Origin of the sequence: Fluctibacter halophilus (assembly GCF_020687825.1) — a bacterium.
Lineage (GTDB): Bacteria > Pseudomonadota > Gammaproteobacteria > Enterobacterales > Alteromonadaceae > Fluctibacter > Fluctibacter halophilus.
Genome location: NZ_JAJEWP010000005.1, coordinates 56,734 through 114,404 on the forward strand (window position 1 = coordinate 56,734; position 57,671 = coordinate 114,404).

The window sequence follows — 57,671 nt, forward strand, 5'->3', positions numbered from 1 at the left end:
GAAGGCCTGAAAAACAAGGTGAGTGAATATCTGCCTCCGGAAACGGTGGTGGACATTGAGCGTGCCTATGTGCTGGCCCGAGATGCGCACGAAGGGCAGATGCGTTCCAGCGGCGATCCCTATATCACTCACCCGGTGGCAGTGACCGGTATCCTGGCGGACATGCGCCTCGATCATGAAACATTGATGGCTGCGCTACTGCACGATGTGATTGAGGACACCGATTACGACAAAGACGATCTGGCCCGGGAGTTTGGTGACACGGTGGCCGAATTGGTTGAAGGGGTGTCGAAACTGGACAAGATCCAGTTCAGTAGTAAGCAGGAAGCGCAGGCGGAGAACTTCCGTAAAATGATGATGGCCATGGTGCAGGACATTCGCGTGATCCTGATCAAACTGGCCGATCGCACCCACAACATGCGCACGCTGGGATCATTGCGGCCTGACAAACGGCGCCGCATCGCCCGAGAAACCCTGGAAATTTATTCCCCCATTGCCCACCGCCTGGGTATTCATGACATCAAGAACGAGTTGGAAGACCTGGGGTTTCAGGCCATGTACCCGATGCGCTACCGGGCTCTCAAAGCGGCGGTAAAACAAGCGCGCGGAAACCGCAAGGAAATCATTGAAAACACCCGCCTGGAAGTTCAGGCGCGGTTGAGCGCCCATGCCATTGAAGCCTCTGTGGTGGGACGGGAAAAACACCTGTACTCCATCTATCGCAAAATGAAAAACAAAGAGCTGATGTTCAACGAAGTGATGGACATCTATGCCTTTCGGGTGCTGGTGGAAAACGTCGACAATTGCTATCGGGCACTGGGCGCCATGCACGGCTTGTACAAGCCGATTGAAGGGCGTTTTAAGGATTATGTCGCGATCCCGCGGACCAACGGCTACCAGTCACTACACACCTCGTTGATTGGTCCCCACGGGATCCCGGTGGAAATTCAGATCCGCACCCAGGAAATGGACCACATGGCAGACAAAGGGGTTGCGGCCCATTGGCTGTACAAGTCACCGGGCGATTCCCAGTCCGGTACAACCGCGCAGGTGCGAGCCCGCAAGTGGATGCAGTCGTTACTCGAGTTGCAGCAAAGCGCCAGTTCGTCGTTTGAATTCATTGAAAACGTGAAGACCGATCTGTTCCCGGAGGAGATCTATGTGTTTACTCCGGATGGGCGCATTATCGAACTGCCGATGGGTGCGACGCCGGTGGACTTTGCCTATGCCGTGCACTCGGATGTGGGGAATTCCTGTGTTGGTGTGCGTGTTGAACGGCGCAACTACTCCCTCAGTAAGCCGTTGGAAAACGGCCAGACTGTGGAGATCATTACCTCACCGCGGGCCAAACCGAATGCCAATTGGCTGAACTTTGTGGTCAGCGCCCGAGCGCGCTCCAATATTCGCCACTACCTGAAGAAGCAACGTTCTGAAGAGGCTATCAGCATGGGTAACCGCTTACTTCGCCATGCATTGGGCGCGGTTAAGCTGGACGAGATCCCGGAACAGGACATTGCCCGTGTGGTAGCGGAAACCAAGCACGATAACTTTGATGCCTTGTTGGCCGATATCGGTCTGGGTAATGAACTCAGTGCCATCGTGGCGCGACGTTTACTGGGCGAGTCTGCGGACGATTTGCAGGACAAGGGCCGCAATGTGGCAATCAAAGGTACCGAAGGCCTGTTGGTAACCTACTCTCGCTGCTGCCATCCCATTCCAGACGATGAAATCGTTGCTATTCTCAGCCCCGGCCGTGGCATGGTCATCCACCAGATCGGTTGTAGCAACATTCGCAAACTGAGCCGGGATGAGCCGCAACGGGTGTTACCGATGAAATGGGACGACGAGCCTCAGGGTGAGTTCAAGGCGTCGGTGCGTATCGAGCTGATCAACCATCAGGGTACACTGGCCACCCTGACCAATACGGTGGCGTCCTGTGATTCCAATATCATCGGTTTGCAGACAGAAGAAAAAGAAAGCAACATCTACTATATTGACATTGAACTGACCACGCACAACCGCGTCCATCTGGCCAATATCATGCGCAAGATCCGCAGGATGCCAGAAGTACAGAAAGTATCCCGACACAGTCAAACTCGACACAATTAAGGTAAAACAATTTATGTCAAAGTCCGTTATTCATACCGACCGGGCACCTCAAGCTATTGGCACTTACAGCCAGGCGGTCAAAACAGGCACTACCGTGTATTTGTCCGGGCAAATCCCACTGGTACCGGACACCATGGAGATGGTGTCGGATGATTTCGCCGAGCAGGCACGTCAGGTGTTTGAAAACCTCAAAGCCGTGTGTGAGGCCGCCGGTGGCTCGACCCATGATCTGGCCAAAGTGAACATCTACATGACCGATCTGGGCAACTTTGCCACCGTCAATGAAATCATGAGTCAGTACTTCAAACAGCCTTACCCCGCCCGCGCCGCGATTGGCGTTGCGGCCCTGCCCAAAGGCGCGCAGATTGAAATCGATGGCGTGATGGAACTGCCCGAGTAATCGCCAAGAGAATCTGATCATGTCGCCAGAACGTTACGCGCGCATTCGCACCATGCTGCGAATGCGTCAGACGGACCTGACCGTTTGCATGGAGCAGGTGCACAAGCCGCACAACCTGTCTGCGGTGATACGCAGTTGTGATGCGGTCGGCATTCACCGTATTCATGCGGTGTGGGAAGAGCAGGACCGCCGTGTCAGGGCCGGCACCTCAGGTGGCAGCCACCATTGGGTTGAGGTAAACAGCCACGACGATATTGGTCAGGCCATCGGTCACCTCAAAGCACAGAACATGCAGGTGCTGGTCACTAACTTGTCGGACAGTGCGGTTGATTTTCGCGACGTCGACTACACCCGCCCGACGGCGATTATCCTTGGCCAGGAAAAATACGGTGCTACGGATCAGGCCATCGCCCTGGCCGATCAGGATATCGTCATTCCCATGGTCGGCATGGTTCAGTCGCTGAATGTCTCTGTCGCAGCGGCGTTGGTGCTGTATGAAGCACAGCGCCAGCGGCAAATTGCAGGCTTGTATGATACCCAGCAATTATCCGAGGAAGAATGTCAGCGGATATTGTTCAAAGGCGGCCATCCCATCCTGCGCAAAGTCTGCGATCGCAAGGGGATCCCCTATCCGCACATTGATGAGCAGGGTCAAATCGAAGCGGATGAACAGTGGTGGCAACGGGTGCAAATGAGCCCGGAGGCACTGGCCAGTCTTGAGGACGAAGACTGAAAGTTTTTTTCTGCATCGCGGTCTAATGGTGTTTTCCAGCCTGTTTGAGGAAAACCCTATGCACCGCATTTTGTTGTTCATTGCCCTGTGCCTGTCATTATCACTCGCTGACGCAAGGGAGCGCCCGCCGTTTGCCCAGACAGCGGACGAGGTCTCTCCACTGCTGATAGGTCAGCAAGTGCCCACTATCACGCTATATAACCCCGACGGGGCTCCGGTGAGTTTGCGGGCATTGTTACTGGAACAGCCGGCAGTGGTGGTGTTTTATCGTGGTGGGTGGTGTCCCTATTGCAACCGTCAACTGGCTGACCTGAAATCCATTGAACCGCAACTGCAAGCCTTGGGCTATCAGATCCTGGCGATTTCACCGGAAACCCCGGCTCGTCTTCGTGAGCAAAAGATGGCTACAACGTTCGCCGCGCAACTGTACTCTGATCAGCGACTCAATGCCCTGCGTGGCTTCGGTATCGGTTTTTATCTCGACCCTCAAACCACACAGCGCTACGAACAGGAATACCAGATCCCCCTGACCTATGATCCTGACGGGAAGCGTCCGGTATTGCCTGCACCGGCGGTGTACATCGTCGATCAGCAAGGAAGGGTGTTGTTCAATTACGTGAACCCCAATTTCAAGGTTCGCCTGTCGGCTGAGCTACTGCTGGAAGCCGCTCGGTTATCGGACGGTAAACCGATACCAATGCCTCAGTGAGACAATGGGTAAAACGGGCTGGGGCATTGGTTGGCAAATGGTGTAACATGCTGATTATCATGAACTCCCGCTGGAATATTCGACGTTACCAATGGTATCGCTGGCCACCACTCCGTTAACCCAACTCAAAGGCGTCGGCAGCAAAGTCGCTGAAAAACTGCAGAAACTGGGGCTGTTGACCCTGCAGGACCTGCTGTTTCATTTGCCGTCACGTTATGAAGACCGTACTCGCCTGTACCCCATTGCCGATTTGCAGCCCTTGCTGCACGTGTCGGTGGAAGGGGAAGTGATGAGCAGCTCGGTGCAATTTGGTCGCAAGCGCATGCTGTTGGTGCGGCTCAGCGACGGCAATGGCACACTGACGCTGCGATTTTTCCACTTTTCAGCGGCGCAGAAAAACGCCCTTGAGCCCGGCGTGACAGTGCGCTGTTTTGGTGAAGTGCGAGCCGGGAAATACGGCCTGGAAATGATGCACCCTGAATACCGCATCAAACGGGAAGGCGACGACGATGCGCTGGATGATCGATTGACCCCGGTGTATCCGACCACCGACGGGGTTAAACAAATCACCTTGCGCAACCTTACCGAGCAGGCGCTGCAGCAACTGGACAAAGGTGCATTGGCGGAGTTGTTGCCCAATGGATTGTACGCCCACCAAATCAGTTTGCACGATGCCCTGTGGCTGGTGCATCGCCCCACACCCGATGTGTCGATGCCATTATTGGAAGCCGGTAAACACCCGGCCCAGCAACGCCTGATCATCGAGGAGTTGCTCGCTCACCATCTGAGTGTGCAAAAGGTTCGTCAGCAAAGTGATCAGCATGCCACCTTTGCCCTCAAACCGGATAGCACGTTGCAGCAACGTTTTCTGGCCCAACTGCCGTTTTCACCCACCGGCGCCCAACAGCGGGTTGCCCAGCAGATCGCGGATGATATGGCCGGGCACCGGCCGATGATGCGCCTGGTGCAGGGCGATGTCGGGTCGGGTAAAACCCTGGTGGCAGCGTTGGCGGCACTGACTGCCATCGGTGCCGGGTTTCAGGTCGCGTTGATGGCACCCACTGAGTTGCTGGCTGAGCAGCACGCGAATAATTTCCAGCAGTGGCTGGCGCCGTTGGGCATCCGCATCGGTTGGTTGGCCGGCAAGCTCAAAGGCAAGGCCCGGGAAACCGTGCTGGCACAGTTGCAACAGGGCGAGGTTGATCTGTTGATTGGCACCCATGCCATTTTTCAGGAACAGGTGCATTTCCATCAGTTGGCACTGGTGATTGTTGATGAGCAGCACCGCTTCGGTGTGCATCAACGCCTTGCGTTGCGTGAAAAAGGTCAGGCCCAGGGGCGTTATCCCCATCAGTTGATCATGACCGCGACGCCAATTCCCCGCACGCTGGCGATGACCGCCTATGCGGATTTGGATACGTCGATCATTGACGAGCTACCGCCAGGTCGCACCCCAATTCAAACGGTGGTGGTACCCGATACCCGCCGTGACGAAGTGATCGCTCGGGTACGTCGTGCGGCACTGGAGGATGGCCGTCAGACCTATTGGGTGTGTACATTGATTGAGGAGTCGGACGTGCTGCAGTGTCAGGCCGCCGAAGACACCGCCATTGCGTTGCGCACCGCGTTGCCGGAGCTCAAAGTCGGTCTGGTGCATGGCCGTATGAAAGGGCCTGAAAAACAGGCCGTTATGGACGACTTTAAAGCCGGGACCCTCGATTTACTGGTCGCCACTACCGTGATCGAAGTTGGGGTGGACGTGCCCAATGCCAGCCTGATGATCATTGAGAATCCGGAGCGTCTGGGGCTGGCTCAGTTGCATCAGTTGCGCGGACGGGTAGGGCGAGGCTCGGTAGAAAGCCATTGTGTGCTGATGTACCAAAGTCCGCTGTCCAAAACGGCCAGCCGCCGTTTAGCGGTGCTACGGGAGTCTCACGATGGTTTCTACATTGCCCAGCAGGATTTGGAAATTCGTGGCCCCGGTGAATTGCTGGGTACCAAGCAAACCGGCTTGGCGGACCTGAAGATTGCCGACCTGGTGCGTGACGCTGAGTTGATCCCACACGTGCAAACACTGGCCGAACAGTTATGGCAGGACTACCCTTCCAATGCACAGGCCATCATCAACCGGTGGCTACCTTACCGGGAGGACTATGGTCATGCCTGAGCCGATTGCGCTGCTGACATCCCCTGACGTGGATGCCGAACTTGCGGCTTACGCGACCCAATTACGTGACACCTATGGCCTGGCCGAACGCTCGGCCGCTGGGGCGACAGTGTTCTTATCTCTGACCCCGCAGGGCCTGGCGTTGCACCAGATCGATCAGCCCCGCCAGCATGGCGTGGTGGTGGACTTTGCCTCGGATGCCCTGACCTATCGCCGCCAGCACGGCGGCGGACGTAAAGAAGCCATTGTTAAAGCGGTTGGCGTGAAAGGTGACCATGTACCACGGGTATTGGATGCCACGGCTGGTCTGGGGCGAGATGCCTTTGTACTGGCCAGTGTGGGCTGTCAGGTCGACATGATTGAACGCTCACCGGTGGTTGCTGCGTTACTGGATGACGGTCTGCGAAGAGCGGCGCTGGATCCGACACTGGCGAATGATGTGGCGTCCCGCATGACCTTGTTTCATGGCAGCAGTCTGACTTTGCTCAGGGATTGGCAAGGGGTTCAACCTGCGGTAGTGTACCTTGACCCGATGTTTCCTCATCGTAAAAAAAGCGCGGCTGTGAAAAAGGAAATGCGGGTGTTTCAAGCCATGCTGGGACCGGATGAAGACGCTGATGCGTTACTGGCACCGGCGTTGGCGCTGGCACAACAACGGGTCGTGGTTAAGCGTCCCAACAGTGCCCCATGGTTGGCTTCACAACAGCCGAGCATGGCGATTGAAAGTAAAAAGCACCGCTTCGACGTGTATCTGAAGCCGGGGCATAACAATGCATCAATGTGATGGGAGAAATCTATGTTAGCTGTAGGCGCAAGCTTGCCGGAAACCACGTTCAGTCTGCTTAAAGACGGCGAAATGGTCACCCTGCATACCAATGAATTGTTCGGTGATAAGCGGGTGGTGTTATTTGCCGTGCCGGGCGCATTCACCCCCACCTGTTCCCATGCCCACTTACCCGGGTATGTGGCGTTGGCTGACAAGATCAAAGCCAAAGGCGTCGATGACATCATGTGTCTGTCGGTGAATGATGCCTTTGTGATGGACGCCTGGGGCAAGGCCAGTAATGCCGATGAAATCATGATGCTCAGCGACGGTAACGGTGCGTTTACCCAAAGCGTGGGCATGGACATGGATACCGATACATTCGGCGGTGTGCGTTCGGTGCGCTATTCCATGCTGGTGGAAGATGGCATTGTAAAAGCCATCCATGTAGAAGATCCGGGTCGCTTTGAGGTCAGTGACGCAGAGACCATGCTGAAGTCCCTGTAGACCTTCCGTGTTATTTGCAAAGGCCGCTGTAGCGGCCTTTTTTGTGTCCGCGACCGACCGGTGATGTCGGTATTCAGGCCGCACGACATCGCGTATACTGCGCGACGTTAAACGGGGAGAGAGATGTGTTCGAACAAGATGTGATTGTCATTGGCGCAGGGGCCGCCGGACTGTTCTGTGCCGCGCAGGCGGGCAAGCGGGGGCGTCGCGTGGTGGTACTCGATCACGCCAAGAAAGTCGGCCGCAAGATCCTGATGTCCGGCGGCGGGCGGTGCAATTTCACCAACATGTATGCATCGGCGGAAAACTTCCTGTCTGACAACCCCCATTTCTGCAAGTCAGCGCTGAGCCGCTATACCCAGTGGGACTTCATCGGCCTGGTTAGCGACTACGGGATCCCTTATCACGAGAAAACCCTGGGCCAGCTGTTTTGTGACGATTCGGCCAAGGATATCGTCAACCTGTTGATGGGCGAATGTGAGTCTGCCGGTGTCGCTATCCACACCCAGTGTGAAATCCTCGACGTTGATAAAACGACCAGTGGTTTTGTGTTGCAAACCTCTCGTGGTGAGTACCGCTGTGAATCACTGGTGGTGGCAACCGGCGGTCTGTCGATGCCCAAATTGGGCGCTTCACCGTTCGGCTACCGATTGGCTGAACAGTTTGGTTTGCGGGTATTGCCAACCCGGGCAGGGCTGGTGCCGTTTACCTTGCATGAGCAGGATAAGCAGGTGCTTGCCGAACTCAGTGGCATATCATTGGATGCCAGCGCCCAGTGCAACAATACCAGCTTCAACGAAAGCATCCTGTTTACCCATCGAGGCTTAAGTGGTCCGGCCGTACTGCAAATCTCGTCATACTGGCACAGCGGAGATACGGTCACCTTTGATTTATACCCCCACGGTACCATGCTGGAGGTGTTGCAGCAGGGCCAGCAGCAACACCCGGAGGCACAGCTTTCCACGCTGTTATCCCAGCACTACGCCAAACGTTGTGTGCAAACCTTATTGCCCTATCTGGGGATAGACAACAAGCCGTTGAAGCAGTATCAGGGCAAGCAACTGCAGCAGGTGGCCGATAAGCTACATGCATGGCAAATTCAGCCAAATGGTACCGAGGGCTATCGTACCGCCGAAGTGACCCTCGGTGGCGTCGACACCGAGGGCCTGTCGTCCAAAACCCTGATGGCAAAAGACGTAGAAGGTCTGTTCTTTATTGGCGAGGTGGTTGACGTCACCGGTTGGCTGGGCGGCTATAACTTCCAGTGGGCCTGGTCGAGCGGTTGGGTGGCCGGTCAGAACGCCTGAGCATTTGCCTGAGAATATGCCGGCAACAGCGGTTACCGGCATATAGGCACACTAATGCTCGATATCAATCTTACGTTGCTGGGCCTTGGCCTGAGGTGACTTGGGCATGTACACACTCAGCACGCCGTTTTTAAATGATGCCTTGATGGCATCCTGATCGACGCTGTTGGGCAGCCGGAAGCTGCGCTGAAAACTGCCGTAGCGCCGCTCCATCACATGCACACTGTCGTCTTTGCTTTCATCCTGCTCAAACTTCTTCTCACCACTGAGGCTCAATACGCCATCTGACAGATCCAGTTTAATGTCATTCTTGTCCAGACCCGGCAGTTCAGCGGTCAGGATAAAGGCCTCTTTGTTCTCGGTGATATCGACATTCGGGTCAACAAAGCCGAGCTTAGCATCCATGTCCTTGGCCCGCTGCCGTGTCAATGGAAAGTGGCTGGAAAAGCGTTGCAAAAAGTCATCAAAAAAATGGTCACCGAACAGGCGGGGAAAGGTGTCTGCTGGTTTGTCATCACGATGACGGTTGGAAATGGGGAGGTTGCTCATCACCGGTCTCCTATCAATCAATACAGTAAAAAACTCGTGGTTGCAGGTGCTGCTGGATCTGCTGACTGTCAGTATAGAAAGGGACCTGATATTCGGTATGTTGAACCTTGATCCAGCGCAACAAAGTGATTGATATTTGTTCGGTCCGGCGTGGCAAACCTTACCTGACACATCCGTAGTTGCGATTGGTTGCATTTGGACTAGCTTTTTAACCAGAGGCAGGTTGGAGTCAGCAATGAAAAAAGTGGTGCTATGGTGGTTAGCGATGTTGCCTGTCAGTGCACTGGCAAACGTCCAATGGTCAAACTACAGCCTGACTTACCTGCGCGGCGAGCATTACGCCGTTGGGGATCCGGCCCGCCAGGTTGTGACCTTCGAATACACGGCCGCAGCCGACTGGGGCGGCGTTTTCCTGTTTATTGACCGTATTCACCCGGACAGTGGGGACGCGTCAACCTACGGTGAGTTGACCCCGCGTTTTTTGATCGCAAAAGACGCCTTGCCTGTGCCTGTGTATATCGCCACGACGATAGAAAAGGGTCATGGCTTTACTCATCTGTTGTATGGTCTGGGTGTTGATGTGCCACTACCCGGTTTTCGCTATGCGCAACTGAACCTGTATCGCCGCATAAACGACGACAAAGACGACAACTGGCAACTGACGCCAGTCTGGGGTGTGCCTTTTTCCGTGGGTGAATCCCAATGGTTGTTCAGTGGGTTTGTGGATTGGGTCTCCGGCACTCGCACCAATGCCAGCGGGTATCATTTCAACGCCCAGATCGGTGTCGATGTTGGTTCGTATGTGGGATTGGATTCGACCCTGCGGGTAGGGATTGAATATGCCCACTGGAAAAACAAATTCGGCATTCAAGGGGTGACGGAAAACAATGCCAATTTAATGCTTAAGTGGTATTTCTGAGGTATAAAAAAAGCCAGCATCAGCTGGCTTTTTTAATGTCTTATTTCGGATCAGGTCTCGCTTGGCTGCGCTGCACCAGTATGACCATCCACCGTTTCGGGTTTGCGGCGAACTTTTCCGGCAACCCAACGAAAGGGTTTTTTCAAATCTTCGAGTATCAAGTACAGGCAAGGTACCAGGATCAAGGTTACCAGCGTGGCGTACATCACGGCAAAGCCCAGACCCACCGCCATCGGGATAACGAAACGGGCCTGCAGGCTGGTCTCGAACATGATCGGCAATACGCCAACAAAGGTCGTGATCGACGTCAGGGTAATCGCCCTGAAGCGTGCACAGCCCCCTTCGACCACCGCATCTTTGATACTGAAGCCTTCTTTACGTGCCCGGTTGACGTAATCGGTCATTACCAGGCTGTCGTTGATCACCACCCCGGCGGCAGCGATCAGGCCAAACAGTGACATCATGCTCATGTCGATACCGAAGAAGAAATGCCCCCAGATCGCGCCGGTAAAGCTGAACGGGATCACTGACATGATGATCAGTGGTTGCCCATAGCTCTTCAGCGGCACGGCCAGCAGGATGTAAACCATGATCATCCCGGCGATGAAGAACATCAACTGTTCATTCTGCTGAGCCTGCTGCTCTTCGATGTCACCGCCCAGTTCGGTTTTTACCGAGGGGAAGGACTCTTTCATTTGCGGCAGCAAGTTTTCATCAATGGCTTTGACCACTTCATTGGGTTCAACGGTTTCTTCGTCAATGGAGCCCCACACATACACACTGCGGTAGCCGCCTTCACGACGAATGTAGCTGATACCGGGTTTTTCAGACAGCTTGACCACGTCACCCAACATGACTTCGCGACCTTCCGGCGTCGTCACTACCGCATATTTCAACTCGGCAAACCGTTCCCGGGTCAGTTTCGGGTAGCGCACCATCACACGCACTTCCTCGCCGTCACGGATCACCCGCTGGGCTTCGCCACCGTAGAAACTGGCGCCGATCTGGCTCGCAATGGTGCTCAGGTCAAGACCCAGATCGTAGGCCACTGGCAGCAGTTCCATCTGGATTTCCTTGCTGGCCGGGTCAATGGTGGAGCTGATGTCAAACAGACCTTCCTGTTGTTGCAGCAGTTCGATGAAATACAAACCGGCTGCATTCAGGGTGTCGATGTCGGGGCCATACAGTAAATAACCAAACTCGCCGTCATCGCCACCGCCGTTAACATCATCCCGTACCACGAATGACTTCATGCCCGGGATTTCCGGGATCGCTTCTCGCCAGCGTCGCGCCAGCTCAAAGGTATCCATCGGGCGTAGTTCTTCATCGACCAGCGGCACCAGAATACGCGCTTCGGTGCGACCCTGATTGAACGCCAACAAATCCTTGATCATGGTCTGACCGGTTTCGCGCTGGATCTTTTCGTCTACCTGGTAAACGACCTGCTCGATGGTTTTCAGCGCCTCAATGGTGGTTTCGTCCGACACCGTTTCATTCATCTCGATACGGATGTCGGGGAAGTCGTGAGGCACCTTCGGGTTCGGCACGGTGCGCACGTAGTTGGCCTGGATAAGGCCGATACTGGTGAACAACATGGCAATGAAGGTCGCCAGTACCGTCCAGCGCCACTGGGTACAACGCTGGATAAAGCGTTTGTATTTGCCGTTTACGAAGCCAAAGAAGCGACGATTGAAGCGGGCGCGCCAGCTGGTTTCTTTGATCGGCGAAAATTTGGTATGGGCAAGGTGAGCCGGCAGGATCAGCTTGGACTCAATCAGGCTAAAGGCCAGACACAGGATCACGACGACTGCGATGTTGTAGAAAAACGCCCCTTCCGGGCCGCTGGAAAATAGCGAGGGCGCGAATACCGCCATGGTGGTCAGTACACCGAAGGTGGCCGGTACTGCTACCCGCAGAGCACCGCGCACGACACTGTCGACTCCGCCCCCGGAGCGTTCAATTTCGGTATAGGCACTTTCCCCGATGACAATGGCATCATCGACCACGATCCCCAATACCATGATGAAGGCAAACAATGACAGAATGTTAATGCTGACACCAAACAGCGGCATCATCATTACGGCACCCAGGAAACACAACGGCAGTCCCATCATAACCCAGAAGGCCAGACGGAAGCGCAGGAACAAGGTCAGCATCAGTGCCACCAGAATGGCACCCTGGATCAGGTTCTTGAGCATCATATCGAGCCGTGCATTGAGGTAGTAGGTCATGTCGACCAATACCTTCAGCTGCAACCCATCCGGCAGGGTTTCATTGCGCTTGGCGATGTAATCTTTGACCGATTGCGCCACCGGGATCATGTTTTGTTCTTTGGTCGCTTTTACCGCCATGAAAATTGCATTCTGGCCGGAGTATTTGAAGTAGCGTTCACCTTCGACAAATTCGTCTTTGATGTCAGCCACATCCCGCAACAGCACCTTCGCGCCATTGTTGCCGACCTTGACCGGGATATTGCGGAACTCTTCGCCTTTGTAGTACTGGTTTTCAACCCGCACCGAAATGATCCCGGCGTCGGTGCGCAACTGACCGGCCGAGAAGTTGGCCGAGTAGCGACGGATAGCCGCGGCAACATCGTTCAGTGTCAGGTTATACTTGCGCAACACGTCCGGGCGGATTTCAATCGCGATTTCATCCTCGGGGGTGTCCAGTTCAACCAGAGATACGTTGCCCAGGTGAAGCATTTCATCCTCGACCTGTTTGGCATAGGGTTTCAGCTCGGTGAGCGGCAGGTCGCCGACCAGTGCCATTTCGATGACATCCTGTCTGAATTCAATCTGGGCAATGGTCACCGGCTCCATGTCGGCCGGGAAGGTGGCTATACTGTCCACCCTCAATTTGACCGTATCCAGCACCTCGGACAAATCCTCGTCAGGCTCGATTTCCAGGGTAATGCGACCGCTGTTGCGGTACGCCCGTGACCAGCTTTTCTTGATTTCGGAAACGTCTTTCAGGGCTTCTTCAATCTTGATCAGGATACTTTCTTCAATTTCCTGCGGGGATGCGCCGCGGTAATTGGAATAGATGTTGATGTAATTGATCTCGATGTTCGGAAACATCTGGCGCTGAATGGTGAAATAGCCGACGATACCCATGATGATGATGAACAGCATCATCAGGTTGGCGGCCACCGAATTATTGGCAAAGTAGGCGATCAGGCCGGAGGGCTTTTCGTCATGGTTTGTCATGCTCTACTCCTGATCCTGTTGTGCAACCAGTTCTTCGCCTTTGATTTTGACTTCCATGCCTTTTTGCGGGTACTCCGGCAAGGTCAGGACTACCTGATCGTCGTTTTGCAGACCTTTGTTGATCAGGAAATATTGATCCTGTTCACGCACCACCTGCACCGACTTGGGCTGAAGGGTGTTGTCGTCGCCCACAATCCAGACACGGCGGTTGGTAACCAGTTCCTGTGGCAAACGATAGGCGTTCTGAACTTCCCGTCCGGCAAAATCGACTTCCACGTAGGAACCAAATTTCAGCGCCGGTTGTTGATTATCAAGACCATATGGGTCATTGATCCGTACGACTAACTGGGTCATCCGTGTTGCCTGATCCACAACCCCTAAATCGCGAACAATACGGCCTTCACGGCTGAACGAATTCAACCCTTTGTTTTGCACGATGGCGGGGGTGTTATACAGGTTGTCGGGCAAAAATTCGGTGTCAAAGCCGGCAATGGAGATGGTTATCTCAGCCGCTTCGACGTTGTGCAACTCGGCGACCATCGCGCCCTGGTTAACGTACTGGCCTACACCGAAATCACGGCTGACCACCAAGGCATCGTAGGGTGCAACGATTTCGGTATTATTCAGGTCCCGTTGGGCAATTTTCAAGCGCGCCTGAGCTGACTTGACCGCTGCCTGCGCACTCAACAACTGGGGTTTGCGCAAATACAGGTCCGTCACCTTACTGCTGGGTAAGGTTTTGGCTTCACGTTTAGCCACATCAGCACGGGCCTGTTCTTCAATCAGGTTGGCCTGAGCCTGTGACAGGTCTGCCTGTGCTTGCAGTAATGCGGCTTCATAGGCGTCTTTTTCAATACTGAATAGCACTTCGCCGCGCTCGACCAGTCCGCCGGGGACAAAATCCGGATTCCATTCAACCACTTCACCAGAAACCTGTGCCGCCAACTGGGTGCTTTCCAGTGGCATAACTTCGCCGTAACTGTGGATGGTTACCGGGTGATTACCCGCGATGATGCTTTCGACTTTCACTGTCGGTCGGGTGTCGACAGGTTCCTTCTCCGCAGGCTTATCGGCCGACGCTTTGATCCCGGACATGCCGGCAACGCCCAATACCAATACACCAACGGTTGCCCCGACTTTGATCAATGTGCTTTTCATTTCAGGTTCTACTTGGATGATGAGATACGCTACATAATAGCCGAATTAGGTTGTGAAAGAATGTCAACAATTGTAAATGTATGTGATTGTTTGCGCGTAATTTGCGGTGCTTTTACAGTCTTGGGAGTGGTTGCTGTGTCATTTTTCGTCTTGCCACAGCTTGGCCATTTGACACCATAAGGCCTCGTTCCTGTGGAACTTTTTTGACCCGCGATGTTCAGACCCCCAGAAAATGTCTATTGGGAGAAAACCTTATGAAAACAAGGACGATCATCATCGCAGCACTGTTGTTGTCGATGCTTGGCTGTGCCAGTGTACCGCTACGCACCATGTATCACCTGAGCCAGTTTGATCCCATGCAAGCTGACCCGGGGCAAATTGCGGTAGCCATCCGCACCACTGACGCCATCGCCATGCAAAAAGGCGATGTGACCATTGATCTTGCGTTCGCCGCAGATGACAACAGTGTTGTGATCGACAACCATTACCTGGTCGAAGTGGCAGAATTGCAGCGTTGGCCTGCGTCGCTACAGGACGGTTTGCAGGCTGGTGAAGGGCTAACCGTCTTGCACCTGTCCGAGCAAGATGCCCAGAGCATGCGTGAGGTGCAGAAAATGGTACTTGAGCGTCGTGAACAGCTTGGCAGTGCGAAAGGTAAAGGCAGCTTTTCAGTGTCGGTCAAAGGCACCTGTTTACGCAAAGCATTGCCACAAGGGGACGTGTACGTGGATTTACTCCTGCAAGTCGATACCGAGCAAGGCTTTCTGACCCTGGCAGAAGATGCCACTCTGGCTGAGTTGTTAGAACAAGGGGGCGAAGCAACACAGCGTACCTGGCCACAATGTGAAAGCAGTTGATGACAGACTCTGCTGTGCAGCATCGTGGCGACGACCTACTGTTGCGTTGCTATGTTCAGCCCAAGGCATCACGGGATGCCTGGGTTGGCCTGCACGGCAATGAACTCAAGGTTGCCATTACCGCGCCGCCGGTTGACGGCAAAGCCAACCAGCATTTGTGTAAATTTATTGCCAAACAGTTTGGTGTCAGTAAAAGCGCAGTCAGCGTTGTGAAAGGACACACCAGTCGTCATAAGACACTGTCTGTCACGGGTATCTCCAGGTTGCCCGACCCCTTGTCAAAAATACTCTCAAGTGGCTGAAAAATAACCGCATTTGTAGTTGTGTATTGCGTGCAAATAGTGTTTATTAGCGGTTTACCTGTTCACGGAGCAGAACCACTGGCGGCCGATGCCAGACGTTAAGGATAACGACGATCGCAGATAGCAACAGGGGATTGTGCGGGCGTTAATACTGCACGTGATCAAACAATATGGCTGCAGCAGACATCGACGACTTCACCGATACCATCGCGCGCCTGCGTTACGCGCATGATGATCCTGTGCTCAATAAAAAAATTGCTGCGCTGGAGCCGAGTGCACGAAAAAGCGATCTGTTTTTGATCAAAATGGAGATCAAACGGCTGGCACAACCGGTGCAGCGACTTATCGATCTGCGCCCGGTGTCAAATTCGCCGTGTCAAGCCATCACCAAGGGTCAGTTAACCCATTACCTGGACAGCCTGGCAGAGCAGGACTTCGATGCGGAAGTATCCCGCTACGGCGGAGAGTACACGGTGGGTGTGCATGAATACGTGATGGAACGCGCCAGGATGCGCGCCAAAGAAGAAAAAGCGTCGGGTTTGACAACCCTGGTGACACCACCGCAATTTATGTCGTTGACCGACATCCAGCAACGTCGTGATGAACGCCTGTATTTTGCCAGCAAAGTGGACATTTTCTGGCAGGATCCCAAAGGCATGTCCAGCCAGAAGGTCAATGCAATGGCCATTTCGGCTATCACGACCGATATTTCTCCCCATGGCCTGGCGTTAAAAATTCCCGCTTCCCTTTACCAGGAACACAAGCAACTGTACGTCCGCTTCGCTGGGCTTGAACAGGAATACCAGCTCGATGAGCCGTTGTTTGTGGCCTACACCCCGGTAAAGGTCGACAGCAAAGCCGATCATATCAATGTCAATGTGTTGCTGGTGGAAGAGCAGGATCCCCAGCGTCTAAAAGCCTGTAACGCCTTGATCAAAAAATGCATCTACAACCAGAAACGCCGCAACCGAGTCGCGGTTGATAATACCGTCGCCGCCGTGCGCAGCAAACTGGCCGAACAGCTTGTTATCAATACCCTGGATACGGTCCCTGTGCTGCTAGCCAGACGGGAACAACGATGGTTGCCGGTGGCGGGGCTCGACACCGCGGAAAAGTCACCGTTGTGGGAGTTCTTACTCGACAGTCGTGGCCAACCCATATTCATTCCGCTGTTTTCCCACCTCGTAATGCAACGGCTGCTCGACATGCCAACACCGGTGGATACGTTGTTTTTTCTGTTGCGCTTCAGGGATAAGCAGCAACGCATTAACGTTGCTTTGATCCCCTATGCTGTTGCTGTCAAGGACGCCGGGCTTAAGGGCCTGTTACAACGGGGAATTGAGCAGCGCGGCGTGCGCTTAATCAGGGTGCAGGCACAGCCTGTCGATGCTGCATCCCATGGTCATGTGCCCAGCTCACTGCCTGATTCTGCAGGAGAGGTGTTTGCCAATACCAATCGCCCGATGGGCAAAACGCTGAGTGCGTGGGCCAAGCGCATGCAGAGGCTGGTGGAATTACAAGACGTGTCTGACGGCATTCCGTATACCGCGTTGGCGACAGACAAAGACACCCCGGTCTCTGCCGGTATCGATATTCGAGCCTATTTACTGGATACCGCGGTGACCAGTCCGATACCCTTCACCCTGTGCCCTGTCGAACGCATCGAAGCGCGCAGTGAAGATCGCTTTGAGTGCGATATGCCGGTGAAAATATACCGCCGCCGTCATGCCGATGAAGAGCCGGTGAAAGGGCGAGCGGTGAATGTATCTACCCGAGGCCTCAAGATCCACCTTAAAGAGGACATGCCGCTCAAAGAGGGCATGGAAGTGTTTCTGGACATTTCCCTTCGCCTGACCGACAAGCCTAAATTTATCGACAGCCAGCGCTACCGGGTTGTTCACGTTGATGGTAATGATGTGCAAATGGCCATTGTCGGCAATGTGGCGCTGCATGAAGCACGTCAGGCGATACGAGCGGCATTACAACAGGCTGAAGACTCGGTACGCGCCGTGGGCAGCCGTGACCCCGTGTATGGATTTACCCGTCTGGTGCGCAATTGCGTGGCCGCCTATGGCGCGCAGCAGGCATTCATGACTGCTAAGGTCGGCAATGAAAATTTTGTCCGCGTGGTCATGGACTCCGAGCGGACCCAGCCTTTGCCCTTATTCGGCGAATGGGAGCAGGTGCAGACCATGACCGAGCTGATGACCCACATCCATTTTCGCAAACACCTGTTCTCCAACGTGTTCAAACTGAACAAAGAGACCAGTCGCCTCAGTTTCTATTTGCTGGTTGTGGCCCGCAAAGGTCGTACCCCAGGGGATGTGTCGTTATTGATCAAGCCACTGGATGAGGAAATGGACGCACCGAGTGCTCGCTATGTGTATGCCAACATGCGCAGCTTTGGCGTGCCGCGACTGTTACGTATCACGGTAGCGAACAAAGAACGGGTGTTTGACAAATATGCCCGTGATGAGCTGCGTTACCTGCTGCGCTATGCCAAGGTGAAATACCAGGAATGCGTCGACTTCACCAATAGCATTACCGCAGTCTGTCGCTGTGAAGACATGACCGGCTTGCTGGATATTGGTCGCAACCCATCGGTGACCACAGAGGATGAGCGATGAAACGTTGTGCCTATTTAAGCATGGACGATCTGTCCGATTTTTTTGTCTATGATGAGCTGACGTATCCGGCCCTGGCCGAGCTCGGCTGGCAGGTTGAAACGGTGTCCTGGCGCCAGTCGGATGTTGATTGGCAGCGCTACGACTTGGTGGTTATCCGCACGCCTTGGGATTATCAGCAAGATCTTGAGGGCTTTCTGAACTGCCTTAAACGGATTGAACGCTCGGGCGTGAAACTGGAAAACAGCTTGTCGCTGGTAACCTGGAATGCCAGCAAAGGTTACCTGCGAGATTTGGCCGACAACGACATTCCCATTCTGCCGACCCGCTGGTTCAACCACTATGTGGCGGATGACATCGAGCAGGCAGTGTCGGATTGGCAGGTGGCGGAAGTGATCCTCAAGCCGTTGGTCAGTGCCAACGCGGATGACACCTTTCGCCTAACACCCGCACAACTGGCGCAACAACATGACACCCTGGCAGGGGTCTTTGCTGAGCGTCCCTTTATGTTACAGCCTTTTGCTGATGAGATTCTCAGTGAGGGTGAGTACTCACTGTTTTATTTTGGCGGGGATTACAGCCATGCTATTTGTAAGCGCCCGGCCAAAGGGGATTTTCGGGTGCAGGAGGAACACGGTGGTTCGCTGGCTGTTCATCAGCCGGACAACCAACTGTTCGCGTTGGCACAAAAGACCCTCGCTGCACTCCCGGAGGAACCGCTGTACGCGCGACTGGATTATGTGCGCTGGAAGGGGGGTTATGCGGTGATGGAGATCGAGCTGATAGAGCCCTCATTGTATTTCAATATGGACCCCCAATCGCCACAGCGCTTTGCCAATGCATTGGTCAGCCGCTACGGCCAGGGAGCATCAACGAAAACGGACCCTGTTGCTTAACGGTGCGGGTCGCGATGGCGGTCTGAAACCGCTGCACTCCAGGAATTTTGCTCAGGTTGGCGCGCAGCAGCTGATCAAAATCATCAATGTCCCGGGCAAACACCTCTACGACGTAATCATACTCACCGGTGACTGCGTAACAGGCCCGAACTGCAGTGTGGGCTTCTATTGCCGCTTCAAATGCCTGATAGCGCTCAAAGTCGACCACAACATGCACCAATGCATGGATGTGCAGACCCAGCGCAAACGGATCCAGCTTGGCCTGGTACCCGGTAATCACGCCGGCATTTTCCATTTCGTTAACCCGTTTCCAACAAGGGGACTTGCTAAGTCCGACCTGCTCACCCAATGAGGCAAAGGAGATACGGCCCTGTTGTTCCAGGGATGCAACTAATTTGAGATCGGTTTTATCCAAACGTTGTTCCATGCATTTATTAAATATCGTTTAAACGTACTTCATTATTCTAGATTGAAAGGAAAAATGAAACAATGTTCCCCGTGAGACTGGCTACCATGGCGCAAACTTGTTTTGCACCAGGAACGAACATGTACCGCGAAAAATATCACCGCTTATTGGAACAACCCGAAATGCTGGATTATGGCGTTTACCTCAACTGTGATCGGTTGTTGCAATGTCAGAAGCCGATTGGCGAATTGTGTAATGCCGATGAGCTGCAGTTTCAGATTGTGCATCAGGTTGAAGAACTGTGGATGAAGCTGGCGATTTATACCCTGGTGGATGTGCTGGACTATTTAGAGCAGGAAAATACCCACCGGGTGGTGACACTGATGGGGCGGGTTCACCGTATCCAGCGTATGATGATTGACCAGCTGGATCTGCTCGAAACCATGTCGCCCAAAGAATATCAGGAAATTCGCTTGCAACTGGGAAATGGCAGTGGCCAGGAATCACCGGGCTTCCGCACCCTGTTGAAAATGCCCAATGATCTGTGGCGCGAGTTCAATGCCCACTATCTGGAAGGGCGCAACAAAACGGTCGAGCAGATCTATGACAGCCAGTACAGTCACGATGACAGTTATGTGGTGGCCGAGGCATTGATTGAATTCGATGAGTTGATGCAGAAATTCAGGGCTAATCACCTGTATCTGATCCACCGCAGTATCGGTCTGGGCTCTCGCTCCCTGAAGGGACGTCCGGTTGAGTTGCTGGAGTCCGGCGCTCGCCATCGCTTTTTCCCCGAGTTGTGGGATGTGCGGTGTGAGATGACCGACGCCTGGGGTGGCGAATACGGCACGGTGAGGGACTCTATCAGCGCGCCAGGATGTCCACACATGGCATCTGCCCAGGGCGGGGAAAAATGAGCTGGCAGGCAGATTTCCACGTCCCTGAGGGGATTTATCTGCTCAGTCACTCGGTTGGTTGTCAACTGCGCAGCGCTGAGTCGGCCTTGCATGCGCAGGTGATGAAACCCTGGCAACAGGCCGGCGGTGATGCCTGGCCTGCATGGTTGGATGGCGTGGCGGGGTTTCGTCAGGCCATTGCTACATTGCTCAATGGTCAGATTGAAGATGTCTGCCCGCAGACCAATTTATCCAGTGGTTTTGGTAAATACCTGCAGGCGTTGAACCTGCCGGTTTCCCGACGTGTGATCCTGATGCATGAGGATGCCTTCCCTTCTATGGGCTTTGTGGTCAAAGGCCTTGAGCCTTTGGGCTATGAACTGCGGTTGATCCCATCCCAACACAGCGCTGTGCAACCGACAGCATGGGACAAATATCTGACCCCGGATGTAGGTGTCGCACTCATCACACACGTGCACTCCAATACCGGCTGGGCATCACCGATTGAGCAACTGGTTGAACGGTGTCGACAACAAGGTATCCGCACAGTGGTTGATGTCGCACAAAGCGCCGGGGTGCTGAACATCGATGTTCAGCGTTGGCAGGCTGATGTGGTGCTGGGTTCCTGTGTTAAGTGGCTTTGTGGAGGGCCTGGCGCTGCATTTATGTGGGTCAATCCGAACCATAGTGATGACCTGACGCCCGTCGACGTAGGCTGGTTCTCACACGCATCACCGTTTGAATTTGATATTCACCGATTTGAAGCCGCGCCGGGCGCATTGCGTTTTTGGGGCGGTACACCCAGTGTGTTGCCCTATGTCATGGCTACGCCGAGTGTGGCATGGTTGATGGACCTGGGGATTGAAACGGTACAGCAACACAACCGTATACTGACACGGCCCATTCGTGAGGTGGCCCACCGTCGCGACTTGTGGCTGGTACCCGAGGAGCACAGCGGTGGCACCCTGTGTGTGCCGTTCACAGAGCCACAGCTGGCCTGGTTATTGCCCCGCTTAGAACAAAAGCAGGTACGCTATGATCGGCGGGGGACCGTGTTGCGCTGGTCGTTGCATGTATACAATAGCCTGGCGCAGGCCGAGCAATTAGCCCAATGGTTGGAGGATATGCCGGCGTAGCCAGAAGGCTACGCGGCTTTTACCTTATCAATCCGCTCAATGTATTCGTTGTAGCGGGTTTGCTGGGACGGGTTTAGCGGTTGGCTTCTGAGCAACTCCCGGCATTCCGCCATACTGGTGGATTGCTCCTCATCCAGGCCCACTTCTTCGGCCAGAATGGCCAGCACTTTCAGCTGACTGATGGCGAGGTTGACGTTGGCCGGTGACAGTTGCATCGCTTGTTTCAACAGTTGGAAAGCCGGTTTGTAGCGTTTGTTCTTGTAGTGTACCGAGGCCATATCGCCGAGCTCTTTGGGCGAGTAATGGATGTCCCGGCGCTCTTTTGATTCCTGTTCAAGGTACTCACAGATCACCTGGCCGATAAACGAATCGCTTTCAATCTGATCTTTCAACAGATCGAGGATTTCCAGCGACTTTTCCCACATCCCCAGTTCGTGAAAGGCTTTCATTTTATCCAGGTTGGCTTCCATCGAACCGGTGACACGCACGTCTTCATGGGCCTTCATGATCACTTCGGCCTGCTTTTTGTCACTTCTGACATTGCAAAGGCGCGCACGAATGATGCTTAGCTCGTCTTTCATTTCCCGCGCATTGCCGAATTCTGCCTCCAGCCTTTCGATATCTTTGTCCGTTCTGGCCAGCAGGCGATTGGCATCTGCTTCGCCCAGGGTGGCAGCCAGGTCGATGGCGGAACGAACCACATTGAGTCGAAACTCCGGACTGTCATGGATCGAATTTTTGGCAAATTTGGCCATGTTTTGGGTCGCCTGATACTGACCCATGCGGTCATGGTTCAAACGGGCCAGGGTCAACGACTTGCGGTTACGCTCAATATTACGCGGTGCCAGTTGGGTGGCTTTCTTAATCACCTCGTAACCTTTGGCATATTCTTCTTTATCGATGTAATACTCGGCCAGTGCATCGTAGGTGGTAAACCGGGTGTCATGGCGTTCCAGCAACGTATCTGCCAGGGCCATGCCTTCTTCAGTTTTATCCTGTTTTAACAGTGACCGTACGATGTTGGTCTGCACCCAGGCATAATCATAGGACTCGGCCAGTTTTTTGTAGAACGCTTCGGCTTCGCTGAATTCAAACAGGTGCATCAGGCATTCGCCGATCAAGCGATTGATTTGAGGGTAGTACTGAGCCAGTGCTGGGTCCTGTAGCTGTCGCTCGGCGTAGTAAATGGCCGTCGAATACTCGCCTTTATCGATGCAATAGTGCAGTTTGTGTAACTTATTTTTGATTTGCAGAATATGCAGGATGCGTCGTTCGACTTTTAACCTGTCCAGCGGTTTTACCCAAAAGTCGGTGGGCTGCAGTTCGACCACACAATTCACCAGCGCCGTTGACGTATCAGCACTGAGGAAGATCACTGACGTACGTTTCGTGACGTAGCCCTTGATTTTCATCTCTTCCAGCAGGTTAAACCCGTCTTTATCGCTTTTGACGTCAAACGCCACGATCACCATATCAAAATGGTTTGTTTCACACAGCCGTAGTGCAAAGAACGCGTTTTCAGCGCTTTTGACCTGGTCCACACCCAGTTCAATCAATGCAGACTTGATCACATCGTGTGATAGCGCCTGTCCATCAATGATAAGTACAGATAATTGTTTCAGCGGTTTTTGCGCGGGAATATCAATCAAAGTCAAAATCCAATTCAAGAAATGATCGAAGGTCTAACGGGTATTCTTGGCGTCAAGGCCGCAAACTTTCTTCTACAACTATATCGGAATTGTACAAAAGGCGCGAAAAAAACGCGCTGTATTTGACGTAATCGATGCTTTTTTGTCATCGGGAGCGACCTTTTTTTACCGGGTCGCTCCCGTGTACTCACATTACTCGCTCTTTGCTGCGAACCTTGTTGGATGACGACGGGGATTTTACCGTACGACTGTGCTGCTTTTGCACCCGCTGCTGGCGATGAGGCTTAGCGCTCGACTGGCGGTGAACGGACGGCGCTGTCGTACGACGTGTCTCGGTGCGTTTCTCCACTTTGTCAGGTGTTGAAACCGCTTGGCGGCGCTGGGGGTTGGGTAGTTTGCCCTGCACCACCTGAACTGGCCGCTTGTCACTGTGCTGTGCGCGAACAGGTTGACGGGATTGTACTGGGTGTGACGTCGCTACAACGGCTTTGTCACGGCGCACAGCGTGCGATGAGGTCGGACGTACCGAGGTGCTGCGCACCGTTTTGCGGTGTGCTCTGGGGGTCGGTTGCCAGCGCACAATCTCCCGGTTGTTAACGCGACGATGTCCATCGTCCCAGCGTCTGTGAACATGACGGTTAATGGTGACATGGTGATGGCGCCAGTTGAATTGCAGTCCCAGCCACCAGGATGCAAACGTGATGCGGGGTGACCAGTATATTCCGCCACTGACATGGTGGTAGCGGTGGGGGCGTGTCCAGTAGTAGGGTGCTCTGGCATGCCACCAGGTACCATAGATGACCCGTGGGTCATAATAGGGCACATAAATGACATTCGGCTGGGCGTGACGTATCACAATCACATCTGGCTCGCGCTGTACTTGCACGTAGTCATTGCTTTGCAGGTGTCCGGCAACATCCGCCTGGCGTCGCAAGTACTGGACCTGTGCCAGTAGTCTTTCTTCGTCCTGCAAAAAAGCATCGCCTAAATCCTGCAGCCAGCTCAGGTCATCGGTCAACTGATCGAGGAGGTCCGGAAACGCCAGCAGGGCTTCGATACTGGGATCCCAGCCACGTCGCGCAGCTTGAGATGCCATGGCTTGTTCATCGGCATGGGGGTGCGCACGGCGCCAGCGTCTGGCTTCAATAAGATCCAGCGGATAGGTACTGGCCACCAGCACATGGGTTAGCAATGTATCCGGGTACAGCGCGATGGGCGCCAACAGTTGATCGAGCCGTTGTTGAGAATAGACACCGATTGACGTGCTGTCTGTCCGAGCGTGGGCTGAGCTGGCCAACAATGTGGCCATGTGTATCAGCGCGAGCAACGCGAGCAGATACATCACCAGCAGTTTAGCGAATTTAACCATGAGGTTACTCCTGTGTTTAGCCGCCCATAAAAGCGGCACCGATGACACAGGTATAGGTGGTAACGACTTAATCGTACCTGAATCAATGCTGAGTGGTGGTGATGTGACGGGTAATGGCGTTGATCAACATCTGTGCTTCAAAGGGTTTCATGACATGGCCATTCATGCCGGCTTTGTCGAAGGCTTTGATGTCTTCCTCAAAGCAGGCGGCGGTCAGGGCGATAATGGGCTGATCGAAACCCTGGTCACGCATCAACTTGGTACAGGCGATGCCATCCATGTCAGGCATGTGGTAGTCCATTAATACTACATCGATGTCCTGACGATGAATGGCTTCGAGTGCCTGAGCTGCGCTAGGTACGGCGATCACTATGGCGCCGGCATGTTCAAGGATTTCCTGGGCGACCATACGGTTTACCGCTTGGTCCTCCACCAACAGGATGCGTTTGTCCTGCAATAGCGTCGATGAGACAGGCGTGTTTTGTGCTTTGCCAGAGGTAGGAGGAAGGTCGGATTCAAGCTGTTTCAGCGCATTGTACAATTCAGACGCACTGATGGGTTTGCTGATCACATCGACTTGCTCCAGGGGAAGAGCCGATTTATCCATCAGCGCCGCATGATAGGCCGTCATCATCAGTATTTGGGGCAGGTTTTCCTGGCTGAATTGTTGCCGTACGGCATTGATCAACCAACTGCCATCGTGTTCCGGCATTTTGTAATCGGTGACTAAGAGATCGAAGGGGCGGCCTTGGGCGATGGCTTTTTCAAGCAGGCTTAACGCCACTTTGGCATTGTCCGCTTTCTCGATGTCCAGTCCCCAGTTGTGCAGATAGCGTTCCATGATGAACAGAGATTCGGGGTTATCATCTACGACCAGCACACGATCGAAATTCAACTGCCAATCGGCCAGTGCAAAGGCGTTTTGTGCGCGGGGTAAATCAACGGTGACCTGAAATTCACTGCCAATACCCGGTACTGAACTGACCTCGATGCTGCCACCCATCATACGAATGATCTGGCGACTGACTGCCAGTCCCAGTCCGGTGCCACCGTACTCACGGGCGGTTTTATGTTCCGCTTGTTCAAATTCAGTAAAAATGCGTGACACTTGCTCACTGCTCATGCCCACCCCGGTATCCTGTACGGTAAAGCACAGCGTACGGTATTCCCGATCACGCCTGAGATCGGCGACCGATAATTTCACAAAGCCCTGCTCGGTGAATTTCAGTGCATTGGAGATCAGGTTATTCAGCACCTGTTCGAGGCGAAAGCTGTCACCCCTGAACCACACCGGTAGTCGCGGATCGATGTGCATGAGCAGCTCCACACCTTTGCTTTCTGCACTGGCGGCATAATTGGACACTACGTTTTTACACAACTGTTCGATATTAAAATCACTCACTTCCAGCTTCAGCGAACCGGCATCCAGCTTGGACAGATCGAGGATATCATTCAGCAAGCGGATCATGCGATTTGAAGAGTCCCAGAGGATATCCACATATTTGCGTTGTTCATCATTCAGCTCTTCCATTCGTAGTAATTGAATGACGCCCATCAGCCCGTTCATGGGGGTGCGTATTTCATGGCTGATGTTGGCGACAAATTGTGCCTTGGCTTTACTGGTGTTTTTGGCTTCCTGGGTTTTGAGACGCAGTTGTTCGTTTTGTAATTCCAGATCATCCTGAGCAATGCGGATGTCAGTAATGTCTTCCATACTGACCAGCACATTGAACGCGTTGGAGGTTTTGATCGGTACCAGTCTTACCGTGTAGTAGCGCGTTAACTGGTTTAGGGTCGTGTATTGGCGCACGAAACTGTTTTTCTGACCGTTGTAGGCGGCATCGATCAACGATTGCACCTGTTCGTAGTTGGCCGTGTTCAATACGTCTTCAATCCGTTGACCGGTAATGTCCCGCGCCATCTGTGGTTCGATGCTCTTTAAGGTCTGATTGCAGAACACACACAAGCGTTTGTGATTAAAAAAGGCGATACCCAGATTCAGGTTGTCGATGATGTGTTGAAGGACTTGTTGTTGGGCTTCGACCCGCGCTTGCAGTTTCTCTTTCTGAACCTGTTTATCGTGTTCGCTTTGTTGTGCTCGAAAACGTAAGCGCATGACTTCAAAAAGAGCAAAGCTGCCCAGCATACACACCAGTAACACCACTGCCCAGGTCCATTGCTGCTGATTGAGCAGAGCCTCCGTGCGCCATTTTTTGATGGCGTAAAAAGAGACCGTCTGATTGTCATCGGGATTGGCATATATGGGGGCAATCCACCAATCTTTGTATTGCTCAAGGGATTGGGCGGATGCCAGACCCTGCCACAGTTCGGGCAGTGAATACTCAAGGGTGGGCCTGCCTTCAAGCTCATCGCCATACAGAGCACCAGGATCGTCATGTCTGAGCCAGGCGCCGTCGGGGCTAATCAGTTCTATATCACGGGCGTCCGGCAACGGAGACAGCAAGTTGCCAAACAACTGGGTCAGGTTCAGGTTAAACACCAGCAACACATAGTGATTGTCTGTGGCAGTTGCGACCGGCACCGGCAGCGCAGGGCCAGTGGTTGGAAGCTTAACTACATATCGGGCGGTGGGGGTGTAGGGCTGGGTGATTTCGCCGTACTCCCGATTCAGGTTTACCTGGGTGTAGCTCCCTTCGCCACCGGCAAGGGCGGCGCCCATTTGCACATAATCCCGTTGTTGTTTGTTTTGCAGCGAAGCCGCGGGCAGCACAATCAGGTCGCGCGGGGGTTGGTGCTCCACGCGGATCAGCTCCTGACCACCCAGAGACAGGATCCTGCCCTGGAAAAAAACACTGTCACTGCGCATCAGGTGTTTGATGGCCAGCGTTGCTGCAGAATAACTGCGCTGATCGGTAGGTGAAAAATACTTCAAACCGTCCGATTGCGCTATTCCTCTGATTTGACTGCCTTTTTGTTGGAGATAGCTGCTGATGGTGTGCTGGACCAGGCGTAGCTCCTGGCGCATCTGTGCATTATGTTGGCTCACATGGCTTTGGTTGTAACGGAGCCCTGCCAATATCATCACCATGATAAAGACCAGACACATTGCTCCTGCACGCAACCACCATGTTGTCATCGTTGACTCCTTGAAGGATTGTCCGTTAAATCTCCGTTTGTACTGTCTGAAAGTGCCTCGAAAATGATCTGGGAAGGGTGATAGTGCTGTTGTTTCCACCCTTGATCGGGAAAGAAAAGACGCACCCTGTTAGCATCGAGTGTAGAAGGGGATCAGGAAATACGCCAGCTCACGGCGCCATCAACAGCGTCAAAAAAACAGGTTACTCTGGGCGTTGTGCGTTTACTTCAATAAGTGCGGATCGAACTCATGACCGAGCTTTTCGGTTTTGGTGCGGATATAACCTTTGTTATCTTTGGTGATACCGTGGTCAATGGGCGTGCGGCTGACCACTTCAATACCCAGGCTTTCCAATGCAGCGCGTTTTTTCGGATTGTTGGTCATCAGACTGACGCGCTTGACGTTGAGCTTTTCCAGCATCAGTTTACAGATGGCATAATCCCGTAGATCAGCGTCAAAACCGAGGTGTTCATTCGCTTCTACCGTGTCCATGCCATTGTCTTGTAGGTGATAGGCGCGAATTTTGTTGAGCAGACCGATCCCCCGCCCTTCCTGACGCAAGTACAGCAGCACACCCTTGCCTTCGGCGACAATGTTTTGCAGTGCTTTTTCAAGTTGAAAACCACAGTCACAGCGGGTGCTGAATAAGGCATCGCCGGTCAGACATTCGGAATGGATACGGATCGGCACGATGTCATCCGGTTGCCACTCTCCGTAGGACAAGGCGACATGTTCCTGTCCGCTGTCCGTTTCAACAAATCCGTGTATGCGAAACTGTCCCCAGCGGGTTGGCAGGGTGGCAGAACTAACGTATTCGTATTTGTCTTTCGGATTGTTCATCGGTATCACTGTGCCCCGTTGGGGGATAACTGCTGTCGCCTTAATATGGGTATGTGTGTAGTAAATACAAGGGGAGCGCTGCCTTTTAGCCCTGATAGGGGCTAAATTCTTCCAGCGGTGCCGGTTTCGCCACGCCATATCCTTGAGCATAGTCTACGCCAATTTTGCCCAGCTCGACCATGATTTCTTTGGTTTCAACAAATTCCGCCACGGTACCCATACCCATGGCTTTGGCAATGTCTTTGATCGAATTAACCATGGCCATGTCGATCGGGTCGACCAGCAGGTCTTTGACAAAGCTTCCGTCAATTTTGACATAGTTGACCGGCAAGTGTTTGAGGTAACTGTAGGATGAAAAACCACTGCCGAAGTCGTCCAGTGCGAAAGCGCAGCCCAGCTGGTGGAAGGTTTCGATAAACTCCAGGGTTTCGTCCATTTTCACAATCGCCATGGATTCGGTGATTTCGAAGCAAATCTTCTGATAGGGCACGTTGTATTTTTCGAACGCGTTGAGCACAAACAGCTTCAGCTCTTTGTCAGCCAACGAATGACCGGACAGATTAATGTTGCAGTAGTTTAGACCTTCACAGTGGGCGGGGTTGTCCGCCAGCCATTTGAAGTAGCACTCAATCACCCATTTGTCGATTGCCGACGTCAGGTTGTAACGTTCAGCGGCCGGTAAAAACGCCGAGGGGGGAATGATTTTCCCGTCTCCATCGCGCATGCGAAGTAACAGTTCGTAATGGTGGCCAGCGATTTTTTTGTTTAATGGGTGGTAGTGTTGGTAATACAACACAAACTGATCGTGTTCCAGGGCCTGGTTCAGTTGCGTGACCCAGTTCAGTTCTGACTCATAGCGCTGCAACTGCTTGTCATCTGCAGAGTATGTGTGTACCTGATTACGTCCACGTTCTTTGGCCATGTAGCAAGCCGCATCGGCCATACTCAGAAGTTGCTCGGACGAGGTAATGCCCGGGTGCCAGGGTACCTGTCCGATGCTTACGCCCAAGGTGAACACACGGTTTTCCCACATGAAACGGAATTCCTGCACCGTTGTGAGAATTTGATTGGCCACCTGATAGGCCATCTGGGCGTTATCCTGTTCCAACAGTACTCCGAATTCATCGCCGCCCAACCGGGCCAGGGTTCCCTTGTTGCTGACCACATTGTTGAGCTGTTGGGACAGTTGCTTGATCAGCACATCGCCGGCCTTATGGCCGCAGGTATCGTTGACGACCTTGAACTGATCCAGATCCATGTACAGCAAGGTCAGATCCATGTCGCCCTGGCTGGCGTGTTCCAGCGCACTGCGTAAACGTCGTTCAAACTCGCGGCGATTATAAACGCCGGTCAGTGAGTCGTGGGTGGCAAGATATTCAAGACTGATACTCGATTGTTTGCGTTCAGTGATGTCGAATATCGATCCCGACAAAAAGCGCGTGGCTCCTTCGGTGTGCAATTGCGCGCTGATGGAAAACCAGAACTCACTGCCATCGCGGCGCTTGCCTTTGATTTCTTTGCCCAGCGCGATACCGCTTTGCAGCAGCTCTCCCAGCAACACTTCGCGATCTTGTTGCTGCGCATAAAACTGCGCCGTGTTGTCGACTTCGGCCATCATTTGCGCTTCGTCGTCATACCCGAACAGGCTACACATCGCAGGGTTAGTGGTGATTAACTTACCTTCCAGGGTTGATGTATAAAGGCCTTCTGCTGAGTTACGAAACAAGTTGTAAAACTGTTGCAGGTCACTGATGGTGGCTTGCTGATGTTGATGTTGTTGTCGCTGCTCGCCCTGTTCATGGGCTTCAATGGCGACCGCAAACAGCAACATCCCGGCCATCAGCATAAAGGTCAGCAGTAACTGCACGTTGATTGGCAATATGATGCCGTTGAGAAACAGCACCACATCCACACCCGCGGTTGCCGCCACTACCAGCCAGCCCAGGGCATACAGACGGTTGGGCAAGGTATTTTCGCGGTTGTGGAACAACAGCGCCAACACCAGGTGTTGGGTAATCAGTGCACCGACCAGGGCCACATCCGCAATCAGTTGCCAGTAGGCGTTGAGCAAGACAGCCACCGGTAGCAGCGCCGCGCAAAGACAATAGGATACCGTGCGCCAGTAAAGCGGAACATCGACTAACAAGCGATGTGATACCTTAGAGCCAGCCAACAATACCAATGCCAGCAATAGGGTCGTGGTATGGGGAAGGTACTGACCGGCACCAATGAATTGCGTAATGATCCCCTGCAGATTCAGAAATAACAGAAACAATGCGCCGTTGGCGGCGCCAAACCAGAACCTTATCGGGCTGCGCAACAGGGCATAGGTGATCAGGAAATAGCACGCCAGTATTGCCAGCGCGCCACCGATCACGCCAATGAAGGCGAGGTTGATTTGTTCCCGGGCAACCAGTGCCTGTTTACTCCATATATCGGTAGAGAACACCATTGGGCCATCATCAATGACGCGGATGTAAATGTGCAGTTGTTGGTGATCCGGCACATTGATTGGCAGCACCACATTGCGGTGGTTGTATGCCCGGTTTTCCAGTGGCCGTGCCGCGCCGACCAGAAAGGAATGTAAAATCCGATCGCGCTGATCCAATACAAACACATCGACGCTGTCCAGTGCCGGGTTATCCAGGGTCAGTAGCACTTCGGTGGTTTGATTGGCGGTGTTGTTCAGCCCGAAACGCATCCACAGGCTCTGCTGGGACTTTAACGGTTGGTTGTCCAGCGCAACCTGCCAGTCCTGATGGTGCTGAATGTCGGATAGCTGGGCATTGGCAGGGGTACGGACTGAGGAGAGTCGTCCTGACAAATGCACATGCTGGAAAGTGTCATCGATGGAGACAACCTCATGAGGCTCGGTGCTAAGGGCGTGTGATGAAACACTTAGCGTTACCAGCATCAGCAGAAAATATCGCCCAAGATTCAGCATGTTAGTCCGTTTCTCGTATCCTTGGCGTTCATTATAGGCGCTTTTACGGCGTGAAGATACGCCGATTCAGGTGATGCATCAGCGCGGCGATGGATGACCTTGCGCTGCGCTGAACCGGCTCGATCCACAGGGCGTTGCACAGGGTTTCATAGTGCAGTAACCACTGGTTGCCGAGGCAGTTAAATTGACACTGCAGCCGATCCGCTCCCCACTCGATGTGGGGCATGGTCCCGTCGTTGTCCTTCAGCCACTGCTGCAACGCAGACTGGAATTGGTCAACCTCCAGTGACGGACACTGCCGGGCGACGAGGCAGTCCTGTTCAACTTTCCAGTTCAGCGCTGCTAACTGCTGCATGAGAGTTTCATATTGGCATTTTCTGTGGGCGGCGGTTGGGCAAATTCCGCGCTACTGTGCTGCTCATCAAACGGGTTTTGCAGCGTTGCTAAAAGACGTTGAAAAGGTTCGAAATCACCCTGGTAGGCGGCTTCAATGACCGTCTGAGCGTGGTGGTTGCGCAGCACCACCACAGGGTTAGCGAGACCCATTGTTGCTTGTCGGGTCGTTGGATCGATTGGGTCATTGAGTAGTCGCTGCTGGTAACGACTGACCCAGTGCTGGGCAGCAGAGCGATCGACAAAGCGGTCGCAGAATTCGTGGCTCGCGCGGTGTGGCTCTATCCCTGCCAGGCGACGGAATGTGTGAGTGTAGTCAGCTCCTTCCCGTGCCATCAACGTGAGCAGATCATTTAGCAGGCTAAAGTCATCCCCGTGCAGTTTGCTCAAGCCCAGTTTATTGGCCATCAGTTGTGCGTAGTGTTGCTGCAGCGTTGGTTCGAACTGCTGCAATGCCTCGGTGATGCCGTCTACGTCGAGATAAGAGGTGAACCCATGGGCAAGGGCATTGAGGTTCCACAGCGCAATGCCAGGCTGTTTGTCGTAGGCATAGCGTCCGTTCGGGTCAGAGTGATTGCTGATCATGCCCGGTTCACAGGCATCCATGAAAGCGTATGGGCCATAATCAAAGGTAATACCGTGAATGCTCATATTGTCGGTATTCATCACTCCGTGCACAAAACCGACACTTTGCCAGTGGGCGACCAATCGGGCCGTGCGTTGCGTGATATCGCTCAACAGGGCATGATGAGCATTCTCACCCGTGGTCAATTGATCACAGTGATGGGTAAACGTGTATTGAAACAGGCGCTCCAGCAGCTCGGGTTGTCGGCTGTGGGCGAAGTATTCGAAATGGCCGAAGCGGATGTGGCTGGGGCAGGTTCGGATCAGCATCGCGCCGGGTTCCGTTTGCTCCCGTTGTACCGGGTGGTTACTGGTGATCAGGGCTAATGCCCGGCTGGTGGGAATGCCTAAATGGTGCATGGCTTCACTGGCGAGGTATTCACGCAGGGTTGAACGCAGTACCGCCCGGCCATCACCAAAACGTGAATAGGGGGTTGGGCCAGCACCCTTTAGGTGCAGATCAACGGGCTGTTGGTTGGCGTCGCGGGTATGACCGAGCAATAAACCCCGTCCATCACCCAGATCAGGATTCCAGGCGCCAAACTGGTGGCCACCGTATTTTTGCGCAAAACTGTTACGCACAAGAGGGTGTTCTGGGTTGTACAGGTTGTCCACTAAGGTGTCGTGTTGGAACCAGGCTTCAGGCAATTGCAGTGACTCCAATAAGCCTTGATTTATCGCAATAACACGGCTGTCAGACAATGGTGAAATGGGCGTTATCGCACCCAGAGCAGACAATTCTTGTACGAAATGATGATCAAAATGCAAAGGTCACCAGAATAAGTTAATGATGTATCCAACAGTGTATCGTGAAACTAAACCTAAGGACTACCCGATGAAAAAACAAACTCTCTATACGCTTACCCTGCTGACAAGCTGTATTTTAAGTGCACAGGCGTACGCAGGCGATGCAGAGAAAGGCAAGGCAAAATCAGTCAGCTGCCAGGCATGCCATGGGGCTGCCGGCATTTCCCAGATCCCGACTTACCCTAACCTGGCCGGGCAAAAAGAATTGTATCTGGTGGCACAGCTAAAAGCGTTTCGTAGCCAGGAACGCAAGAACATGGTCATGGGGCCTATGGCGGCGGGTCTGAGTGATGAGGACATCAATGATTTGGCTGCCTATTATGCCGGCCTGAATCCAGGCGGCTGATATGTACGCCGTGCTATTGGTTGATCCTGTGGCACGGCGCCGTCAGCAGGTTGCGCTGGCTCTGCGCAGTATTGCGGGTATGGAGGTACAGGAGAGCGCCCGTTTTCCTACCACACCACCGCCGCACTGGGTGGTTTGTGCCTGGCCTGCGCCGACAACATCTGCGCCCGATGTCCATGTGGTGTTTTACAGCACCACACCTTCCCCCCTTGGCTGCAATGATTGCTTGCATTTTGATGCACTGAACCCGTCACCGTTTTGTGCTAGTCTGCTCGGCCTTCTTAAACGCCAACCGGGAATACCATGAATCCAGACTTTGACGCCATTTTCACCTTTTGCCACGAGCTGGAAAAACTCAAATCGGTCAGTCGACGGATCAAGCCCAACGGCCTGGATCGTTATGAAAACTCTGCGGAACACAGCTGGCAGATAGCGTTATTGGCACTGAGCCTGCTGCCCAACGCCCGGACGCCTCTGGATCCGCTGAAAGTGGTGACCATGCTGTTGCTACATGACGTGGTGGAAATCGATACCGGTGACAAGTTTGCCTACCACGCCAATCATGATGACTATGACAACGAGCTGCTTGCTGCAAAGCGGATTTTCGGTATGTTACCTGCCCCCCAGTCAGATGACTTTCTGACCCTGTGGATAGAGTTTGAACAGGCTCAGTCAGAAGAAGCACGATTTGCCAAAGGCATTGATCGCCTGATGCCGGTATTACAGAACCTCAATAATGGTGGACAGAGCTGGCTCGAACACGGCATTCGGGTATCGCAAATTTTAGCCAAAAACGCCGGTGTGGAGGCCATCCATCCGCAGCTGTGGGCGACGGTCAAAGAACGGGTCATCGCACTGGGCGAACAAATTGGCCTGCAACAGTAAATCGCTTCGTCGTCAGATGAATCTTTTTATCCGTTGCTGCGTATAACGGTTATTGCACCTGACAAGGAGATCACATGATCGTACTGCACCACCTGGAGAATTCCCGTTCGCAACGCATTTTATGGCTGTTGGAAGAGGTCGGCCTGCCTTATGAAATAAAGGTTTACGCCCGGGATCCGCAGACCAACTTAGCCCCGGAAGCATTGGCCCGTATTCACCCGTTGGGAAAATCGCCGGTGATAACGGACGGCGATACGGTGGTGGCTGAGTCAGGCGCCATCGTCGAATACCTTATCGAGACCTACGCACCGCAGTGGCGTCCGCCCGCAGGCAGTGACGAAGGGCACCAATACCGGTATTGGATGCACTTTGCCGAAGGCACGTTGATGCCGCCGATGGTGGCAAAAGTGGTGTTGGACAAGGCGCGCACAAAGGCCAAGCCCTTTTTTGTGCGCTGGGTTGCCAATGCACTGATTGACAAAATCATGGCAGCCTATTTCGGCCCCAATATCCAGCGTAATCTGGACTTCGTAGAACACTACCTGAGTGAACATCAGTGGTTTGCCGGTGAGCAACCCAGCGGCGCCGATGTGCAGATGTTGTTTCCGTTGGAAGCCTCCGTCGCCAGAGGCGCGGCGGCCCGTTGTCCAGCCATCAAAGCGTGGGTGGATCGGGTGCATCAGCGTGAAGGGTATCAGCGTGCGCTTCAAAAAGGCGGTCAATACGACTTCGCGTAGTGTGCAGTTAGTGTCCGTCCAGGTGGGAGCGAATCACCTGTAAGAAAGCATCGCCGTAGCGATCCAGTTTGGTCAGGCCAACCCCACTGATGTCCAGAAAGGCGGCTGAAGAGGTCGGCAGTTTGTCCGCCATATCGGCCAGGGAGGCATCACTGAACACCACAAAGGGTGGGATGTCTTCCTGTTCCGCCAACGATTTACGCAGGTGCTTGAGTTTGGCAAACAACGCCCGATCGTAGTTTTTCACCGTGGCCTTGGCGGCCTTGCCGCGGTTCAGGGTCAGGCGGGGCACCGCAAGGGTCAGCGGTTGTTCGCCCTTTAACACGGCGCGGGCACCCTCAGTGAGTTTCAGCACCCCATTCTGGGTGATATCAATGCGCAGCAGGCCTTGGTGGATCAACTGAAAGATAAGGTTGTGCCAATACCCCTCTGATTGATCTTTGCCGATACCGTGGGTGGTCAGTTGCTGATGGCCTTGTTCGACGATCCGTTTATGCTGCTTGCCGCGCAGTACATCAACCACATGTTGAGGGGTGGATTGTTGTCCGACGCGGTATACACAGGACAGGATTTTCTGCGCTTCAACACTGCCGTCGAAACGCTTTGGTGGGTCCAGGCAGATATCGCAGTTACCGCAGTGATTGGCACTGAACTGAGAAAAATAGTTGAGCAAAATCTGTCGACGACAGGTTTGCGCATCGGCAAACGCTTCCATTGCGGCAAATTTTTGCAGTTCAACATCCTGTCGGTCGCTATTGTCGCCATTGGCTATCCACTGCTGGATACGCGACACGTCTTTTTCATCAAATAGCAGAAGTGCTTCGGCAGGCATGCCATCCCGCCCTGCGCGGCCGGTTTCCTGATAATAGGATTCGACCGAGCGGGGCAGGTCGTAGTGCACCACGTAACGAACGTCGGACTTATTGATCCCCATTCCAAAAGCTACTGTCGCGACGATAATGTCGTAGCGATCGGTTAAAAAGCCTTGTTGAATGACATCGCGGATCTCGCTTTCCAACCCGGCGTGATAACCTGCGGCGTTGAAGCCTGCAGCGGCTAATTTGGCGGCCACATCATCCACTTTGGCCCGGCTGTTACAGTACACAATGCCACTGCCTTCCTGCTGTTGCACGAATCCCTTGAGCTGTTCAAAAGGCTTGTACTTCTGCAGCACGTTGTAACGGATGTTGGGGCGATCAAAGCTGCCTTTAAACACGTAAGGGTCATCCAGGCCCAACTGGGCGATGATGTCGTGGCGGGTCGCCAGATCGGCGGTCGCGGTCAATGCGGTGATCGGCACGCCTGGGAACTGGCGCTTGAGGTTGCCCAACAGACGATAGTCCTGGCGAAAATCATGCCCCCAGTGTGACACACAGTGGGCTTCGTCGATGGCAAACAGGTTAATTGGAATGTGGTGTAAACGCTCAATGAAGGCCAGTTGCATCAGGCGCTCAGGGGCAACGTAGAGTAGCTTGATGTGGCCGTCATGCAAGGCTCTGAACAACTGCTGCGTTTGTTCCGGTGACTGCGCGGAGGTGAGATATTCAGCCCTGACGCCAGCGGCTTGCAAAGCGTCGACCTGATCTTTCATCAGTGAGATGAGTGGCGATACCACCACACAGGTACCGGGCATAGCCAGTGCCGGGATTTGATAGCACAGCGATTTTCCGCCGCCGGTAGGCATCAGTACCAGGCTGTCGTTTCCGGCCAGGGTGTGTTCGATGACGGTCTGTTGTCCATCGCGATAGCTGTCGTAGCCAAATACATCCTTCAGCAGTTGCTGATGTTGTATGACAGGTGATTGGGGAGCGACAGCTGACGACACGATGAGCCTCAAGGTTGCAATGACGGCGCTAGTTTACCGTGTCCGGCAGTCGAGGTACACGTTCAGCATAGGCATTTTCGGTTAAAATATGCGACCATGATATCCGACGCCCTACCCTTAGCAGGAACCTTATGCAACCACAACAACTTGCCCAAAAAATCACTGATTTGTTCAGTCAGCAAATGCCGTTTAACCAATTGCTGGGTTTGCAAATCCATGCGTTGGACAATGAGCGGGTTGAAGTGCACCTACCCTGGAGTGACCGTTTAATGGGCAATCCGTTTCAGAAGATACTTCACGGTGGAGTCACCGCGGCGGTATTGGATACGGTGGGTGGATTGATGGCGATCCTGTACGCTGTTAAAGACGTTGATGCGTTGAACAATGACGATTTTCTCGCCCATCTGCCCAAGGTCGGTACCATTGACATGCGGGTCGACTATTTGCGCCCGGGCAAGGGTGAGGCATTCATTGCCACCGCCGAGGTGATCCGCAAGGGCAATAAAGTCGCAGTTTGCCGTATGGAATTGCACAATGAACAAGGTACTCATATCGCCTTTGGTACCGGTACGTATATGATTGGCTAGTACCAAAGCGGCATTCGTGCCAGGCCCTTTTGTGCGGACATGTAATGCTGGCGGGGTCGCATCTGCCTTCGTCATACGCTATAGGTTATTCGAGATGTTCGTTGCGGCCTGCACGCCAAGGCCATATACAACAACAAGGAGTTTTCGTGGCTGAACCTTTACCAACCCTCATTCAGGAGGTCGTCAGTGCGCCGGAACAAGGCGACGCGGCCGCCGTGTCTAATATTGTTGCAGCCAGAGACACCGATGAACTGGCCCTGCTGCTGGAGTCGTTACCCCAGGAGCAGCGACTCAATGTGTGGGATTCCATCGCCCGTCACCGCAAACTGGAAGTGCTGGTGGCGATGCGTGGTGATGCCCGTGAAGTCCTTATAGACAGTACTGAACAGCAAGAATGGGAAGGTCTGTTCAGTGATATCGATGCTGAACAGTTGCTTGAACTGGCTGATTCGCTACCGAATAAGTTGGTCGATTCTGCATTGCGCGCGATGGACAAGCAGCAACGCCAGTTTTTCCGTGACGCCAGTCAATTTGGTGATGACCAGATTGGTCACTGGCTGAGCCACGATGTATTGGTACTGCCGCTGTCGGCCAAGGTCCGCGACGCCATGCGCCTGCTGCGCCGCGAGGTGCCCGAACACACCGACAGCATTTTTCTGATCAATCGCGCCGGCCAGTTTGCTGAGGTGGTGCGTCTGACGGATGTGATTGGGGCTCCGGAGCACGTGCCGCTGGTGGACTTGAGCGAAGAAGAAATCGATATCGTGAAGGCGGAAGAGGATTGTACCAAGGCATCACTGTTGGTGCAGAAGTCGGGTTTCTCGGCGTTACCGGTGGTCGATGAATCGAATAAATTGTTGGGCCGTCTGGACATTGCAACTGCCAGTGAGTTGGTCAACGAATTCTATGAGCGTCAATTGATGGCCTCCGCCGGTATGGACGAAGAAGAGGATTTGTTCGCACCGGTGAAAAAAAGCGCCCGCAGTCGTGCGGTATGGTTGGGCATCAATCTGCTCACCGCGTTTCTGGCATCCTGGTTCATAGGGCTGTTTGAAGCGACGTTGCAGCAAGTTGTGGCGCTCGCTGTGCTGATGCCGGTTGTGGCCAGCATGGGTGGTATTGCGGGGAGTCAGACACTGACCCTGATCATCCGGGGTCTGGCGTTGGGCCAGGTTACCGGCGGTAACCGGCGCGCCTTGCTTGTCAAAGAACTCAGTGTGGGCGGACTGAATGGCGTGGTCTGGGCCATCGTCATCGGTATCGTGGCAAGTGTGTGGTTCTCCGATCCGCTGATTGGCGTTGTTATTGGCATGGCGATATTGATGAACATTGTCGCTGCCGCGTTCGCCGGCGTGCTGATCCCCATTGCACTGGACAAGCTGAAAATTGATCCGGCCCTGTCGGGATCGGTGATCCTGACGACGGTCACTGACATTGTCGGATTTGTCGCGTTTCTCGGACTGGGGACCTGGTGGTTGCTTTAGGCGGTTTCGGCCGGGCGTTGAAAGGCGATGACATCTTCCAGTCCAGCATGTTTGATGTCTTTCATGTAGGCCAGGTATGTGGTTAATGCCATGTCCAGGTCTTCCAGCCGGACAATGTCTTTGCTGCGAGGATGTTGGGCAATGACGCGCTCAGGCAACACTGCACAGCCACAGTCATCAAAGAAGCTGTCCAGCGCCACGCGGTAGCTGCTGGTGCGCAGTTTTGCCCGTCGGGCCTGTGGAAACTGCTGGTAGATGTGATCAGAGATTTTGTTGCCCCAGTCAATATGGATGTAGCGGGCCAGCGCTTCTTCCATTGAATCAACCTTGTAACCGTACAGGCTGAGACTGTCCTGATGTACCGCGATTTGGTCCACCTCATCAGACTTTAATGGATCCAGGGTGTAGGCTACGTCGATATTGCGTTCGTGCAGTTGACGTGAAATCTGTTCAATGGAATAGATTTCAGCCCGAATCGACAGGTTGGAAAACCGCTGTTGCAGGCCCGACAGGGCATCATGCAAATACAGCTCACTGGCGTTGGGGGTTGCAGCACACACCAGGTAATCAACATCTTCTTCGCTGAGTTCTTTGCGGGCTTCGGCCAGGGTGGCTGAGATTTGCTGTGCAAACGGCAGCAGTTTTTCTCCTGCAGCGGTTAACTGAATGCTGTTTCTGTGACGCACGAACAATGCTGTATTGAAATACTCTTCGAGTAACTTAATCCGCGCACTGACCGCCGATTGGGTCAGATACAGGTTTTCGGCGGCTTTGCCGAAGTGGCGGGTCTGAGAGACTTCCAGGAAGGTTGTTAAAAATCGTACGTCCATTGCATCGGTCAATTGCCAGCGATTAATTAGCTTCATACGCAAAATGTCGCCAATAGGCAAGTGAGATACAAAGGAAAATGTCGGAAGTTGCCGGTCGGCAACCTCCGCACGGATCAGTTTTCGAGTGACGAAATGGGTGCGTAGCCTTCAGCTTCGAGCTCTTCATTGACGCAATTCAACACATAAGCGTCTTTCTCAGCAGCGTCGGTCAGGCCATCTTCTTCAGCCAGCTCCAGGCAGTATCCCTTCAGATCGTTCAGCAGTTCGGCATCCGGAGTTTCTTGAGCGTGGGCCGCACTTACCCACACCATGGTAGCGGCAAGCGCCATAGCGTAATGTTTCATTGATTACCTCGAATCGTGAAATCAGTGCAGTTCGCTGTTTTGTCGGCGTCGGGCTTTCGCCCTTTGCTTCATGGCGCGCTGCTGTTTTTCTTCATCATCCCGACGATGTCCCTTGCGGTTTTTACCCTCAGCGAACACGTCGTCACCGTCATCCCAATCTTCTTTGGTGTAACGATAGTCTTTACTCATTGCTTACTTACTCGGTTAACACTGACAATCATTATTGAGTTTAGGATAAAAATAGGAAACGAAATAAATTACTCGTCAGGATAAAAAGAATTGTCACGGTAAATGCAGGGGAATGTGGTACAAAGCGCGGCCGTTGGTCGCGTCGACCACTGGCCAGTAAACGGTTTCGGAGCCACCTTTGTGGAACATAAAAATTTGCCAGTTGAACCTGTGCATGTGAATGCCAAGCGTATCGTCACCTACGTGGTGGCAGACAATTTTGATTTGTCAGGTCTGGCCATGGATTTGGTTGAACATCATGAAACACGTCAATACCGTGATGCGCTGCATGTGCGCCTGGCCGGTGCAGATGGTTTTGTGTTTGAGTATGGCGTGGTGATCAGTTGGGGAATGAGTGCTGATCAAACGCGCGATTTAATGGCCAAGTTGGTCCCTCATGCCCAGGGCATGCGCGCTGGCATTGATGAAGAACGCTATGCGTGCAACCTGAAATCCGGTCAGCCGGTGGCCATGGTCAATGACGAAATTTCCTTACCGGGTGAAGACACGCTGACCATGCTGGCCGCCAGCCATGCGCTAGCGCAGTCCGCTAAGCTGGGTGATTTTGAGAGTAAAGCCGAGCAGACCATTGCGGACAATCAGTACCTGACGCAGGTGCTGGCCGAAACCGGCAAAATTCCACTTTCACGCAAAGCGCTGGCCAAGCTGCGCGGATCACTGTTTCAGACCAAAAGTGACATCCTGCTGCACTTCAGTTTGCTGGATACGCCAGAGTTTTTCTGGGATCACCCCTCCCATGAGCCTTTGTATCAGGTGATCGCAAAATACCTGGAAATCACTCCCCGTATCGAATTATTGCGTATCAAGCTGGAAACCATTCAGGAATTGTTTGAAGTGTTGGCGGCGGAACAGAATCACAAACACAGTGCATTTCTGGAGTGGATCATCATCGTGTTGATCGCTGTAGACATCATTATCTACTTCATACCCAAGTGATCATTTGATGACAATCTGGATAGATATTTTTTCTGGATAGGAACAATTTTTTTTGTTTTTCTTTTCCGGCTCGCTGTTTTAAAAGACACCTGAGATTGATTTTAGGGCCCGACTGGGTCCGTCTGTGGGGGTATTACAATGGTAAATGTGGATATTCGCAAAGGTACTGGACCTTTCAGTGATGCGAAGCGTTTTCCTTACGGTTTTCGTAAATCCGGTGATTTCAGCATCAGTGAAGCACAATGCCTAACAACCTATGGTCAAACACTGCTAGCGCTTGAAGAAGGGCGTCTGGCGCCCGAAACAGATGAAGAGCAGCGGTTTGTGGCCGTTGCACAGGGCCAGGCAGAGGCACAGACCGCTGTCGAAAAATGCTGGCTGAAATACATCAAACTGGCCAGGGGGCGTCGCGCTTTTTTCACCTTGCACAGTACCAACCGCAATGCTGCGGGTAACGATGATGACATCGATGACTACAGCGAAGACGATTTCGACGTTGTAGCCTAACTGTTGATGCCCCACCAACCACTGTGGGGCATTTGCCTTCCTTCAGTGGCGTGATAAGGTGATCCAACAAACGATCAGCCGACGCCATCATGAACCTTTTTTTCAATACTGAAGATGCCAGCCAGATTGCCATTGGTGCGTTTGCCATGGCGCTACCGATCGCATTTTCTCAGGAAGCATGGGACATGGCGGTGAGGCTGCCGACCATCAACCTGATATTGCTGGTGCTATTGTCGCTGGTTTTTGTCGCCCACTACGCCTATTTCAGCCTGTTTCAAGGGGCGGTTGAGTACCGCTGGGGCAGTTTTGTGCTGCGCATTGTGATTGCCTATGGGATCACCCTGGTGGTTGTGGCCTGCGTGTTGTTTTGTTTGGATAAGTTACCGTTGCTTGAGGAGCCTGTGGTGGCCCTGCGACGGGCTGTTATTATTGCCATGCCCGCTTCGTTGGGGGCCATCATCGTTGACAGTTTAGATAAGGAGTAACATGCCCTTTATGGATACCTTGCTCGCCATTTTTAATTCCAAGGTAGTGCTGACCATTCTGATACCGCTGTTGCTGTTAAGCATCAAGTATCTGGCGGTTAAAGGTGTGCGTAAACGGGCCAAGAGCAAGCGCGAAGACCGCCGGGATCTGGTCAACAACATCAAGAATTTCCTCAATTTTCTGATGATCATTCTGCTGTTGGGGATCTGGGCGTCGGAAATTCAGCAGTTTGCCCTGTCCATTGCCGCGTTTGCGGTGGCGATCGTGCTGGCCACCCGTGAATTCATTCAATGTCTGATTGGCTTCTTCTACCTGATCTCGACTCGACCTTTTCGCATCGGAGACTGGATCCAGGTGGGCGAATTTGTCGGCGAAGTCAATGCCACCGACTGGATCAAAACCACCTTGCTGGAAGTGGACTTGGAGACCTACCAATATACCGGGAAAACCCTGTTCATCCCGAATAACAAATTGATATCCAGCGCGATCAAAAACCTGAACTTCCTCAAACGTTACGCCACACACCGTTTCACCATCGTGCGTGATGAAAGTGTGAACCCGTTTGTGTTTCTGGATGAGCTACTGGCCAAAGCCAACAGCTACTGTGAAGACTTTCACGATGTGGCGGTGCGCTACAACCAGATTATCGAACGGCGCCTGGACGTGAAAATTACCGGCCCGGATCCGTCTATCCGGGTTGCTACCTCTGAACTGGGCGATACTGAAGTCGAATTCACCATCTTCTGCCCGACCGACCGGGCGTTGGAAATCGAACATGCCCTGACCGCTGATTTTATGCACATGTGGTTTGCCCAAAAGGCGCTGTTACCGGCCAGCTAGAAGGTCAGCAGCAGGCCTTGTGGCACCACCCGAATGGTGGGTTCAGAGGACGGTAGGATCAATTCTTTGCCATCGGGTTTCAGGGACTTAGTGCTGAGCAGAATGATGTCGGGCAGGCTCTGCCCAATGGTCTGACGAATATCACGTAAGGTTTCATGGCTGTCTTTAAGGCTGTCTTCGAGAATGACCACGTCGTGTAAGCGCGGACGCTTGAGCGCCAGTGTGCGCTGGATGGGATTGTAATAAAGTGTCCCTTGTAAGGTGCCCGTCAGTAATAGCATCCCCTGATCATCGGTTGAGCGAAGTTGCACCTCGATTTCGACAGTGTCGTCCAAGGGATCGATGTTGAGTAGCGGATTGAAGAAATGGGCTTTGGTGTTTTTATACGTCCTGTCGAAGGGAAATTGGGCAAGTACCTGACGTTCGATTTCTGTACTTGGCACAGTCACGTCGCTGGCGGCCAGCGCTAAGTGGCAGGTGCAGAGGCACAACAACGCGACACAAAAACACAATGACTTCATGATGGCTATCCAGTTTTAGGACTAAGGTATACAGTAGAACAGAATGATGCAGAAAAAAAACCACGTAGTAGAGGATTGCAATGCAAGAATTGATTGATCTGTTGGCCATGCCATTGTTCACGCTGGCTGATCACACGTTCACACTGGGGGAGTTACTACTCGCTCCGACGGTGGTCATTGTCGGCTTGTTAACCCTCAAATGGCTGGCCCATCAGCTCAGCAAACGCTTGATCAAAAAAGGCATTAGCGCCGATGTCGTGCACCTGGCCAAACGGCTGTTTTATGTTGTTGGTCTGATCGTGCTGTTGATCACCACGCTGGACGTGCTGAATGTGCCATTGACCGCGTTCGCCTTCTTGTCCGGCGCGGTGGCCATCGGGTTTGGCTTTGGAGCACAGAACATCATCAACAACTTTATCAGCGGTTGGATACTGATGTGGGAGCGTCCCATCCGGATTGGTGATTTTCTGGAAGTCGAAGAGGCTCGGGGGAGGGTGGAAGCGATCAATACCCGTTCGACCCGTATCCGACGCACCGACGGTGTTCATATGCTGATCCCCAACAGCAAGTTATTGGAAAACACGGTGGTCAATTGGACGCTGGTGGACAATCTGACCCGCACAACGGTCAGGGTTGGGGTTGCCTATGGCTCTCCCTGTCAGGACGTTGCCCGTCTGATAGAGCAAGCGGCGAATGAACAGGACGAGGTGCTGCCGGATCCGGCACCACTGGTTATTTTTGATGATTTTGGCGACAACGCGCTGGCCTTTGAGGTGTTTTTCTGGGTCAACGCCAGTGCAGACAGGGATTTGCGTGTCATACGCAGCAATATTCGCTTTCGTATCGATACATTGTTTCGTGAAGCCGGGATCGTTATTGCCTTTCCTCAGCGGGATGTGCACATTGATGGTCAATTGGTGCTGCAACGGCCCAGCCGGCAGCCTCTTTCGGAGACGGATGCATGACGAATCAGCAACACGAAGCCGCCACACCGCTGTTGTGGGCCTGTAACATCGACGCCACTGGCAAGCTGGTAAGCCAGGGACCTGACATCATCGATCAGCCGCCGGACGGTGGCTATCAATGGGTACATTTGCAAAGTGACAACGCCGATGCGCTGACACTACTTTCGCGTATGCAATTACCGGAATCTGTGTGTGATGGTTTGTGCGCCCTTGAAACCCGACCCAAGGCCATGACGATGGACAATGGTGTGTTGCTGTTTCTGCGCGGCATTAACCGTAATCCCGACGCAGACCCCCAGGACATGGTGTCATTGCGGGTGTGGATCGATGGTAATCGTATCGTCACGGCGCGGCGGCGTAATCGGCGTTTGATGTCGGTACAGGACGTGAAGGCGACACTGGATCAAGGCGAAGGTCCGACGTCGCCCATCGATCTGGTGCTGCGTATCATTACCCGCATCGCGGATCGTATCAGTGAAACGGTGGATGACCTGGACGAAGCGTTGAGTGATTTTGAGGCTCGCGAGCAACTGGATAACCGCGCCCGTTTGCAGTTGTCAGAGTTGCGTCGTCAGGCAGCTGCGATCCGACGTTACCTCGCGCCACAGCGAGATGCGCTGGATGCCATGTATCGACTCAGCGAAGGGTGGTCGAAAGACGATGTGTTCTGGCTGCGTGAGCAGACGGACCGCATGACACGCTATGTTGAGGACCTGGACCTGGCCAAGGAGCGCGCCATGGTGCTACAGGATGAACTGCGCAACCGTATTGCAGAACAACAGGGAATGAGGATGTATGTGTTGTCCCTGATCACAGCCATTTTCCTGCCGCTGTCGTTTTTAACCGGCGTGTTTGGCATGAATGTCGCTGGATTACCGGGTACCGAGGATCCCCAAGCGTTTACCCATCTGGCCATGTTCATGGCCGGAGCGGCGGCGGTGATGCTAGTGGGGATGCTGTGGAAGCGCTGGCTATAAAACAACCGGGTTAGCGGTAAATCATGTCCTCGCGGGTCGGGGCCATTTGTGCCAGAACCTGGTTTTGCAGACGGTGGGGCACCCCGGCTTTATCCATTGCGCGGATGAATAAATCCACACCATGATTGAAGTGGGCTTCGGTAATCTTCATGCCGCCGTGGACCTGTTCCATGGTGTCGCCGGTGTAGGTACAGCCACCGCCGGTCAGCATGCACAGATGCTCCTGCATTTTGTCGCGGAACCGGTCAATGTTGCTGTCTTCGAAGTAGCACAGCATGATCGGATCCATGCCGATTTCGAGGATAAAGTTATCGACGATTTCAGCCACTTTGGCTTCGCCACCCAGTTGCTGATAGACGCTGGCTTGGTTTGACGCACAAGCGCTGATCAGTACTGCCAATAAAACGCCAACAAGTTGTTTCATCATAGTCACCACAATTGCCCGTTTATGCTCACGTACAGACCTCGCTGGTCATCGGCGCCAGCAATACTGCCCAGCTCTGCCCATGCTAGAGTAATATTGAAATCCTTGGAGGGCATGTAGGCAATAAAGACGTCGGCCCAGTCATCCTCACCCAGGCCCAGATTGTCCGGTTTCTGACGATATTCAACCCCTACTGCAAGATGACGGGAGAACAGGATACCGGCTGACGCTTCAAGCATCAGTTCATAGCTATCGTTGTCGGCGCCACCGAATCCCAGCAATCCCATCTGATTGGCTTTGGTTGCCCGGGCGGTCAGATTCCAAACCGCGTTGTAACCGCCGATGGCGCCGAGGTGTACTTTGGTGGCGGCCAAGTAGAAATCGGTACCGTGGTTGTTATCCGCAGCACCAACCGCGCTGGCGATGGCACCGTCCTGCAAACGCTTGTGTTGCAGACCGATACTCAGCTGCGGCCAGCGTGAATACACCACATCACCGTACAGGCGATACTTAGCGGAAAAGATAGTTTTTGAGATATCAGCCCCCAGCGCCTTAATTGAAAAGCGCTGCCGGGCAATACCCACTTCGACGCGGTCATGCCATGACGCACTGACCCCGTAAGACAGCAGGCGATAATCGTCCACATTCACTTGTGTGGTGAAGGCTGACAACGAGGTTTGCTCACGGGAGTCATAGCCCGCCAGTGTGGCCCAGGGGACGATACCGCCACCGCCGCTGCCCTCAAGCTGCAGTAGTCCGGCCGTACCCAGCAATTTACCGTCACCGGCGTGGCTTAGCCCACTCAACGTGAGGGTGAAAGCCAGTAGTATTCGCAGTCGTGATAATGTCATGAAAGCCAGTCCGTGTGTTGATGTTGTGCGTACCAGTCTATTAGCTGTTGTGCCGGGATGGGTTTGCAGATGAAGTAACCTTGTGCCCATTCACAGCCCCAATCGGCCAAGAGTTGCAGCGATGGCTGGTTTTCAATACCTTCCGCAACCACTGACATATCAAAGGTATGGGCCAGCTCGATAACCGTTTGTACGATATTTTGGTCACCTGGTTCACTGTCGAGGTTCAGAACAAAGCTTTTGTCTACTTTTAAGGTATTTACCGGCAGGTTTTTCAGATAGGCCATCGAGGAATACCCGGTGCCAAAATCGTCGATTGCCAGGCTGAAGCCGGCATCACGAATTGCTTGCAGGTGAACGATGGCGGCTTTCGGATCTTTAACCAGATCACTTTCGGTAATTTCAAACGACAGGGCATCTTTACTCACGCCGTGTCTATCCAGTAACGACAGAACGCCGGGCAGAAGCTGCTGATTGAGGACATCCTGGGCTGACAGATTAATCGCAACGTTCAGCGAGATGCCTGCCGCGGTGAAGCCCTGTATATCCTTGACCACACGATTGATCACCCAATCGGTTACCTGACCGATAAACCCTGCCTGCTCGGCAACGCTGATAAAGTCATCCGGTGATACGAAGCCCAATGCGGGGTTATTCCAGCGTAATAACGCTTCTACCCCTGTGATGCGCCCTTGCTTAAGGTTCAGTTTGGGCTGATAAGCCACCGAGAGTTGATCGTCATCTTCTACAAGCGCGCGCTTTAGTTCACTGATGATCGATAAGCGGCGTAAGTAGCGCTGCTCTAGCATTGTATCGTAGGGCAGGATCAGCTGGCGGGTGATTTGTGCTTCATCCAGCACGATGTTCAGACGCCGGAACAGGTGTTCCGGGGATGATGCATCCTCGGGACAAGTCAGGATCCCCATGGCAACTTTGAGGTTGATAACCACGTTGTCTGACTCGATGGGTTGTTCCAGCTTCTGCTTGACCCGTTCAAGGGTCTGTTGATCAACAGGTTGGGTGGGGATCCACAACAGTTCACCCCCGGTCAGCCGGGCCGCCATGCCACCCAGAGCCGCAACGCGGCTGGCCAGCTCGCGCAGGCACTGGTCGCCATTGTGGTAACCAAACACGTCGTTGATACCCCGAAAACCAAAGATATTGATACCAATGGTTTGGAAGCCCTCTGAGCTGGCAAATTTGTCTTCCAGCAGGGTTTCAATGTGGTAACGATTGTGCAGCAAAGTCAGCGGATCGTGGTTGGCCTGGTAAACGATTCGATCTTCCCGCTCTTTGATACTGCCCTGCATGACTTCAAAGGCTTCAGACAGTTGATTGAATTCCTGTAATTCAGAATTCACCGACTCTCTGGGCTGGTAGTCGCCTCTGGCAATGGCATCTGCCACCCCGGCCAATGAGACGATGGGACGGGCGACCTTGCGCGCCAGCCAAAAAGCAATCAACAAGGACAGTACAATGGCCAGTAAGGCGATCAGGCTGATGTTGGCTTGCAAGGCACGATATGCTTCAAACTGGCTGGACAACTCGCTGGACAGGATAATTTGTACGGTTAATCCGTAGTCGCTGTTCAAATCAAATTGCTGCGACAGGTATTGCTGACTGTCGACGGTCAATAACGCTAACCAGGACAGCGAGGCCTGGGACAGCACGCCGTCTTTCTGATCGTCTGGCAGGGTACTGATCCAGGCATCGGGTCCTTGTTCCGGGATTGCATGGATGGTGGTTTCCAGGCGCGTGATATTTTTTAATTGGCGGGCCAGTCCTTGATCAACTTCGAACCCTACCATCGCGATGGCGATTGGCGTTGGCGCGTCTACCGTCAGGAACATGGTTTGATAAAGGCGCCCATCGATGAGCAGAAAGGCAATCGTACCCCCTTGCTGCAGTACGTTTTCGCGAATGCCGGGGGCAACGATCCGCTGGCCAGTCGCGACCAGTGCCGGTGACATGACATCAATATCACCTTTCAGGCTGGTCACTGCCATCAGGTCGGCTTCAATGCGCTGTCCATGATTCAGCAATACGCTTTCGATGGTGTTGCGGTCCCGGGTTGCCACCGCTTGTTTGAAACCAAAATCAGCGGTCAGTACGGAGGCCGAGTTATACAACTGCGCTGCGCGGCTATCGAGGGCCTGGCGTAACACGTTCTCGGCAACGGTTAATTCGCGGTCGACCTGGTTACGGGCTTGTTCGCTGGTAGCTGTCCACACATTGGCCAGGATGGTCAGTGCGGTCAACAGCACCAAGCCTACGACCAGGCGCAGAATGCTTTGATTAAGTGAGCGCTGACTCACCCTAGTTTCCCTTTCCAAAGCGAGAACCGAATGTTTTACTGGTCTTTTCCGGCACTTTTTCCGCGACCAGGTTGACCTGCAGCGGTTGACCATCAACTAACGCCATTTTCTCGCGCACCGTTTGACTGCTCGACAGCCGCTCGTGCCACACATACACCTCGTTGAGGGTGTCAGGTACATCGACTCGCCCCTGCGTATTGGTCAGCAACGCCGTTTCTTGATCCGCCACATAAATAAACCCAATCATTTGATCATGGATGTTGCAGCCCAACACCACAATGCCGGGTTTGTCGAAGGCGACAGGTGCCGCTTCAGTACCACTGAAGAGTTTGATTTCAAAAGGTTTTGGGGCCGAAAAGCTGTACACGTGATGGCGTACATTGTCGCTGTTGGGGAAGGCCACTTGTTGACCTTTATTGATCACCAGAACATGAGGTAAGAATTGCTTGTCGACCTGATCCATTACCGCCATCGGTAGCGGCGTTGCCGGGAGAGTATCAGCATAGCTGACCACGGCATCCTGAACCGGTTGTCCGTGCTGATCGACGATCTGGACCTGTTTGGCGGCGAGGTTCATCGATACCGACGTGAGGAGACAGACCACCAATGTGCGACAAATTCGCTGTACAGTAAACGGTATAATGACCGACAATATTGTCATGATGACCTTCAACGTATGAACCTGACAGGTACCTGGATTACCTTGGCAGTACGTTGATCTCCAGTGAATTTTTTACCCATGCTACATGAGCATCGTTGGTGATGACAAGTCACCTTCAGTGAAGCATAAACGGAATGTGAATCCACATCAGTGGTGGCGTCTGAGTGCGTCGTTTTTTTGGGATACAATGATTACCATGAAGGGTATACGACAACTCGGAATTGGATTGCTGTTGTTTGCCAGTGTCGGTGTCGGGGCAATGGAGATTGTCGTGCGTGGCACCGAGCACAGTGCGTTGACGGACAACATCCGCGCGCACTTGTCTATGCTGGCCTGGGTCGCCCAGCCCCAAGACGCCGCCTGTCCGGTTTTCGAAGAACACCTGGATGCTGCCCGCCAGGCCGTTGTCCGAGCCGGGCAAGGATTGAGCTATTACCAGTTGCAGATTGACGAATTGTCAGTCAGCACCGATTGTCAGCGCCTGGATCTTGATTTGCGTCCCGGTCCGCGGATTAAGGTGGTAGAGGCTGATGTCGCATTGCATGGGGCAGGCCAGAGCGATGCTACGTTGATGGCGGTGGTGTCCAAGCTTGCACCTCGAGCCGGCGTGATACTCGATCAGCCCGGTTATGCCACGTTTAAATCCCGACTAGCCAGTGTGGCTGCCCAACATGGCTACTTTGATGCCCATTTCACGACCCAACAAATCATGATTGATGAGGCGGCATATACCAGTCGCATCGTTCTGCACTTTGATACCGGACAGCGATATGCCTTCGGTGAGGTGATGATGGACGCTTCCGAACGGGCACAGGTATTGATCAGTCAGGTACAACCCTTTGTTACCGGCGACCCCTACAAGGCCAGCCTATTGGGTGAGTTCAACCGCAGCCTTAAGGAAACCGGCTACTTCCAGCAGGTGGTTGCCCGGCCATTGGTGAACAAGGCAATCGATTATCACATTCCGATTGAATTGATCGCCACAGCCAAACCCCGCGATACGTTTAACTTTGGTGTGGGATTTTCGACCGATACCGGACCGCGGGGCAGTGTTAAATGGCAGCGTCCGTGGGTCAACCGGCGCGGTCACAGTGTCACTAGCGAGTTGTTTCTGTCTTCACCCCGCCAGTCGCTGACCGCGCGTTACAAGATCCCGCTGGAAGACCCACTGGAAAACTATCTGAGTATCCAGGCCGGGCTGAAAGCCGAGGATGATAACGACACCAACAGTGAAACCTACACCCTCGCCATCCAACGTCATTGGGGGCAGGCGTTTTCTGACTGGAAGCGGATCAGTTTTATCCGTTTTGAGCGCGAGCATTTCCAGCAAGGAACGGAGCCAGCCAGGACCACTGATTTGTTGATCCCGGGCGCAACCCTTTCCCGCCATCGAATCCGTGGTGGGCTGGATGTGCATTGGGGTGATCGACAGTTGCTGACCTTTGAAGTGGCCGACCGGGCCCTTGTGTCAGATATCGACTTCTCGCGCCTGACCTTCTCTTCGGCCTGGTTGCGTAGCTATGGCTCGCACCGCCTCACGGCCCGTTTGGAGCTTGGCGCCATCGCGACCAATGATTTTCAGAAAGTGCCCTCCAGTCTGCGCTATTTCGCAGGGGGCGATCAGAGTGTACGTGGCTTTGCGTTTGAGTCACTGGCGCCGCGCAAAGACGGTAAGCTGGAAGGCGGTCGGTATCTGAACGTTGCCAGTGTGGAATACAGTTATCCGGTCAGTGACCAGTGGCGTTTGATGACATTTGTGGATGTGGGCAATGCCACCAATACGCCTTTTGATCGACTGGCTCGAGGTGTTGGCGCGGGCGTCAGCTGGCAATCACCGGTTGGCCCAATCCGTTTATATCTGGCTCGTGGACACAGTGAGTGGGAACAAACCTGGCGTCTGCACTTCGCCATGGGGCCGGCCTTATGACCAACAGGTTGATTAAACGTCTTTTGCTGGCCGTCGGTGCATTGGTATTGTTGTTTGCCGTTGTCAGCGTTTTGTTGGTGACCGCGCCGGGTTCTCGCTGGTTGGTCGAGCAGGTGGACAGTCGTATCGACGGTGTCGCGGTGGAATACGATCAGGGCAGCTTGTTGTCTGCGTTAGTGGTGCGACGGTTGCAGTTCCAGCAGCCGGGACTTTCGGTGCAGGCCGCTACGTTGACTGTTGCGCCGGATTGGTCCTGTTTGCTCGATTTCAGTGTCTGCCTACGTTTACTGCAGTTGGATCAACTATCGGTGACGCTCAGCGAGTCAGCAGCAGCGGATGCGCCCGCTTCTGATGCGCCAACGGGGGCATTCGTCATGCCAGTACCCTTTGACGTGCATGCTTTTGTTGTCACCGACATTGACGTGCAGTTGAGCGACGCAACCCGCATCTCGGTGCCGCGCGTGAGTACACAACTTGCATTGCATCAGTCGCTGGAGATCCGTGCCGCGCGGGTCGACACCGTTACGATAGATTCCTCTGGGCAGCGACCCGCAGCGCCATTAACTATACAGTCAATTGCCAACTGGCAGTACACACCACCCGTGCTTGCGCCGCTCAGCGTGCCGTTGCCGGTGCAGATTAGCGACGCTCGCTGGCACGGCGTTGTCACCCTGCAGGGACAGCAGCACTCGCCGTTGATCGGGGCAGGTCACACATCACTGGAACTGTCAGAACGCGGTCTGGCCTTGTCCTCCTTTGATCAGACGTTGCCGACAGGCCATCTTGGTTTGTCGGGCAGTGTGGGACGTGACTGGCAGCAGCAACTGGCGCTGGTGCTTGAGCATGCCAATAAAAGCGAACAAGTCTCCCTGTCAGCGCAGATTGAAGGGGATTTGACGCAGTGGCACCTCAACTGGTCAGCCAGCGGTGACTTGATTGGCGATGGCGCATTGCAGGTTAACTGGCTTGCGCAGGAATTGCCCTTGTCGTTGAATGGGACGCTGTCAGCAGTACCATCAATGTGGTTGCCCGACGATGTAAAACCGGTGCGCGCACAACTGACTCTGTCCGGCCGCTGGAATGATTATCAGATGCAGCTTTCCTCGCAAGGCCACTATGGTGACCTGACCGAGCCCTTGAATCTGGATGTTGCGCTGAGCGGCGGATTGCAGGGTGCAAGTCTGGAGCGCTTCGACATCCAAACCCCGGCAGGCATTCTGACCGCCTCGGGTAAGGTCACGGTCGACAACGAGGTCACTGTGGCGATGTCTGGACAGGCCTCTGGCGTTGACACGGCCGTGTGGTACCCGACTATCGATGCCCGGGTAAATGGTCAATGGCAACTCAAGGGGATCTGGAGCGACGACACCTGGCAGCTAACCTGGCCACAACTGGATCTGGATGGAGAATGGTTTGAGCGCAAATTGAGCGCCACAGCTGCGGGCTCCATGTCCGCTGAACAGGGTTTAGATCTCCCCAATGCGCAGATTATCCTCGGTGAGAACGTGGCCACGGGTCGGGTGACAATGCCGACCTGGCAATTTATCGACACCGCCTGGAAGGTGAACGCACCTGATCTGTCTCAATTGCACCCCAAATGGCATGGTGCACTTACCGCTGAGGCTCAGGGTCGGGGAAATCTGACATCGCTGCAATGGCAGGTGCAGGGCAATGCCCAGGATCTTGATTTGGCAGGGCTGGCGTTGCAGCGAGGTTCCGTCGATGCTGAGGGCGTTGGACTGACGCTGCCTCAGGGCACGGCGCAGCTTCATCTTGAGAGCCTGTCGATGTCGCAGCTTCAGGCCCAGATGATTGACATTCGGCTACAAGGTTCGCTTCAGGAGCACGCGCTGGATTTGTCGCTGATCACTGATGATGTCGTACTCGATTGGCGAGTCACGGGGGCCACAGACCTCACCGACAGTATCTGGCAAGGAACCCTGAGCAAGGCCGATGCCGCAGCAGCGGACACCCGGTTCAGTCTATTGAACACCGATACTGCCATAACGCTCGATTGGTCCAAACCCTATTTCATGCTCGCGCCGGTGTGTTGGCAATCCGACCACGCCTCATGGTGTATCGACGATGTTCGATACCTCGATCAGAACCTCCACTGGGCAGTTAGGATTGAGCAGGTCCCGGTTGCCCCTTGGTTGCAGCAGTTGGCGCCCAACATGCGGGAGATACGCACTGACGCATTGCTGTCACTGACATCGCAGGGTCAATGGCAGGTGGGGCAAGAAGGTCGTTTTGATGGCGATATACGATTGACGCCGTCGACCTGGCAGTGGCACGAGCGTCCGGGTCAGTTGCAATTGTCTCAAGCAAGCCTGACAGTTAAGGGGCACGGTGAGTCAATGACGTCGACCGTTCGGCTGGAAGGGCCCCAGTTGGGCACGATTGATGGACAGGGCACCTATCAGTTTTCATCTCAGGCGTTGGACGGCCGGTTGGCGATTCAGCGTATCGATTTGTCGCAACTCAAGCCGCTGTTACCACAGGTACATGAGCTGGATGGCAGCATCGATGGGCATCTTGCATTGTCCGGTACACCAGCGTTGCCAGACGTGACCGGTGAGTTTCATGTCCGTCAGGGTCAGTTAGTCGCTGATGGTCTACCTGCCCGTTTTGGCGATATTGAGCAACACATTCAACTGCGCGGACGGGAAGCTTTTGTCGACGGTGGTTTCAATGTTGGTGAGGGGCATGGAACGATGCGGGGCAGTGCCCGCTGGGGGGAATCTCCAAAGCTGACAATGGCGGTCAATGGTAAAGACATGACGTTTGAGCTGCCCAACGGATTGCGTACAACGCTAAGCCCTGACCTCGATGTAGAGTGGCAATCCGGCCTGCTTCGAGTTGAGGGGCAGTTGGATGTGCCTCATGCCCGTTGGCATATCCGTGAATTACCCCCATCGGCGGTGAGTCCGTCTGAGGATGTGGTGCTGGTGAATCAATCCCACCAGGACGTGACCAAAAATGCCCTGCTGCTGGATGTGCAGTTGCGAATAGACCCAACCCAGAGTGGTGATGTAAAGCTTGATGCATTTGGCTTGACCGCAGACCTTAGCGGCCAATTACATCTGGAGCAGCCTGCAGACAAACACCTGAGCGCGCACGGTGAATTGCGCTTGCTGGATGGGCGTTACAAAGCTTACGGGCAGGATTTGTTGATCCGTCAGGGCGATATCCTGTTTCATGGTCCACTAGATGCTCCGTCACTGGACGTTATGGCGGTGCGTGACCCCATCAAGACCGCGGATGGAGTGACGGCCGGGTTGCGAATACAAGGCGCGGCAGAAACGCCCACTATCGAGGTGTTCAGCGATCCCGCCATGAACCAACCAGAAGCGTTGTCTTACCTGCTGCGGGGACAAGGGCTAAGCAACAGCACAGAGACCTCCGCGGATGCGATGTTGGCCAATGCGCTGATCGGGTTCGGTCTGAGTCAGAGTGAAAACAGTGTGCAAAAGCTTGGTCGTCAGGTGGGCATTGATGACCTGACATTAGATACCCGGGGGCACGGTGATGCTACTCAATTGGCACTAACCGGCTACATTGCGCCGGGTGTACAAATTCGCTATGGCGTTGGGGTGTTTGATTCCGCATCGGAAGTCGCGTTGCGTTACCAACTGATGCCAAAGCTGTACCTGGAAGCCGTCAGCGGCCTGAACAAGGCGTTGGACCTGTATTACCAGTTGGATATCAGGCCCGCGCCGACCAAACCCGAACCCTAGACCTAGCGGGAAGAGTTTTCAGCCCAGCTGTGTTGGGCGAGAGTGCCAACATCCAATACGGGCGCCGCATCAATCTCGCTGGCATCCATCATTTCGGCGATGCGCTGCATGGTGGACAATAATTGGGTTTGCTCCCATTCCTGCAGTGCTTCGAAGCGGCGAATGAAGTGGGACTGCAACGGGGTAGGGGCATCTTTGATCGCAGCACGACCTTCTGGCGTTAAGTGTAAATCCACTTTGCGTTTGTCATGGTTGGACCGCAAACGCACGGCATAACCGCGGGCTTCCAAACGATCCAATATACTGGTGACCGTCGCTGAACTGAGGTTGATCAGTTTGGCAAGGTCTTTAACCATCACACCATCATGGGCGCCAATTTCCTGCAACACGATCATTTGTGGCGCGGTTAGTCCCGTTTCCTTGCTCAGTTGTTTCGAATGCAGGTCTATCGCGCGGATCACGCGACGCAACGACACGAGCAAATCATCATGCTTCTTCCTGACACCCGTGGGTTCAGTACCTTTGTTTGCATTTAATTCAAATAAATTGTCCGACGCTTTCACGGCTTTAACACCCCAAAGTAAAACGTATTGTAATCAAAATTTTACGTGGTGCTTACCACGTTCTTTTTCGAAAAATTGAGTTAAACCCTATCATACGTGGCGTGAAAGTTCCAATTTAGGGCGGTGTAAAGGCGTTCGGGAAAAATCAGATTTGATCCAGTGGCGGCTTTTCAGGCATAATAAGATTAGAATACGAATTAATTGAGTTGAATTCTAATGCCAGCCCCGCTGTCATTACAACAGAGGAGACACCACAACCATGCATGCAATGAGCTACGTATCTCTGGCCATCTACTTCCTGGCGATGCTTGGCATTGGGCTGTTTGCCTATCGACAATCAACCAGTGACATGTCTGGCTACATTCTCGGCGGCCGTCAGGTCAGCCCCCATGTAACCGCGTTGTCTGCGGGCGCGTCCGATATGAGTGGCTGGATGCTGATGGGTCTGCCCGGCGCCATGTTTCTATTGGGATACGAGACGATGTACATTGCCGCGGGCTTGTTGCTCGGTGCGTTGGTTAATTACGCCGTTGTTGCACCTAAGCTTCGGGTCTACACCGAGGTTGCGGATGATGCACTGACCATTCCGGAGTTCTTTTCGAAACGGTTTGGCAGTCATGATCGCGGTGTGCGGATCATCTCTGCGGTGATCATCGTGTTGTTTTTCACACTGTACACCTCCGCGGGGCTGGTGGCCGGCGGCAAGCTGTTTGAATCGGCGTTTGGCTTGGACTACCAACTCGGATTGGTCATCACCCTTGGGGTGGTTGTGTCGTACACCTTGTTAGGCGGCTTTTTGGCGGTCAGCATGACCGACTTCGTGCAAGGTTGCATCATGTTCGTGGCGTTGGTGTTGGTGCCGATTGTCGCCTTTATGCAATTTGATGGTGTCGGTGACATGCAGCGTGCTGCGTATGAGTCGATTCCGACGTTTGATCAGGCGATTAACGACACAACCCTGCTCGCAGTGATTTCGAGCCTGGCCTGGGGACTGGGTTACTTCGGACAGCCACACATCATCGTGCGTTTCATGGCGATCCGCTCGGTGAAAGACATCAAGACCGCGCGCAACATCGGAATGAGCTGGATGACAGTGACCATTATTGGTGCCTTGGCGACGGGCTTGGTGGGTGTTGCTTACGCGAACAAATTCGGTCTGAAGGTGGGCGATCCGGAAACCATCTTTATCGTGTTTTCGGAAATTCTGTTCCACCCTGTGATCAGTGGTTTCCTGATGGCCGCCATACTGGCCGCCATCATGAGCACAATTTCGTCACAGCTGCTGGTGTCTGCCAGTTCATTAACCG

The 57,671-nt window shown here is 53.6% G+C and carries 51 protein-coding genes (2 of these 51 only partly in view); 30 read left to right on the forward strand and 21 right to left on the reverse strand.

The genetic code is table 11. From position 1 onward, the window contains the following. From spoT to LJ739_RS14935, 8 genes are all read left to right on the forward strand, one after another. Window positions 1-2,109: the 3' portion of a bifunctional GTP diphosphokinase/guanosine-3',5'-bis pyrophosphate 3'-pyrophosphohydrolase gene (gene spoT / locus LJ739_RS14900; RefSeq protein ID WP_229161795.1), read on the forward strand. 12 nt of this gene lie to the left of the window's left edge; 2,109 of the gene's 2,121 nt are visible here — the last part of the coding sequence; its start codon lies off the left edge, out of view; it ends in the stop codon at window positions 2,107-2,109. Between the two features lie 13 nt (window positions 2,110-2,122). Then, complete coding sequence (locus tag LJ739_RS14905) at window positions 2,123-2,509, forward strand: RidA family protein (RefSeq protein ID WP_229161797.1); 387 nt, start codon at window positions 2,123-2,125, stop codon at window positions 2,507-2,509. A 19-nt stretch (window positions 2,510-2,528) separates the two neighbouring features. Further along, window positions 2,529-3,242, forward strand: coding sequence for a tRNA (guanosine(18)-2'-O)-methyltransferase TrmH (gene trmH, locus LJ739_RS14910; RefSeq protein ID WP_229161799.1), 714 nt, complete (start codon window positions 2,529-2,531; stop codon window positions 3,240-3,242). A gap of 58 nt (window positions 3,243-3,300) precedes the next feature. Next, window positions 3,301-3,951 (forward strand): peroxiredoxin-like family protein, encoded by a 651-nt coding sequence (locus LJ739_RS14915; RefSeq protein WP_229161801.1) that lies wholly within the window; start codon window positions 3,301-3,303, stop codon window positions 3,949-3,951. Window positions 3,952-4,042: 91 nt separating this feature from the next. Then, window positions 4,043-6,118, forward strand: a complete 2,076-nt coding sequence (recG, locus tag LJ739_RS14920; protein ID WP_229161802.1) for an ATP-dependent DNA helicase RecG — start codon at window positions 4,043-4,045, stop codon at window positions 6,116-6,118. Then, on the forward strand, window positions 6,111-6,902 hold the full coding sequence (locus tag LJ739_RS14925) for a class I SAM-dependent methyltransferase (protein WP_229161804.1): 792 nt from the start codon (window positions 6,111-6,113) through the stop codon (window positions 6,900-6,902). The genes recG and LJ739_RS14925 overlap by 8 nt, the downstream gene beginning before the upstream one ends. 12 nt (window positions 6,903-6,914) lie before the next feature. After that, complete coding sequence (locus tag LJ739_RS14930) at window positions 6,915-7,388, forward strand: peroxiredoxin (RefSeq protein ID WP_229161806.1); 474 nt, start codon at window positions 6,915-6,917, stop codon at window positions 7,386-7,388. Between the two features lie 125 nt (window positions 7,389-7,513). Then, the gene (locus LJ739_RS14935) at window positions 7,514-8,695 is read left to right on the forward strand and encodes a BaiN/RdsA family NAD(P)/FAD-dependent oxidoreductase (RefSeq protein ID WP_229161807.1); all 1,182 of its coding nucleotides are present in this window, start codon (window positions 7,514-7,516) and stop codon (window positions 8,693-8,695) included. Window positions 8,696-8,746: 51 nt separating this feature from the next. Here LJ739_RS14935 and LJ739_RS14940 read toward each other — a convergent pair whose 3' ends face one another. After that, a complete protein-coding gene (locus LJ739_RS14940) occupies window positions 8,747-9,244 on the reverse strand; it encodes an Hsp20/alpha crystallin family protein (protein ID WP_229161809.1) in 498 nt (165 codons plus the stop codon). Between the two features lie 235 nt (window positions 9,245-9,479). Here LJ739_RS14940 and LJ739_RS14945 point away from each other — a divergent pair, with 235 nt between their 5' ends. Next, a complete protein-coding gene (locus tag LJ739_RS14945; RefSeq protein ID WP_229161810.1) occupies window positions 9,480-10,163 on the forward strand; it encodes a DUF5020 family protein in 684 nt (227 codons plus the stop codon). A gap of 50 nt (window positions 10,164-10,213) precedes the next feature. Here the strand turns inward: LJ739_RS14945 and LJ739_RS14950 are convergent, their stop codons facing one another. After that, window positions 10,214-13,369 carry an efflux RND transporter permease subunit gene (locus LJ739_RS14950; protein ID WP_229161811.1) on the reverse strand — a complete coding sequence of 1,052 codons (3,156 nt, stop codon included), beginning with the start codon at window positions 13,367-13,369 and terminating at the stop codon, window positions 10,214-10,216. 3 nt (window positions 13,370-13,372) lie between these two features. Then, window positions 13,373-14,527 carry an efflux RND transporter periplasmic adaptor subunit gene (locus tag LJ739_RS14955; protein ID WP_229161812.1) on the reverse strand — a complete coding sequence of 385 codons (1,155 nt, stop codon included), beginning with the start codon at window positions 14,525-14,527 and terminating at the stop codon, window positions 13,373-13,375. A gap of 254 nt (window positions 14,528-14,781) precedes the next feature. Here LJ739_RS14955 and LJ739_RS14960 point away from each other — a divergent pair, with 254 nt between their 5' ends. The 4 genes from LJ739_RS14960 (at window position 14,782) to LJ739_RS14975 (ending at window position 19,206) form a co-directional block, all read left to right on the forward strand. Further along, window positions 14,782-15,384, forward strand: coding sequence for a hypothetical protein (locus LJ739_RS14960; protein WP_229161813.1), 603 nt, complete (start codon window positions 14,782-14,784; stop codon window positions 15,382-15,384). Beyond that, window positions 15,384-15,686 carry a DUF167 family protein gene (locus LJ739_RS14965; protein ID WP_229161815.1) on the forward strand — a complete coding sequence of 101 codons (303 nt, stop codon included), beginning with the start codon at window positions 15,384-15,386 and terminating at the stop codon, window positions 15,684-15,686. Before LJ739_RS14960 ends, LJ739_RS14965 begins: the two co-directional genes overlap by 1 nt. Before the next feature lie 170 nt (window positions 15,687-15,856). Beyond that, on the forward strand, window positions 15,857-18,313 hold the full coding sequence (locus LJ739_RS14970; RefSeq protein WP_229161817.1) for a PilZ domain-containing protein: 2,457 nt from the start codon (window positions 15,857-15,859) through the stop codon (window positions 18,311-18,313). Beyond that, complete coding sequence (locus LJ739_RS14975; RefSeq protein ID WP_229161819.1) at window positions 18,310-19,206, forward strand: ATP-grasp domain-containing protein; 897 nt, start codon at window positions 18,310-18,312, stop codon at window positions 19,204-19,206. Before LJ739_RS14970 ends, LJ739_RS14975 begins: the two co-directional genes overlap by 4 nt. On the opposite strand, the gene LJ739_RS14980 is transcribed toward LJ739_RS14975, so the two are convergent. Next, entirely contained in the window at window positions 19,157-19,621 is a 465-nt protein-coding gene (locus LJ739_RS14980; protein WP_229161820.1) for an Lrp/AsnC family transcriptional regulator, read from the reverse strand. The genes LJ739_RS14975 and LJ739_RS14980 overlap by 50 nt on opposite strands. 131 nt (window positions 19,622-19,752) lie before the next feature. Here LJ739_RS14980 and LJ739_RS14985 point away from each other — a divergent pair, with 131 nt between their 5' ends. Next, entirely contained in the window at window positions 19,753-20,529 is a 777-nt protein-coding gene (locus LJ739_RS14985; RefSeq protein WP_229161823.1) for a tryptophan 2,3-dioxygenase family protein, read from the forward strand. Then, window positions 20,526-21,644 (forward strand): aminotransferase class V-fold PLP-dependent enzyme, encoded by a 1,119-nt coding sequence (locus LJ739_RS14990; protein ID WP_229161825.1) that lies wholly within the window; start codon window positions 20,526-20,528, stop codon window positions 21,642-21,644. Before LJ739_RS14985 ends, LJ739_RS14990 begins: the two co-directional genes overlap by 4 nt. A gap of 8 nt (window positions 21,645-21,652) precedes the next feature. On the opposite strand, the gene LJ739_RS14995 is transcribed toward LJ739_RS14990, so the two are convergent. The 7 genes from LJ739_RS14995 to LJ739_RS15025 form a co-directional block, all read right to left on the reverse strand. After that, window positions 21,653-23,293 carry a response regulator gene (locus LJ739_RS14995; RefSeq protein ID WP_229161827.1) on the reverse strand — a complete coding sequence of 547 codons (1,641 nt, stop codon included), beginning with the start codon at window positions 23,291-23,293 and terminating at the stop codon, window positions 21,653-21,655. A gap of 187 nt (window positions 23,294-23,480) precedes the next feature. Further along, window positions 23,481-24,662: a DUF3300 domain-containing protein gene (locus tag LJ739_RS15000; protein WP_229161829.1), complete on the reverse strand. Its 1,182-nt coding sequence runs from the start codon at window positions 24,660-24,662 to the stop codon at window positions 23,481-23,483. Between the two features lie 82 nt (window positions 24,663-24,744). Continuing rightward, window positions 24,745-27,759, reverse strand: a complete 3,015-nt coding sequence (locus LJ739_RS15005; protein WP_229161830.1) for a response regulator — start codon at window positions 27,757-27,759, stop codon at window positions 24,745-24,747. 222 nt (window positions 27,760-27,981) lie between these two features. Further along, window positions 27,982-28,599, reverse strand: coding sequence for a GTP cyclohydrolase II (gene ribA / locus LJ739_RS15010; RefSeq protein WP_229161831.1), 618 nt, complete (start codon window positions 28,597-28,599; stop codon window positions 27,982-27,984). 85 nt (window positions 28,600-28,684) lie between these two features. Next, window positions 28,685-31,543 carry an EAL domain-containing protein gene (locus LJ739_RS15015; RefSeq protein WP_229161832.1) on the reverse strand — a complete coding sequence of 953 codons (2,859 nt, stop codon included), beginning with the start codon at window positions 31,541-31,543 and terminating at the stop codon, window positions 28,685-28,687. A gap of 43 nt (window positions 31,544-31,586) precedes the next feature. Further along, the gene (locus LJ739_RS15020; protein ID WP_229161834.1) at window positions 31,587-31,898 is read right to left on the reverse strand and encodes a DUF3630 family protein; all 312 of its coding nucleotides are present in this window, start codon (window positions 31,896-31,898) and stop codon (window positions 31,587-31,589) included. After that, entirely contained in the window at window positions 31,886-33,328 is a 1,443-nt protein-coding gene (locus tag LJ739_RS15025) for a protein adenylyltransferase SelO (protein ID WP_229161837.1), read from the reverse strand. Before LJ739_RS15025 ends, LJ739_RS15020 begins: the two co-directional genes overlap by 13 nt. Window positions 33,329-33,395: 67 nt before the next feature. Between LJ739_RS15025 and LJ739_RS15030 the strand changes: the two genes are divergently transcribed. The 4 genes from LJ739_RS15030 to LJ739_RS15045 all read left to right on the forward strand — a co-directional run bounded on the left by LJ739_RS15030 (window position 33,396) and on the right by LJ739_RS15045 (window position 35,335). Next, the gene (locus tag LJ739_RS15030; protein WP_229161840.1) at window positions 33,396-33,713 is read left to right on the forward strand and encodes a c-type cytochrome; all 318 of its coding nucleotides are present in this window, start codon (window positions 33,396-33,398) and stop codon (window positions 33,711-33,713) included. A 1-nt stretch (window position 33,714) separates the two neighbouring features. Next, window positions 33,715-34,020, forward strand: coding sequence for a hypothetical protein (locus LJ739_RS15035; RefSeq protein ID WP_229161843.1), 306 nt, complete (start codon window positions 33,715-33,717; stop codon window positions 34,018-34,020). After that, window positions 34,017-34,598, forward strand: coding sequence for an HD domain-containing protein (locus LJ739_RS15040; RefSeq protein ID WP_229161845.1), 582 nt, complete (start codon window positions 34,017-34,019; stop codon window positions 34,596-34,598). Before LJ739_RS15035 ends, LJ739_RS15040 begins: the two co-directional genes overlap by 4 nt. Window positions 34,599-34,672: 74 nt before the next feature. Next, window positions 34,673-35,335, forward strand: a complete 663-nt coding sequence (locus LJ739_RS15045; RefSeq protein ID WP_229161847.1) for a glutathione S-transferase family protein — start codon at window positions 34,673-34,675, stop codon at window positions 35,333-35,335. Window positions 35,336-35,342: 7 nt separating this feature from the next. On the opposite strand, the gene recQ is transcribed toward LJ739_RS15045, so the two are convergent. After that, complete coding sequence (gene recQ / locus LJ739_RS15050; protein ID WP_229161849.1) at window positions 35,343-37,160, reverse strand: DNA helicase RecQ; 1,818 nt, start codon at window positions 37,158-37,160, stop codon at window positions 35,343-35,345. 131 nt (window positions 37,161-37,291) lie between these two features. Between recQ and LJ739_RS15055 the strand changes: the two genes are divergently transcribed. Both LJ739_RS15055 and LJ739_RS15060 read left to right on the forward strand, forming a co-directional pair. Continuing rightward, the gene (locus LJ739_RS15055) at window positions 37,292-37,747 is read left to right on the forward strand and encodes a thioesterase family protein (RefSeq protein WP_229161850.1); all 456 of its coding nucleotides are present in this window, start codon (window positions 37,292-37,294) and stop codon (window positions 37,745-37,747) included. A gap of 146 nt (window positions 37,748-37,893) precedes the next feature. Next, a complete protein-coding gene (locus LJ739_RS15060; RefSeq protein ID WP_229161851.1) occupies window positions 37,894-39,231 on the forward strand; it encodes a magnesium transporter in 1,338 nt (445 codons plus the stop codon). Here LJ739_RS15060 and LJ739_RS15065 read toward each other — a convergent pair. The 3 genes from LJ739_RS15065 to LJ739_RS15075 all read right to left on the reverse strand — a co-directional run bounded on the left by LJ739_RS15065 (window position 39,228) and on the right by LJ739_RS15075 (window position 40,594). Continuing rightward, the gene (locus LJ739_RS15065) at window positions 39,228-40,097 is read right to left on the reverse strand and encodes a LysR family transcriptional regulator (RefSeq protein ID WP_229161853.1); all 870 of its coding nucleotides are present in this window, start codon (window positions 40,095-40,097) and stop codon (window positions 39,228-39,230) included. The genes LJ739_RS15060 and LJ739_RS15065 overlap by 4 nt on opposite strands. Before the next feature lie 77 nt (window positions 40,098-40,174). Beyond that, window positions 40,175-40,405 carry a hypothetical protein gene (locus tag LJ739_RS15070; protein ID WP_229161855.1) on the reverse strand — a complete coding sequence of 77 codons (231 nt, stop codon included), beginning with the start codon at window positions 40,403-40,405 and terminating at the stop codon, window positions 40,175-40,177. 21 nt (window positions 40,406-40,426) lie between these two features. After that, window positions 40,427-40,594 (reverse strand): hypothetical protein, encoded by a 168-nt coding sequence (locus tag LJ739_RS15075; protein WP_229161856.1) that lies wholly within the window; start codon window positions 40,592-40,594, stop codon window positions 40,427-40,429. A gap of 180 nt (window positions 40,595-40,774) precedes the next feature. On the opposite strand from LJ739_RS15075, the gene LJ739_RS15080 reads away from it, so the two are divergent. From LJ739_RS15080 to LJ739_RS15095, 4 genes are all read left to right on the forward strand, one after another. Continuing rightward, the gene (locus LJ739_RS15080) at window positions 40,775-41,590 is read left to right on the forward strand and encodes an RMD1 family protein (protein WP_229161857.1); all 816 of its coding nucleotides are present in this window, start codon (window positions 40,775-40,777) and stop codon (window positions 41,588-41,590) included. Between the two features lie 138 nt (window positions 41,591-41,728). Beyond that, a complete protein-coding gene (maoP, locus tag LJ739_RS15085) occupies window positions 41,729-42,097 on the forward strand; it encodes a DUF413 domain-containing protein (RefSeq protein ID WP_229161858.1) in 369 nt (122 codons plus the stop codon). 89 nt (window positions 42,098-42,186) lie between these two features. Next, the gene (locus LJ739_RS15090; RefSeq protein ID WP_229161859.1) at window positions 42,187-42,582 is read left to right on the forward strand and encodes a DUF2391 family protein; all 396 of its coding nucleotides are present in this window, start codon (window positions 42,187-42,189) and stop codon (window positions 42,580-42,582) included. A gap of 10 nt (window positions 42,583-42,592) precedes the next feature. Continuing rightward, window positions 42,593-43,423: a mechanosensitive ion channel family protein gene (locus LJ739_RS15095; protein ID WP_229162111.1), complete on the forward strand. Its 831-nt coding sequence runs from the start codon at window positions 42,593-42,595 to the stop codon at window positions 43,421-43,423. Here the strand turns inward: LJ739_RS15095 and LJ739_RS15100 are convergent. Continuing rightward, window positions 43,420-43,944 carry a hypothetical protein gene (locus LJ739_RS15100; protein WP_229161860.1) on the reverse strand — a complete coding sequence of 175 codons (525 nt, stop codon included), beginning with the start codon at window positions 43,942-43,944 and terminating at the stop codon, window positions 43,420-43,422. The genes LJ739_RS15095 and LJ739_RS15100 overlap by 4 nt on opposite strands. A gap of 80 nt (window positions 43,945-44,024) precedes the next feature. On the opposite strand from LJ739_RS15100, the gene LJ739_RS15105 reads away from it, so the two are divergent. After that, the gene (locus tag LJ739_RS15105; protein ID WP_229161862.1) at window positions 44,025-44,909 is read left to right on the forward strand and encodes a mechanosensitive ion channel family protein; all 885 of its coding nucleotides are present in this window, start codon (window positions 44,025-44,027) and stop codon (window positions 44,907-44,909) included. Continuing rightward, on the forward strand, window positions 44,906-45,886 hold the full coding sequence (locus LJ739_RS15110) for a zinc transporter ZntB (RefSeq protein ID WP_229161863.1): 981 nt from the start codon (window positions 44,906-44,908) through the stop codon (window positions 45,884-45,886). The genes LJ739_RS15105 and LJ739_RS15110 overlap by 4 nt, the downstream gene beginning before the upstream one ends. A gap of 10 nt (window positions 45,887-45,896) precedes the next feature. Here the strand turns inward: LJ739_RS15110 and LJ739_RS15115 are convergent, their stop codons facing one another. Genes LJ739_RS15115 through LJ739_RS15130 form a run of 4 tightly spaced genes read right to left on the reverse strand, consistent with a single transcriptional unit; the run spans window position 45,897 to window position 50,137 of the window. After that, window positions 45,897-46,310 carry a group I truncated hemoglobin gene (locus LJ739_RS15115; RefSeq protein ID WP_229161864.1) on the reverse strand — a complete coding sequence of 138 codons (414 nt, stop codon included), beginning with the start codon at window positions 46,308-46,310 and terminating at the stop codon, window positions 45,897-45,899. A gap of 5 nt (window positions 46,311-46,315) precedes the next feature. Then, entirely contained in the window at window positions 46,316-47,161 is an 846-nt protein-coding gene (locus tag LJ739_RS15120; RefSeq protein ID WP_229161865.1) for a DUF3034 family protein, read from the reverse strand. Next, window positions 47,158-49,476, reverse strand: a complete 2,319-nt coding sequence (locus LJ739_RS15125; protein ID WP_229161867.1) for a putative bifunctional diguanylate cyclase/phosphodiesterase — start codon at window positions 49,474-49,476, stop codon at window positions 47,158-47,160. Before LJ739_RS15125 ends, LJ739_RS15120 begins: the two co-directional genes overlap by 4 nt. Window position 49,477: 1 nt before the next feature. Further along, complete coding sequence (locus LJ739_RS15130) at window positions 49,478-50,137, reverse strand: methylamine utilization protein (protein WP_229161869.1); 660 nt, start codon at window positions 50,135-50,137, stop codon at window positions 49,478-49,480. 196 nt (window positions 50,138-50,333) lie between these two features. Between LJ739_RS15130 and LJ739_RS15135 the strand changes: the two genes are divergently transcribed. Then, window positions 50,334-52,064, forward strand: a complete 1,731-nt coding sequence (locus LJ739_RS15135; RefSeq protein ID WP_229161870.1) for an autotransporter assembly complex protein TamA — start codon at window positions 50,334-50,336, stop codon at window positions 52,062-52,064. Then, complete coding sequence (locus tag LJ739_RS15140) at window positions 52,061-55,801, forward strand: translocation/assembly module TamB domain-containing protein (protein WP_229161871.1); 3,741 nt, start codon at window positions 52,061-52,063, stop codon at window positions 55,799-55,801. Before LJ739_RS15135 ends, LJ739_RS15140 begins: the two co-directional genes overlap by 4 nt. Before the next feature lie 2 nt (window positions 55,802-55,803). Here LJ739_RS15140 and LJ739_RS15145 read toward each other — a convergent pair whose 3' ends face one another. Then, window positions 55,804-56,277, reverse strand: coding sequence for a MarR family winged helix-turn-helix transcriptional regulator (locus LJ739_RS15145; RefSeq protein WP_324254910.1), 474 nt, complete (start codon window positions 56,275-56,277; stop codon window positions 55,804-55,806). A 346-nt stretch (window positions 56,278-56,623) separates the two neighbouring features. Between LJ739_RS15145 and putP the strand changes: the two genes are divergently transcribed. Continuing rightward, window positions 56,624-57,671, forward strand: the 5' portion of a protein-coding gene (gene putP, locus LJ739_RS15150) for a sodium/proline symporter PutP (RefSeq protein ID WP_229161873.1). 449 nt of this gene lie beyond the right edge of the window; 1,048 of the gene's 1,497 nt are visible here — the first part of the coding sequence; the start codon lies at window positions 56,624-56,626; the stop codon falls past the right edge of the window.

Excerpts from the sequence above, each read along its gene's own strand:
- maoP (WP_229161858.1), top strand. The coding sequence starts at position 41,729 with ATGGTAAATGTGGATATTCGCAAAGGTACTGGACCTTTCAGTGATGCG.
- LJ739_RS15045 (WP_229161847.1), top strand. The coding sequence starts at position 34,673 with ATGATCGTACTGCACCACCTGGAGAATTCCCGTTCGCAACGCATTTTA.
- LJ739_RS14960 (WP_229161813.1), top strand. The coding sequence starts at position 14,782 with ATGAAAACAAGGACGATCATCATCGCAGCACTGTTGTTGTCGATGCTT.
- LJ739_RS15110 (WP_229161863.1), top strand. The coding sequence starts at position 44,906 with ATGACGAATCAGCAACACGAAGCCGCCACACCGCTGTTGTGGGCCTGT.
- LJ739_RS15130 (WP_229161869.1), bottom strand. The coding sequence starts at position 50,137 with ATGACAATATTGTCGGTCATTATACCGTTTACTGTACAGCGAATTTGT.
- LJ739_RS15035 (WP_229161843.1), top strand. The coding sequence starts at position 33,715 with ATGTACGCCGTGCTATTGGTTGATCCTGTGGCACGGCGCCGTCAGCAG.
- LJ739_RS14990 (WP_229161825.1), top strand. The coding sequence starts at position 20,526 with ATGAGCTGGCAGGCAGATTTCCACGTCCCTGAGGGGATTTATCTGCTC.
- LJ739_RS15090 (WP_229161859.1), top strand. The coding sequence starts at position 42,187 with ATGAACCTTTTTTTCAATACTGAAGATGCCAGCCAGATTGCCATTGGT.
- LJ739_RS15140 (WP_229161871.1), top strand. The coding sequence starts at position 52,061 with ATGACCAACAGGTTGATTAAACGTCTTTTGCTGGCCGTCGGTGCATTG.
- LJ739_RS14975 (WP_229161819.1), top strand. The coding sequence starts at position 18,310 with ATGAAACGTTGTGCCTATTTAAGCATGGACGATCTGTCCGATTTTTTT.
- LJ739_RS14905 (WP_229161797.1), top strand. The coding sequence starts at position 2,123 with ATGTCAAAGTCCGTTATTCATACCGACCGGGCACCTCAAGCTATTGGC.
- LJ739_RS14955 (WP_229161812.1), bottom strand. The coding sequence starts at position 14,527 with ATGAAAAGCACATTGATCAAAGTCGGGGCAACCGTTGGTGTATTGGTA.
- LJ739_RS15030 (WP_229161840.1), top strand. The coding sequence starts at position 33,396 with ATGAAAAAACAAACTCTCTATACGCTTACCCTGCTGACAAGCTGTATT.
- LJ739_RS15100 (WP_229161860.1), bottom strand. The coding sequence starts at position 43,944 with ATGAAGTCATTGTGTTTTTGTGTCGCGTTGTTGTGCCTCTGCACCTGC.
- LJ739_RS15055 (WP_229161850.1), top strand. The coding sequence starts at position 37,292 with ATGCAACCACAACAACTTGCCCAAAAAATCACTGATTTGTTCAGTCAG.
- LJ739_RS14985 (WP_229161823.1), top strand. The coding sequence starts at position 19,753 with ATGTACCGCGAAAAATATCACCGCTTATTGGAACAACCCGAAATGCTG.
- LJ739_RS15095 (WP_229162111.1), top strand. The coding sequence starts at position 42,593 with ATGGATACCTTGCTCGCCATTTTTAATTCCAAGGTAGTGCTGACCATT.
- LJ739_RS15015 (WP_229161832.1), bottom strand. The coding sequence starts at position 31,543 with ATGCTGAATCTTGGGCGATATTTTCTGCTGATGCTGGTAACGCTAAGT.
- LJ739_RS15075 (WP_229161856.1), bottom strand. The coding sequence starts at position 40,594 with ATGAGTAAAGACTATCGTTACACCAAAGAAGATTGGGATGACGGTGAC.
- LJ739_RS15115 (WP_229161864.1), bottom strand. The coding sequence starts at position 46,310 with ATGAAACAACTTGTTGGCGTTTTATTGGCAGTACTGATCAGCGCTTGT.
- LJ739_RS14950 (WP_229161811.1), bottom strand. The coding sequence starts at position 13,369 with ATGACAAACCATGACGAAAAGCCCTCCGGCCTGATCGCCTACTTTGCC.
- LJ739_RS14945 (WP_229161810.1), top strand. The coding sequence starts at position 9,480 with ATGAAAAAAGTGGTGCTATGGTGGTTAGCGATGTTGCCTGTCAGTGCA.
- LJ739_RS14970 (WP_229161817.1), top strand. The coding sequence starts at position 15,857 with ATGGCTGCAGCAGACATCGACGACTTCACCGATACCATCGCGCGCCTG.
- LJ739_RS15000 (WP_229161829.1), bottom strand. The coding sequence starts at position 24,662 with ATGGTTAAATTCGCTAAACTGCTGGTGATGTATCTGCTCGCGTTGCTC.
- LJ739_RS15040 (WP_229161845.1), top strand. The coding sequence starts at position 34,017 with ATGAATCCAGACTTTGACGCCATTTTCACCTTTTGCCACGAGCTGGAA.
- LJ739_RS15135 (WP_229161870.1), top strand. The coding sequence starts at position 50,334 with ATGAAGGGTATACGACAACTCGGAATTGGATTGCTGTTGTTTGCCAGT.
- LJ739_RS14940 (WP_229161809.1), bottom strand. The coding sequence starts at position 9,244 with ATGAGCAACCTCCCCATTTCCAACCGTCATCGTGATGACAAACCAGCA.
- trmH (WP_229161799.1), top strand. The coding sequence starts at position 2,529 with ATGTCGCCAGAACGTTACGCGCGCATTCGCACCATGCTGCGAATGCGT.
- ribA (WP_229161831.1), bottom strand. The coding sequence starts at position 28,599 with ATGAACAATCCGAAAGACAAATACGAATACGTTAGTTCTGCCACCCTG.
- LJ739_RS15070 (WP_229161855.1), bottom strand. The coding sequence starts at position 40,405 with ATGAAACATTACGCTATGGCGCTTGCCGCTACCATGGTGTGGGTAAGT.
- LJ739_RS15120 (WP_229161865.1), bottom strand. The coding sequence starts at position 47,161 with ATGACATTATCACGACTGCGAATACTACTGGCTTTCACCCTCACGTTG.
- LJ739_RS14965 (WP_229161815.1), top strand. The coding sequence starts at position 15,384 with ATGACAGACTCTGCTGTGCAGCATCGTGGCGACGACCTACTGTTGCGT.
- LJ739_RS15105 (WP_229161862.1), top strand. The coding sequence starts at position 44,025 with ATGCAAGAATTGATTGATCTGTTGGCCATGCCATTGTTCACGCTGGCT.
- recG (WP_229161802.1), top strand. The coding sequence starts at position 4,043 with ATGGTATCGCTGGCCACCACTCCGTTAACCCAACTCAAAGGCGTCGGC.
- LJ739_RS14915 (WP_229161801.1), top strand. The coding sequence starts at position 3,301 with ATGCACCGCATTTTGTTGTTCATTGCCCTGTGCCTGTCATTATCACTC.
- LJ739_RS15065 (WP_229161853.1), bottom strand. The coding sequence starts at position 40,097 with ATGAAGCTAATTAATCGCTGGCAATTGACCGATGCAATGGACGTACGA.
- LJ739_RS15005 (WP_229161830.1), bottom strand. The coding sequence starts at position 27,759 with ATGACAACATGGTGGTTGCGTGCAGGAGCAATGTGTCTGGTCTTTATC.
- LJ739_RS14930 (WP_229161806.1), top strand. The coding sequence starts at position 6,915 with ATGTTAGCTGTAGGCGCAAGCTTGCCGGAAACCACGTTCAGTCTGCTT.
- LJ739_RS14925 (WP_229161804.1), top strand. The coding sequence starts at position 6,111 with ATGCCTGAGCCGATTGCGCTGCTGACATCCCCTGACGTGGATGCCGAA.
- LJ739_RS15020 (WP_229161834.1), bottom strand. The coding sequence starts at position 31,898 with ATGCAGCAGTTAGCAGCGCTGAACTGGAAAGTTGAACAGGACTGCCTC.